Annotated in this window: 56 protein-coding genes (2 of these 56 running past the window's edge); 20 read left to right on the top strand and 36 right to left on the bottom strand. The window is 68.7% G+C overall.

What is annotated here, in order from left to right; translation table 11 throughout:
• Together AC3A6G_RS20940 and AC3A6G_RS20935 are read right to left on the bottom strand one after the other, a co-directional pair.
• Nucleotides 1–1,425 carry the 5' portion of a tripartite tricarboxylate transporter permease gene (locus AC3A6G_RS20940; RefSeq protein ID WP_487861148.1) on the bottom strand. 90 nt of this gene lie to the left of the window's left edge, so the window shows 1,425 of its 1,515 coding nt (coding positions 1–1,425); its start codon is at nt 1,423–1,425; the stop codon falls past the left edge of the window.
• A gap of 16 nt (nt 1,426–1,441) precedes the next feature.
• The gene (locus tag AC3A6G_RS20935) at nt 1,442–1,936 is read right to left on the bottom strand and encodes a tripartite tricarboxylate transporter TctB family protein (RefSeq protein ID WP_487861149.1); all 495 of its coding nucleotides are present in this window, start codon (nt 1,934–1,936) and stop codon (nt 1,442–1,444) included.
• Nucleotides 1,937–2,145: 209 nt separating this feature from the next.
• Between AC3A6G_RS20935 and AC3A6G_RS20930 the strand changes: the two genes are divergently transcribed.
• The 3 genes from AC3A6G_RS20930 (at nt 2,146) to AC3A6G_RS20920 (ending at nt 3,821) form a co-directional block, all read left to right on the top strand.
• Nucleotides 2,146–2,577, top strand: a complete 432-nt coding sequence (locus AC3A6G_RS20930; RefSeq protein ID WP_487861150.1) for a MarR family winged helix-turn-helix transcriptional regulator — start codon at nt 2,146–2,148, stop codon at nt 2,575–2,577.
• Between the two features lie 78 nt (nt 2,578–2,655).
• A complete protein-coding gene (locus tag AC3A6G_RS20925) occupies nt 2,656–3,603 on the top strand; it encodes a branched-chain amino acid transaminase (protein ID WP_487874460.1) in 948 nt (315 codons plus the stop codon).
• Nucleotides 3,604–3,611: 8 nt separating this feature from the next.
• Entirely contained in the window at nt 3,612–3,821 is a 210-nt protein-coding gene (locus AC3A6G_RS20920; RefSeq protein ID WP_487861152.1) for a zinc-finger domain-containing protein, read from the top strand.
• Here AC3A6G_RS20920 and AC3A6G_RS20915 read toward each other — a convergent pair.
• From AC3A6G_RS20915 to AC3A6G_RS20885, 7 genes are all read right to left on the bottom strand, one after another.
• Nucleotides 3,787–5,052: an O-antigen ligase family protein gene (locus AC3A6G_RS20915; protein WP_487874459.1), complete on the bottom strand. Its 1,266-nt coding sequence runs from the start codon at nt 5,050–5,052 to the stop codon at nt 3,787–3,789. The genes AC3A6G_RS20920 and AC3A6G_RS20915 overlap by 35 nt on opposite strands.
• Before the next feature lie 76 nt (nt 5,053–5,128).
• A complete protein-coding gene (locus tag AC3A6G_RS20910) occupies nt 5,129–6,307 on the bottom strand; it encodes an ATP-binding protein (protein ID WP_487874458.1) in 1,179 nt (392 codons plus the stop codon).
• Nucleotides 6,308–6,318: 11 nt separating this feature from the next.
• Nucleotides 6,319–7,041, bottom strand: coding sequence for a response regulator (locus tag AC3A6G_RS20905; protein ID WP_487861155.1), 723 nt, complete (start codon nt 7,039–7,041; stop codon nt 6,319–6,321).
• Between the two features lie 58 nt (nt 7,042–7,099).
• Nucleotides 7,100–8,767 (bottom strand): NAD(P)/FAD-dependent oxidoreductase, encoded by a 1,668-nt coding sequence (locus AC3A6G_RS20900; RefSeq protein WP_487874457.1) that lies wholly within the window; start codon nt 8,765–8,767, stop codon nt 7,100–7,102.
• A 9-nt stretch (nt 8,768–8,776) separates the two neighbouring features.
• Nucleotides 8,777–9,613, bottom strand: a complete 837-nt coding sequence (locus tag AC3A6G_RS20895; RefSeq protein WP_487861157.1) for a beta-ketoacyl synthase chain length factor — start codon at nt 9,611–9,613, stop codon at nt 8,777–8,779.
• Nucleotides 9,610–10,812: a beta-ketoacyl-[acyl-carrier-protein] synthase family protein gene (locus AC3A6G_RS20890; protein ID WP_487874456.1), complete on the bottom strand. Its 1,203-nt coding sequence runs from the start codon at nt 10,810–10,812 to the stop codon at nt 9,610–9,612. Before AC3A6G_RS20890 ends, AC3A6G_RS20895 begins: the two co-directional genes overlap by 4 nt.
• Nucleotides 10,813–10,918: 106 nt before the next feature.
• Nucleotides 10,919–12,274 carry an AmpG family muropeptide MFS transporter gene (locus AC3A6G_RS20885; RefSeq protein WP_487874455.1) on the bottom strand — a complete coding sequence of 452 codons (1,356 nt, stop codon included), beginning with the start codon at nt 12,272–12,274 and terminating at the stop codon, nt 10,919–10,921.
• A 49-nt stretch (nt 12,275–12,323) separates the two neighbouring features.
• Here AC3A6G_RS20885 and AC3A6G_RS20880 point away from each other — a divergent pair, with 49 nt between their 5' ends.
• Together AC3A6G_RS20880 and hpxZ are read left to right on the top strand one after the other, a co-directional pair.
• A complete protein-coding gene (locus AC3A6G_RS20880) occupies nt 12,324–13,199 on the top strand; it encodes a M48 family metallopeptidase (RefSeq protein WP_487865241.1) in 876 nt (291 codons plus the stop codon).
• A 38-nt stretch (nt 13,200–13,237) separates the two neighbouring features.
• Entirely contained in the window at nt 13,238–13,621 is a 384-nt protein-coding gene (gene hpxZ, locus AC3A6G_RS20875; protein ID WP_487861161.1) for an oxalurate catabolism protein HpxZ, read from the top strand.
• Nucleotides 13,622–13,815: 194 nt separating this feature from the next.
• Here the strand turns inward: hpxZ and AC3A6G_RS20870 are convergent, their stop codons facing one another.
• The 3 genes from AC3A6G_RS20870 to AC3A6G_RS20860 are packed head-to-tail and all read right to left on the bottom strand — an operon-like array spanning nt 13,816 to nt 15,309.
• Nucleotides 13,816–14,010, bottom strand: a complete 195-nt coding sequence (locus tag AC3A6G_RS20870) for a hypothetical protein (RefSeq protein ID WP_487874454.1) — start codon at nt 14,008–14,010, stop codon at nt 13,816–13,818.
• Nucleotides 13,986–14,459 (bottom strand): Fic/DOC family protein, encoded by a 474-nt coding sequence (locus AC3A6G_RS20865; protein WP_487874453.1) that lies wholly within the window; start codon nt 14,457–14,459, stop codon nt 13,986–13,988. Before AC3A6G_RS20865 ends, AC3A6G_RS20870 begins: the two co-directional genes overlap by 25 nt.
• A gap of 46 nt (nt 14,460–14,505) precedes the next feature.
• Complete coding sequence (locus tag AC3A6G_RS20860) at nt 14,506–15,309, bottom strand: exodeoxyribonuclease III (RefSeq protein ID WP_487874452.1); 804 nt, start codon at nt 15,307–15,309, stop codon at nt 14,506–14,508.
• Nucleotides 15,310–15,321: 12 nt separating this feature from the next.
• Between AC3A6G_RS20860 and pyrE the strand changes: the two genes are divergently transcribed.
• Nucleotides 15,322–16,008, top strand: coding sequence for an orotate phosphoribosyltransferase (gene pyrE, locus AC3A6G_RS20855; RefSeq protein WP_487861164.1), 687 nt, complete (start codon nt 15,322–15,324; stop codon nt 16,006–16,008).
• A 10-nt stretch (nt 16,009–16,018) separates the two neighbouring features.
• Nucleotides 16,019–16,693 carry a DUF4124 domain-containing protein gene (locus tag AC3A6G_RS20850; RefSeq protein WP_487861165.1) on the top strand — a complete coding sequence of 225 codons (675 nt, stop codon included), beginning with the start codon at nt 16,019–16,021 and terminating at the stop codon, nt 16,691–16,693.
• Between the two features lie 12 nt (nt 16,694–16,705).
• Here the strand turns inward: AC3A6G_RS20850 and gatB are convergent, their stop codons facing one another.
• Genes gatB through gatC form a run of 3 tightly spaced genes read right to left on the bottom strand, consistent with a single transcriptional unit; the run spans nt 16,706 to nt 19,991 of the window.
• Entirely contained in the window at nt 16,706–18,199 is a 1,494-nt protein-coding gene (gatB, locus tag AC3A6G_RS20845) for an Asp-tRNA(Asn)/Glu-tRNA(Gln) amidotransferase subunit GatB (protein WP_487861166.1), read from the bottom strand.
• A 2-nt stretch (nt 18,200–18,201) separates the two neighbouring features.
• Nucleotides 18,202–19,695 (bottom strand): Asp-tRNA(Asn)/Glu-tRNA(Gln) amidotransferase subunit GatA, encoded by a 1,494-nt coding sequence (gatA, locus tag AC3A6G_RS20840; protein WP_487861167.1) that lies wholly within the window; start codon nt 19,693–19,695, stop codon nt 18,202–18,204.
• Nucleotides 19,692–19,991 (bottom strand): Asp-tRNA(Asn)/Glu-tRNA(Gln) amidotransferase subunit GatC, encoded by a 300-nt coding sequence (gene gatC / locus AC3A6G_RS20835; protein ID WP_487874451.1) that lies wholly within the window; start codon nt 19,989–19,991, stop codon nt 19,692–19,694. Before gatC ends, gatA begins: the two co-directional genes overlap by 4 nt.
• Before the next feature lie 214 nt (nt 19,992–20,205).
• Between gatC and AC3A6G_RS20830 the strand changes: the two genes are divergently transcribed.
• From AC3A6G_RS20830 to mrdA, 4 genes are all read left to right on the top strand, one after another.
• A complete protein-coding gene (locus AC3A6G_RS20830) occupies nt 20,206–21,249 on the top strand; it encodes a rod shape-determining protein (protein ID WP_007833435.1) in 1,044 nt (347 codons plus the stop codon).
• An 86-nt stretch (nt 21,250–21,335) separates the two neighbouring features.
• On the top strand, nt 21,336–22,313 hold the full coding sequence (gene mreC, locus AC3A6G_RS20825) for a rod shape-determining protein MreC (RefSeq protein WP_487861169.1): 978 nt from the start codon (nt 21,336–21,338) through the stop codon (nt 22,311–22,313).
• On the top strand, nt 22,310–22,831 hold the full coding sequence (mreD, locus tag AC3A6G_RS20820; protein WP_487874450.1) for a rod shape-determining protein MreD: 522 nt from the start codon (nt 22,310–22,312) through the stop codon (nt 22,829–22,831). The genes mreC and mreD overlap by 4 nt, the downstream gene beginning before the upstream one ends.
• A gap of 61 nt (nt 22,832–22,892) precedes the next feature.
• The gene (gene mrdA / locus AC3A6G_RS20815; RefSeq protein ID WP_487874449.1) at nt 22,893–24,860 is read left to right on the top strand and encodes a penicillin-binding protein 2; all 1,968 of its coding nucleotides are present in this window, start codon (nt 22,893–22,895) and stop codon (nt 24,858–24,860) included.
• Here mrdA and fahA read toward each other — a convergent pair whose 3' ends face one another.
• From fahA to AC3A6G_RS20790, 5 genes are read right to left on the bottom strand one after another with little or no spacing between them, the layout of a single operon-like run.
• Nucleotides 24,861–26,135: a fumarylacetoacetase gene (fahA, locus tag AC3A6G_RS20810; protein ID WP_487861172.1), complete on the bottom strand. Its 1,275-nt coding sequence runs from the start codon at nt 26,133–26,135 to the stop codon at nt 24,861–24,863.
• A gap of 31 nt (nt 26,136–26,166) precedes the next feature.
• Entirely contained in the window at nt 26,167–27,471 is a 1,305-nt protein-coding gene (gene hmgA / locus AC3A6G_RS20805) for a homogentisate 1,2-dioxygenase (protein WP_487861173.1), read from the bottom strand.
• 52 nt (nt 27,472–27,523) lie between these two features.
• Nucleotides 27,524–27,724, bottom strand: coding sequence for a DUF2783 domain-containing protein (locus AC3A6G_RS20800; RefSeq protein WP_487865249.1), 201 nt, complete (start codon nt 27,722–27,724; stop codon nt 27,524–27,526).
• Nucleotides 27,725–27,738: 14 nt separating this feature from the next.
• The gene (locus tag AC3A6G_RS20795; RefSeq protein WP_487874448.1) at nt 27,739–29,379 is read right to left on the bottom strand and encodes an FAD-dependent oxidoreductase; all 1,641 of its coding nucleotides are present in this window, start codon (nt 29,377–29,379) and stop codon (nt 27,739–27,741) included.
• 48 nt (nt 29,380–29,427) lie between these two features.
• Nucleotides 29,428–30,387 carry an MBL fold metallo-hydrolase gene (locus tag AC3A6G_RS20790; protein WP_487861176.1) on the bottom strand — a complete coding sequence of 320 codons (960 nt, stop codon included), beginning with the start codon at nt 30,385–30,387 and terminating at the stop codon, nt 29,428–29,430.
• 110 nt (nt 30,388–30,497) lie between these two features.
• Here AC3A6G_RS20790 and AC3A6G_RS20785 point away from each other — a divergent pair, with 110 nt between their 5' ends.
• A complete protein-coding gene (locus tag AC3A6G_RS20785; protein ID WP_487874447.1) occupies nt 30,498–31,352 on the top strand; it encodes an IclR family transcriptional regulator in 855 nt (284 codons plus the stop codon).
• Nucleotides 31,353–31,371: 19 nt separating this feature from the next.
• Nucleotides 31,372–32,154 (top strand): SIR2 family NAD-dependent protein deacylase, encoded by a 783-nt coding sequence (locus tag AC3A6G_RS20780; protein WP_487874446.1) that lies wholly within the window; start codon nt 31,372–31,374, stop codon nt 32,152–32,154.
• A gap of 17 nt (nt 32,155–32,171) precedes the next feature.
• Here the strand turns inward: AC3A6G_RS20780 and AC3A6G_RS20775 are convergent, their stop codons facing one another.
• The 6 genes from AC3A6G_RS20775 to AC3A6G_RS20750 all read right to left on the bottom strand — a co-directional run bounded on the left by AC3A6G_RS20775 (nt 32,172) and on the right by AC3A6G_RS20750 (nt 37,181).
• The gene (locus AC3A6G_RS20775) at nt 32,172–32,393 is read right to left on the bottom strand and encodes a hypothetical protein (RefSeq protein WP_487861179.1); all 222 of its coding nucleotides are present in this window, start codon (nt 32,391–32,393) and stop codon (nt 32,172–32,174) included.
• 44 nt (nt 32,394–32,437) lie between these two features.
• Complete coding sequence (locus AC3A6G_RS20770) at nt 32,438–33,124, bottom strand: ABC-type transport auxiliary lipoprotein family protein (protein WP_487874445.1); 687 nt, start codon at nt 33,122–33,124, stop codon at nt 32,438–32,440.
• Between the two features lie 15 nt (nt 33,125–33,139).
• Nucleotides 33,140–34,108 (bottom strand): MlaD family protein, encoded by a 969-nt coding sequence (locus tag AC3A6G_RS20765; RefSeq protein WP_487861181.1) that lies wholly within the window; start codon nt 34,106–34,108, stop codon nt 33,140–33,142.
• Nucleotides 34,109–34,124: 16 nt separating this feature from the next.
• Nucleotides 34,125–34,943 (bottom strand): ABC transporter ATP-binding protein, encoded by an 819-nt coding sequence (locus AC3A6G_RS20760; protein ID WP_487874444.1) that lies wholly within the window; start codon nt 34,941–34,943, stop codon nt 34,125–34,127.
• Nucleotides 34,940–36,106: an MlaE family ABC transporter permease gene (locus tag AC3A6G_RS20755; RefSeq protein ID WP_487861183.1), complete on the bottom strand. Its 1,167-nt coding sequence runs from the start codon at nt 36,104–36,106 to the stop codon at nt 34,940–34,942. The genes AC3A6G_RS20760 and AC3A6G_RS20755 overlap by 4 nt, the downstream gene beginning before the upstream one ends.
• A 145-nt stretch (nt 36,107–36,251) precedes the next feature.
• The gene (locus AC3A6G_RS20750) at nt 36,252–37,181 is read right to left on the bottom strand and encodes a LysR family transcriptional regulator (RefSeq protein WP_487874443.1); all 930 of its coding nucleotides are present in this window, start codon (nt 37,179–37,181) and stop codon (nt 36,252–36,254) included.
• A gap of 133 nt (nt 37,182–37,314) precedes the next feature.
• On the opposite strand from AC3A6G_RS20750, the gene AC3A6G_RS20745 reads away from it, so the two are divergent.
• The gene (locus tag AC3A6G_RS20745; protein WP_487874442.1) at nt 37,315–38,946 is read left to right on the top strand and encodes a GMC family oxidoreductase; all 1,632 of its coding nucleotides are present in this window, start codon (nt 37,315–37,317) and stop codon (nt 38,944–38,946) included.
• A 21-nt stretch (nt 38,947–38,967) separates the two neighbouring features.
• Here AC3A6G_RS20745 and AC3A6G_RS20740 read toward each other — a convergent pair whose 3' ends face one another.
• Nucleotides 38,968–39,468 carry a hypothetical protein gene (locus tag AC3A6G_RS20740; RefSeq protein ID WP_487861186.1) on the bottom strand — a complete coding sequence of 167 codons (501 nt, stop codon included), beginning with the start codon at nt 39,466–39,468 and terminating at the stop codon, nt 38,968–38,970.
• 185 nt (nt 39,469–39,653) lie between these two features.
• On the opposite strand from AC3A6G_RS20740, the gene AC3A6G_RS20735 reads away from it, so the two are divergent.
• Complete coding sequence (locus tag AC3A6G_RS20735; RefSeq protein WP_487874441.1) at nt 39,654–41,327, top strand: thiamine pyrophosphate-binding protein; 1,674 nt, start codon at nt 39,654–39,656, stop codon at nt 41,325–41,327.
• Nucleotides 41,328–41,334: 7 nt separating this feature from the next.
• Here AC3A6G_RS20735 and AC3A6G_RS20730 read toward each other — a convergent pair whose 3' ends face one another.
• Nucleotides 41,335–41,595 (bottom strand): hypothetical protein, encoded by a 261-nt coding sequence (locus tag AC3A6G_RS20730; RefSeq protein ID WP_487861188.1) that lies wholly within the window; start codon nt 41,593–41,595, stop codon nt 41,335–41,337.
• 343 nt (nt 41,596–41,938) lie between these two features.
• Here AC3A6G_RS20730 and AC3A6G_RS20725 point away from each other — a divergent pair, with 343 nt between their 5' ends.
• Nucleotides 41,939–42,697: a TSUP family transporter gene (locus AC3A6G_RS20725; protein ID WP_487861189.1), complete on the top strand. Its 759-nt coding sequence runs from the start codon at nt 41,939–41,941 to the stop codon at nt 42,695–42,697.
• Between the two features lie 97 nt (nt 42,698–42,794).
• Here the strand turns inward: AC3A6G_RS20725 and rbp are convergent, their stop codons facing one another.
• From rbp to AC3A6G_RS20710, 3 genes are all read right to left on the bottom strand, one after another.
• Nucleotides 42,795–43,199, bottom strand: coding sequence for an RNA-binding regulator (rbp, locus tag AC3A6G_RS20720; protein ID WP_487874440.1), 405 nt, complete (start codon nt 43,197–43,199; stop codon nt 42,795–42,797).
• Nucleotides 43,200–43,383: 184 nt separating this feature from the next.
• Nucleotides 43,384–43,617, bottom strand: coding sequence for a DUF3820 family protein (locus AC3A6G_RS20715; RefSeq protein WP_487861191.1), 234 nt, complete (start codon nt 43,615–43,617; stop codon nt 43,384–43,386).
• Nucleotides 43,618–43,644: 27 nt separating this feature from the next.
• Nucleotides 43,645–44,025, bottom strand: a complete 381-nt coding sequence (locus AC3A6G_RS20710; RefSeq protein ID WP_487861192.1) for a translation initiation factor Sui1 — start codon at nt 44,023–44,025, stop codon at nt 43,645–43,647.
• A gap of 57 nt (nt 44,026–44,082) precedes the next feature.
• Here AC3A6G_RS20710 and AC3A6G_RS20705 point away from each other — a divergent pair, with 57 nt between their 5' ends.
• Complete coding sequence (locus AC3A6G_RS20705) at nt 44,083–45,342, top strand: DEAD/DEAH box helicase (RefSeq protein ID WP_487861193.1); 1,260 nt, start codon at nt 44,083–44,085, stop codon at nt 45,340–45,342.
• 21 nt (nt 45,343–45,363) lie between these two features.
• Here the strand turns inward: AC3A6G_RS20705 and AC3A6G_RS20700 are convergent, their stop codons facing one another.
• The 4 genes from AC3A6G_RS20700 to argE all read right to left on the bottom strand — a co-directional run bounded on the left by AC3A6G_RS20700 (nt 45,364) and on the right by argE (nt 50,475).
• Nucleotides 45,364–46,140 carry an MHYT domain-containing protein gene (locus AC3A6G_RS20700; protein WP_487861194.1) on the bottom strand — a complete coding sequence of 259 codons (777 nt, stop codon included), beginning with the start codon at nt 46,138–46,140 and terminating at the stop codon, nt 45,364–45,366.
• Nucleotides 46,141–46,260: 120 nt separating this feature from the next.
• Entirely contained in the window at nt 46,261–47,943 is a 1,683-nt protein-coding gene (locus tag AC3A6G_RS20695) for a Vgb family protein (protein ID WP_487874439.1), read from the bottom strand.
• A gap of 110 nt (nt 47,944–48,053) precedes the next feature.
• On the bottom strand, nt 48,054–49,277 hold the full coding sequence (locus AC3A6G_RS20690; protein ID WP_487861196.1) for a DUF445 domain-containing protein: 1,224 nt from the start codon (nt 49,275–49,277) through the stop codon (nt 48,054–48,056).
• Between the two features lie 31 nt (nt 49,278–49,308).
• Nucleotides 49,309–50,475: an acetylornithine deacetylase gene (gene argE / locus AC3A6G_RS20685; protein WP_487861197.1), complete on the bottom strand. Its 1,167-nt coding sequence runs from the start codon at nt 50,473–50,475 to the stop codon at nt 49,309–49,311.
• 109 nt (nt 50,476–50,584) lie between these two features.
• Here argE and AC3A6G_RS20680 point away from each other — a divergent pair, with 109 nt between their 5' ends.
• From AC3A6G_RS20680 to AC3A6G_RS20670, 3 genes are read left to right on the top strand one after another with little or no spacing between them, the layout of a single operon-like run.
• Nucleotides 50,585–51,775, top strand: a complete 1,191-nt coding sequence (locus tag AC3A6G_RS20680; protein ID WP_487861198.1) for a glycerophosphodiester phosphodiesterase — start codon at nt 50,585–50,587, stop codon at nt 51,773–51,775.
• Between the two features lie 55 nt (nt 51,776–51,830).
• Complete coding sequence (locus AC3A6G_RS20675; protein ID WP_487874438.1) at nt 51,831–53,039, top strand: M20 aminoacylase family protein; 1,209 nt, start codon at nt 51,831–51,833, stop codon at nt 53,037–53,039.
• Entirely contained in the window at nt 53,036–54,130 is a 1,095-nt protein-coding gene (locus AC3A6G_RS20670; protein WP_487861200.1) for a M14 family metallopeptidase, read from the top strand. Before AC3A6G_RS20675 ends, AC3A6G_RS20670 begins: the two co-directional genes overlap by 4 nt.
• 9 nt (nt 54,131–54,139) lie before the next feature.
• Here the strand turns inward: AC3A6G_RS20670 and AC3A6G_RS20665 are convergent, their stop codons facing one another.
• Nucleotides 54,140–54,338 carry the 3' end of an ABC transporter substrate-binding protein gene (locus AC3A6G_RS20665; RefSeq protein WP_487861201.1) on the bottom strand. The gene runs 926 nt beyond the window's last position, so the window shows 199 of its 1,125 coding nt (coding positions 927–1,125); the start codon falls outside the window, past its right edge; the stop codon is at nt 54,140–54,142.

Here is a 54,338-nt window from a genome sequence, read left to right as displayed (position 1 = left end):
GCTGGCCGAGATCGGGCGCGTGACCAGCACGCTCCAGTCGCCGCGCGACAGCAGCAGCGCGCGGCGCAGGTTCTCTTCCATCATCGGCCCGAGGATCAGGCCCAGCAGCAGCGGTGCCGGTTCGCACTCGAGCTTGTGGAAGGCGTAGCCGATGATGCCGAACAGGCCCACCATCCAGACGTCGAAGGTGTTGTTGTTCGTGGAGTACACGCCGATCGCGCAGAACAGCACGATGGCGGGGAACAGCCAGCGGTACGGAATGGTCAGCAGCTTGACCCAGATCCCGATCAGCGGGAGGTTCAGGATCACGAGCATCGCGTTGCCGATCCACATCGAGGCGATCAGGCCCCAGAACAGCTCGGGGTCGCTGGTCATCACCTGCGGGCCCGGCTGGATGTTGTGGATGGTCATCGCGCCGACCATCAGCGCCATCACTGCATTGCCCGGAATGCCGAGCGTGAGCAGCGGGATGAACGAGGCCTGCGCGCCCGCATTGTTGGCCGACTCGGGGCCCGCCACACCGCGGATGTTGCCCTGGCCGAACGGGATCTCGCCGGGCCTCAGGCGCAGCTTCTTCTCGAGCGTGTACGACGCGAAGGCCGACAGCAGCGAGCCGCCACCCGGCAGGATGCCGAGCGCGCAGCCCAGCGTGGTGCCGCGCAGGATGGCCGGCACCATGTTGCGGAAGTCCTCGCGGGTCGGGAACAGGCTCGACACCTTGGCCGTGAAGACCTCGCGCTGCTCTTCGGGCTTGGCGAGGTTGGCGATGATCTCGCCGTAGCCGAACACGCCCATGGCCACCGCGATGAAGCTCACGCCGTCGGTGAGTTCGGGGATGTCGAACGAGTAGCGCGCCACGCCCGAGTTGACGTCGGTGCCGATCAGGCCGATCAGGAGGCCCAGCACGATCATGCAGATCGCCTTGAGCAGCGAGCCCGAGGCCAGCACCACCGCGCCGATCAGGCCCAGCACCATGAGCGCGAAGTATTCCGCCGGGCCGAACTTGAAGGCCAGCTCGGTCAGCACGGGCGCGAAGGCGGCGAGCACCAGCGTGCCCACGCAACCGGCGAAGAAAGAGCCGATGCCTGCGGCTGCGAGCGCGGCCCCGCCGCGCCCCTGCTTGGCCATCTGGTGGCCGTCGATCACGGTCACCACGGACGACGATTCGCCGGGCAGGTTGACCAGGATGGCCGTGGTCGAACCGCCGTACTGCGAGCCGTAGTAGATGCCCGCCAGCATGATCAGCGCCGCGACCGGCGGCAGCGCATAGGTGGCCGGCAGCAGCAGCGCGACGGTGGTGACGGGGCCGATGCCCGGCAGCACGCCGATCAAAGTGCCCAGCAGGCAGCCGAAGAAGGCATAGAGCAGGTTCTGCAGCGTGAAGGCTGCGCCGAAGCCCAGCGCGAGGTTGTCGATCAGTTCCATGTTGTTGTCGGCCCCTTCAGCCGGTGATGAAGCTGGGCCAGACCTGGAACTGCAGGCTCAGGCCGAGGATGAAGACCAGGTAGCTGCCGACGGCAAGCACGCTGGCCAGCATGAGCGAGCCCTTGAACCTGAACTGCGTGCCGGCCATGCTGGCGACGATCACGAGCGCATAGATCGCGAGCACCAGGCCGAGCGCTGGCACGTCCATGCTCGGCATGCCGCCGAGCAGCACGCCGAACAGCAGGTTGGCGCCGATGATGAAACCCAGCTGCTTCCAGGCGATGGCACCAACCGGGTTGGTGTCTCCCTCGTTGCCGCGCAGCGAGAGCGAATTCACCAGGACCACCAGGCCCATCACGCACAGCAGGATGCCGAGCATCAGCGGGAAATAGCCCGGGCCCATGCGGGCACCGCTGCCAATCTTGTAGTTGAGGGCGCCGATGGCAAAAGCCGCGCCGACGGAGGCGAACATCAGCCCGGAGAAAAAGTCCTTTTGACTCCTGATCTTCATGGTGGGTGGTGCACTTTCGGGTGGGGGGAGATGGATGGAGGAGGCCGCAGGCGACGCGCACGGACGAAGGGCCCCGATGGGGCCGCGGCCAGCATCCAAATTTATATCATGTCGTGATGTAAGCGAATCGAGAATTGACTTATCGCTTTCCCTGCCCCGGTGTGGCCGCGCCTTGCTACATTCAGCGACGGGCCACAACAAAGCACACCATGTCCGATCCCCGGGAAAGTCCTTCCAAGCGGCGCCTCGAGGCGCTTTCCGAATTTCGCTATCGCCTGCGCAACTTCCTTCGCTTCAGCGAGGATGCGGCGCGCGAGGCCGGCGTGACCGCGCTGCAGTACCAGCTGCTCCTGCACACCCAGGGCTTTCCCGGTCGGCTCTGGGCGACCGTCAGCGAGCTGGCCGAACGCCTGCAGGCGCAGCCGCACGGTGTGGTGGCGCTGGTCTCGCGCTGCGAGGACGCCGGGCTGGTGCGCCGCGAGCCGAGCAAGGTCGACCGGCGCCAGGTCGAGGTGCACCTGCTGCCCAAGGGGCGCAAGGTGCTGGCCAAGCTGGCGCAGCGCCACCTGACCGAACTCTCCGAGCTGGCCGAGGCGGTGCGCCTCGCGCACGCGATCCAGGGCAGCATCGACGAACATTGAGGCGCCGCGCCGGGAAAATGCCGGAAAAGGCCGGGCCGCTAAAATCCGCGCTTTGCTTTCTCCTCCTAAGGACCCCACATGAGCGCGCTTCCCTCTCTGGACGACCGTGACGGCAAGATCTGGATGGACGGCGAACTCGTGGACTGGCGCGACGCCAAGATCCACGTGTTGAGCCACACGCTGCACTACGGATGCGGCGCATTCGAAGGCGTGCGTGCCTACAAGACGCCCGAGGGCACGGCGATCTTCCGCCTGGCCGAACACACCGAGCGGCTCTTCAACAGCGCCAAGATCCTGCGCATGAAGATCCCGTTCACGCCCGAAGAGCTGAACGAAGCGCAAAAGCAGGTCGTGCGCGAGAACAAGCTCGAGAGCTGCTACCTGCGCCCGCTGATCTGGATCGGCTCCGAGAAGCTCGGCGTCAGCCCCAAGGGCAACAAGATCCACGCCATGGTCGCGGCCTGGTCGTGGGGTGCCTACCTCGGCGAAGAGGGCATGCGGCGCGGCATCCGCGTGAAGACCTCGAGCTACACGCGCCACCACGTCAACATCACGATGACGCAGGCCAAGTCGGTGAGCAACTACACCAACTCGATCCTCGCCAACATGGAAGCGCTGGACGACGGCTACGACGAGGCGCTGCTGCTCGACGCGAGCGGCTTCGTCTCCGAAGGCGCGGGCGAGAACATCTTCGTGGTCAAGGGCGGCGTGGTCTACACGCCCGACCTGTCCGCGGGCGCGCTCAACGGCATCACGCGCAACACCATCCTGCACGTGTGCAAGGACCTCGGCATCGAGCTGGTGCAAAAGCGCATCACGCGCGACGAGGTCTACATCGCCGACGAGGCCTTCTTCACCGGCACGGCCGCCGAAGTCACGCCGATCCGCGAACTGGACCGCATCGAGATCGGCAACCGCGGCGACGGCGGCTCGCGCGGGCCGGTCACCGAGAAGATCCAGGCGGCCTTCTTCGACATCGTGAACGGCAAAAACCCCAAGTACGCCCACTGGCTCACGAAGGTCTGAGAGAACCCATGCCCACCAACGCAGTCGTCGAACTCCTGGCCAAGGAACTCAACCCGCAGGGCGGCGTGTTCTGCCCGAGCCCCAAGGCCGACATGAAGCTCTGGAACACCCACCCCAAGGTTTACCTGGACGTGGCGCGCACCGGCGAAGCCAAGTGCCCCTACTGCGGCACCGTCTACCGCCTCAAAGCGGGTGAGCAGGTGGCTGGCCACCACTGAAGAGGCCCGCGAGGCCCGGCGGCAGCACCGATCGCCACGGGCTGCCGCTTTCCTGCACCATGCGCAGGAAAAGAAAGGCCACGAACAGCAGCGACAGGCCGATCTGCGCGTCGCGCATGGCCGAGTTCAGGCTGGCGGCCACGGTCATCGTGAGCATCGCAACGAAGCCGATGCGCCCCGTCAGGTCGGCGCGCCGCCAGCACACCCAGACCCCGCCCAGCATGATCGCGAGCAGCGACAGCAGCCCCGGAATGCCCGCTTGCGAGCCGATCCAGAGATAGTCGTTGTGCGGCATGTTCTTGTAGCCGATCACTTCCGGCGCGCGCTTCTTCCATTCGCTGGTCCAGGCGCCGATGCCCTGGCCCGCGACCGGCGCGTCGAGCATCATCTGCGCGGTCTCGCGGTACATGTAGTAGCGTGAAACCCAGCTGCCCTCCGAGGCCAGGCCGGCCTGGGCCTGTTCGAGCTCCTGCACGCCGAGCTCGAACTTGCTCTTGATGGAGGCGGGCAATTGCCAGGCGCCGAGCGCCGCGAGCGCCGTGGCCAGCGCCAGGCCCGCCAGCAGGCCACGCGGATGGCTGCGCCACTGGTGGAAGCAGGCCGCGAAGACGCAGCCGAGCATGGCGACGAGCGAGGTGCGCGACGGCAGCGCGAGGCTGACCACGATCGCCATCACGGCCGCCACGCCGAAGGCCGGCCCGGCCCAGTGCCAGCGGCGCGCATCGCCGAGGTGCGCGAGGCCCAGCACCGCGGCCGCGGCGCCGATCATCGCGAACAGGAGCGCGTCGTTGATCGACTTGTTGCCCTGCATGATCGTCACGGCGCGCCAGATCTGCAGGTCGGGCAGGCCGACGGTGTGGTACAGCGCGATCAGCAGCAGCCCCAGCACCGAGGCGAGCAGGAAAGCGCGCAGCGCCCACACGCATTCGTCGCGCGTGAGTGCCAGCGCCAGCAGCATCGTGAGCGCGATGCGCAGGCCATGGGCCAGCTCGCCGCCGGTTTCCTTGAAGTGCGGCGACACGGCCAGCACCACCAGCATCCAGCCCACGTACGCCATGATCGGCCACCACAGCGGATGGGCCCTGACGCGCGCCGCACGCTCGCGCCAGTTGCCGTCGATGGCCATCGCGAGCAGCAGGAGAAGAAGGGCCGCGTAGTTCACGCCGACCGGCATGTAGACCACGAAGCCCCAGAGGGCCGCCGTAGGGCGTCCGAGTCTTGAACGGAACATGGGGCGGAATTCTAGAGGCGCGGCCCGATCGCGCGCCTGGCTTTGGCGGTGCGGCGGGTCCCCGCGCGGTGCTGCGTCACCGCGGAAGGCGGATCACGAAGCTTGCGCCGCCGCCCGGGCGGTCTTCGCATTGCACGCTGCCGCCGTGGCGTTCGGCAATGGATTTCACGAGTGCCAGTCCGAGCCCCACGCCGCCGTTGCGCTCGCTCGCGCCGGGCAGCCGGTAGAAGGGCTCGAAGATGCGCTCGCGCAGTGCGGCGGGTACGCCCGGCCCGCGGTCGTTCACGCGCACCGTGGCAAAGCCGTCGGTGCTGCCGAGTTCGACCGAGGTCTCGCCCGCCCCGTAGCGGCGCGCGTTCTCGAGCAGGTTGCGCACCGCGCGGCGCAGCAGCCGGGGCACGCCGGGGACGGTGAGCGTCGCGCTGTCGGTGCCTGCTACGAGGTCGAGTTCGGCGTCCACGCGCGAGCATTCCTCGGCGGCGAGGCCGGTCAGGTCGACTGCCTCGATCGTGCCCATGTCGGCCTCACGCGCATCGAGGCGGCTCGCGAGCAGGATCTCGTCGATGAGCTGGTCGAGCTCGCCGATGTTGCGCGAGATCTCCTCGCGCGCCGAAGGGCTCGGCCGCTCGCCCATGAGCTCGAGGCCCATGCGGATGCGCGTGAGCGGCGAACGCAGCTCGTGCGAGGCGTTGGCCAGCAGCGACTTGTGCGAGCGCACCAGCTGTTCGATGCGTTCGGCCGAGGCATTGAAGCGTTTGGAGAGATCGGCCACTTCGTCCTGCCCTTCCTCGGTGATGCGTACGGACAGATCGCCGTCGCCCCAGCGCTGCACGCCGCGCTGCAGCGCCTCCAGCCGCTGCGTCAGCCGCCGCACGATGGGGTACACCCCGAGCGCCACGGCGATGCCCACGAGCGCGATCATCCAGCCGAGCCCGAACGGCGTTCGCCAGGGCGAGAACCCGCCCGGGCGGCGATCGCGCGGCGCCACGCGCAGGGTCATCTCCCTGCCGTCGCTCAACGTCACGTCGAACTCCAGCCCCTGGCCCGGCACGCGCAAGGCCTGCCCAGTGCCGATGGGGGTGTCGTTCTCGTCGAGCACCACGACGTTGCGCGGCACCGGCGCGAGGCGCTCACGCTCGGCCTGCGCCGCTTCACGCACGACCCAGTTCGCCATCAGCGTGAGGATCACGACGCCGGCCACCACCGCCATCCAGATGCGGACGTAGAGGTGGCGCGAGTAGAGGGTGCGCAGCATCGGGTCGGGCCCTAGTCTTGCTGCTTGGCGAACACGTAGCCGACGCCGCGCACCGTGAGGATGCGCTTCGGGTTCTTCGCATCGGCCTCGATGGCGGCGCGGATGCGGCCCATGTGCACGTCGATCGAGCGGTCGAAGGCCTCGAGCTCGCGGCCGCGCACGGCTTCCATGATCTGGTCGCGCGTGAGCACCCGGCCCGCGCGCTCGGCCATCGCGACCAGCAGGTCGAACTGGTAGGAGGTGAGGTCGGCCACCACGCCCGCCACCGACACGGTGCGGGCATTGCGGTCGATCTCGAGCGTGCCGAAGCGCATCACCGAACTGGCCTCGGTGTCGACGCTGTTCTCGCTGCGCCGGCGCAGAACCGCGCGGATGCGCGCGAGTAGCTCGCGCGGCTCGAAGGGCTTGGGCAGGTAGTCGTCGGCGCCGATCTCCAGGCCGATGATGCGGTCCATCGGGTCGCCCTTGGCGGTCAACATCAGCACCGACACCTTCGACGCCGGCGGCGGCAGCGAGCGGATGCGGCGGCACACCTCGAGGCCGTCGGTGTCGGGCAGCATGAGGTCGAGGATCACGAGGTCGGGCGCGTGCTGCTGCAGCTGCTCGAGGCCGCTCGCGCCGTCACCAGCGTGCGTGACGACGAAGCCCGACTGCGTCAGGTACTCGCTCACCATCTGCGCCAAGCGGGTGTCGTCTTCGATCATCAGGAGATGGGGGGTGCTCATGCGCTTCATGGTCGTCCACAGGAGGCAACGGGGCTTGAACGCTCCGTAAAGTTGGGTAAACGGCGCTTCAGGCTGTCAACGGGTGGGCCGGAAACAGCATGGCGCCCGCAGGAAGGGCGGCGGAGGGCTCGGCCATGTGCGCCTCGAGCATGGCGGGCACGGCGCAGTCCGCCAGGTCCGTGCCGTCGGCCCGGGCCCGCTCGAGGATCTCGCGCGCCAGCTGGCGCAGCTGCGCGGTCGAGGTGCGGATGCGCGCCTTGAACGCGGCGTCGTCCAGCCGCGGGTCGGTGAGGCTCTTGTTGAGCTCGGCGAACCACGGCATCGCGGCCTGATCGAGCATGACCGGTGCATTGCGCTTGCGGCTCGCGGCCGACCAGGCGCGCAGCAGCTGCTGCACCGCGATGTTCAGGCGCTGGCAATGCTGCAGCTCTTCCTTCAGGCTGCCGAGCAGCATCAGGTCGGTGAGCCGCTGCTGGAAGAAGATCTGCGACAGCACGCCCCAGTAGTAGGCGTAATCCCAGATCACCTTCACCGGCAGCACCTCGGGGTCGCCGAACAGCGGGTACTGGTCTTGGTAGAGCGCCAGCGTGCTCTCGTAGAACGAGTGGTAGATCTGGTCGTAGAGCTGCGCACGCGCCTCCACCGAGCGGCCCGTGCGATCGTGCGCCACCAGGTCGGTGATGTAGGTGTTGCTCATCGCGATGAAGTCGCTGCCCGGCGAGTAGAACGGGTCGAGGAAGAGCCCCGCCTCGCCCGTGAGCGCCCAGCGCCGGCCCGAGAACACCTGCTTGCAGCCGTGCGAGAAGTGCTTGAGGAACGCGAAGTCCTGCAGCAGGTGGCGCTTGCCGTCGAGCGCGTCGTAGAGCCGCGGCTGGTAGATGGCAAACCACTGCATCGCCTTCTCGAAGGTGTCGATGGTGTCGAGCGGATGCAGCTTCGGGTCGGCCACGATGCCCACCGAATGCGAGCCCGAGGCCAGCGGGATCAGCCAGGCCCAGTAGCCCGCGCCCACGAGGTGGTTGGTCGAGAGCCAGCGCGCCTGCGGATTGCAGCGTTCGCGCCACGCGGGATCGTCGCTCCAGGCGTCGACGTCGATGCGCTCTGCGATGCGGAACCACACCGCGTTGACGTCGTGCGCATTGGGCTCGGCAAGCCCGAGCTTGCGCTTGAGCATGCCGGCGCGGCCGCAGGCGTCGATGAGCCAGCGCGCCTCGGTCGCATGCGTCCGGTCGCCTTGCGACCATTCGATGCGGTGCGGCGCATCGTCCTCGGCGGCGAGTTCGATGCGGCGCACCAGCGCGCCGTCCTCGAAGCGCACGCCGCGCCGCACGGCCTCTTCGGCGAGGTAGTTCTCGAAGATGCCGCGGTCGATCTGGTAGCTCGGTACGGCCAGGTAGCGGCTCGCGCCGATCTCGGTGACCTGGTCGAAGTCGCGGCGCCCCTCGCTGAAGAAGAAGCGGAAGCCGAACTTGCGCAGCTGCGCGCCGTCCATGTGGGGCTTGAGGCCGAGCACCGTGTCGAAGTAGTGCGCGCCGATCTCGACCGACGACTCGCCGACCTTGTGCGCGGCCTCGGGCACGGGATGCCGGCGCCGTTCGAGCACCAGCACGTCGAGGTCGGGAAAGCGCTGCCTGAGCTGCAGCGCGAGCGTCAGGCCCGCGAGCCCGCCGCCCATGATCACGGCGCCGCAAGAATGCACAGTGTTCACCGGTGGCACCCCTGACGCAGCGTTCATGTCTTGTTCCTAGTCGTTGTTGAGCGGCTGCAGCGACAGCCGCAGTGAAAGCGTCGCCGAGAGCGGCAGTTCGATGGCCGAGGCGGACGGGCCGCTGTCTGCCGCCAACGCGAGCGCCTCGAACAGGCCGAGCGCATGCGCCATCGGATTGATCTGCGCGAGCGTTTTTGCGGCCTCGGAGCGCGGCGCGGGAAAGTGCCCGTCGCTGCTTTCGATCGACCAGTCGAACGACGCCACGCTGCGCGCCGTGCGCTCGGGCGCGATCACCAAGGCCACGGCCAGCAGGCCGCGGCTGTCGGTCACCGAGGTCAGCGGGCCGACGGTGGGCGTGTCGTAACCCACCAGCAGCACTGGCGACTGGTCGGCCGCGCACTGCACGGCCGCCTCGAGCAGGCCCGCGGGAAAGCTGTGGTCGTACGCCGAGAGCGAGTTGCTCGCGGCCATGCAGCCGGTGCCAATGGTCCAGTAGCCCACGGCCGCGTTGTGCACCGAGTTGTGAAAACGCGTGGGCGACAGCACCGTGGGATCGCTCGCGAGCGTGCTGCACATGTAGTCGTTGATCGAGAGGTCGCCATGGGCCGACACGAAGACGCAGGGCACGTCGGCCGCGTTGCGGCCCGCGCCCGCCATGGCGGCGGCGGCCACTTCGAGCGCCAGGGCGACGGTGTCGGGCGCGCGCCGGCGCTCGGCCGGTGCGAGCACCTGCGGCGACGGCCGCTTGGCCGGCGGGTCGGCGAGCGCGCCTTCGCCGCGGAAGGCCGCGCGTGCCGCGTCCCAGCCGGGCAGCGTGGGCGTCCAGAAGGCCGGGCCTTCGATGTAGAGCGTGGGTGGCGTGATCGTCGTCATTGGCCAGCCTTGCCGAAGACGAGCGAACAGTTGTTGCCGCCGAAGCCAAAGGAGTTGGTGAGCGCATGCCGCACGTCGCCGCGCACGGGCGCGAGTTGGATCTGCGGCCCGAAGCTCTCGTCTAGCTCGGTGGTGTTCACCGTGCCGGGCATCAGGCCGCGCTCGATCGCGAGCAGGCTGATGACCGATTCGACGATGCCGGCCGCGCCCAGCGTGTGGCCCATGAAGCCCTTGGTCGAGCTCGCATGGGTGCGGGCCGGAAAGCGGCGAGCGACCAGCGCGCCCTCGACCTCGTCGTTCTTCTGGCTCGCCGTGCCGTGCATGTTGATGTAGTCGATGGCTTCGGGCGCCAGACCCGCGCGCGCGAGCGCGTCGTCGAGCGCGCGTTCCGCGCCCAGGCCTTCGGGATGCGGCGTCGACATGTGGTGCGCGTCGCTGGCTTCGCCGTAGCCCAGAAGCCGCAGCGGCAAGGCCGGGTCGTCCTGCACCCGCTCCAGCAGCGCGAAGCCGGCCGCCTCGCCGAGGCTGATGCCCTTGCGGTGCGCGTCGAACGGGCGGCAGGGTTCGCTCGACACCAGTTCGAGCGAGTTGAACCCGAACAGCACGCTGCCGCACAGCGTGTCGGCCCCGCCCACAACGGCCGCATCGGCCAACCCGAGGCGGATCAGCCGCTCGGCCGAGGCGAACACTTTGGCGCTCGACGAGCAGGCGGTGGAGATCGTCTCGCTCGGGCCGGTGAGCCCGAGCGCCTGCTGCACGAACATCGCGAGCGAATGCGGCGAATGCACGGCGGGGCGGCGTTGGTCCATGGGAAAGAGCCCATCGGCATCGAGTTGGGTGTAGGCCAGTTCGGTTTCGCCGATGCTCGAGGTCGAGGTGCCGAGCACCAGCGCGATGCGCGACGCGCCGTATTTGGCCCGCGCAGCCGCCACGGCTTCGAGAAAGCCGTCGGCTTGGAGGCCGAGCCAGCCGAGCCGGTTGTTGCGGCAGTCCCATTGGGCGAGCACTTCGGGCAGGCGGACGTCTTCGAGCCCGTCGACCCGGCCGATCCAGGTCGGCAGCGGCGCGGGGCCGAAATCGTTGGCACGCAGGCCGCTGCGCGATTCGGCGAGTGCCTCCGCGAGCGGCTCCTTGCCGACGCCGACGGCCGACGTGGCCGTGAAGGCGCTGATCTGAAGGGGTGGAATGCGGGACGGCACGGTGCTTGAGGGTTTCGGCGAAGGTGTAGGAACGCTTGGAAGCGAAGCGGCGGAAGCGGCGGTGGCCGGAAAACGACAGCCTACCAGTTGCGCGGCCGCTGCGGCGTCATCTGTTTGCCCGAGCGGCGCGGGCGGCCAGCGCCACCAGCAGCAGCACCGGCACACCCAGCAGCGCGGTGCAGGTGAAGAACCGGGCGTAGCCCCAGACGTCGACAAACAGGCCCGAATAGCCGGCGATGAACTTCGGCAGCAGCAGCATCAGCGAGCTGAACAGCGCGTACTGCGTGGCCGAATAGCTGATGTTCGTCAGGCTCGACAGGTAGGCGATGAAGGCCGCCGAGGCGATGCCGCCGGCCAGGTTGTCGGCCGAGACCACCGCGATCAGCGCCGTCAGGTCGTGCCCGCGCGTGGCCAGCCAGGCGAAGAGCAGGTTGCTGGCGGCGCTGAGCACGGCGCCGAGCATCAGCACCCGCATCACGCCGAGGCGCATCGAGAGCACCCCACCCACGAAGGCGCCCACCAACGTCATGACCACGCCGTAGATCTTGCTGACCGTGGCCACCTCGTCCTTGGTGAAACCCATGTCGACATAGAACGGATTGGCCATGATGCCCATCACCACGTCGCTGATGCGGTAGGTCGCGATCAGCGCGAGGATCAGCGCGGCCTGCCACTTGTAGCGGCGGATGAAGTCGGCGAAGGGTTCGATCAACACGCTGCGCAGCCACTCGGCCGCATTGCGCGCCTTGGGCAGCGCACGGCGCACCGGCTCGGGCGACAGCAGCACGGTGAGCACGCCCACGGCCATCGAAACCGCCATCACCAGGTAGGCCGTCTTCCAGGCCGCGTTCTGGTAGGCTGCGGCGCCCGTGGCCGCGGTCGCCGGCACCACTTCGGCCCAGGCGGCCACCCACAGCACGCCGGCGCCGGCCCAGATCATCGCGAGCCGGTAGCCGGTCTGGTAGGCCGCCGCGAGCGCGGCCTGCTTGCGCGTCTCGGCCGATTCGATGCGGAAGGCATCGAGCGCGATGTCCTGCGTGGCCGAGCCGAAGGCCACCAGCAACGCACACCAGACCAGCGGTCCGAGCCCCTGGCGCGGATCGTTGAACGCCATGCCGACCAGCCCTGCAATGACCAGGCCCTGCGCCAGCAGCAGCCAGCCGCGCCGGCGCCCGAGCAGCGTGGTCAGGGGCGGCAGCGGCAGCCGGTCGACCAGCGGCGCCCACACCCACTTGAAGCCGTAGGCCAGGCCGACCCAGCTGAGGTAGCCGATGGTGGTGCGGTCGATGCCCGCCTCGCGCAGGCGGAAGCTCAGCGTGCCCAGCACCAGCAGCAGCGGGAGCCCGGCCGAAAAGCCGAGCGCCAGCATGCGCAGCGTGGCGGGCTCGAGATAGACCTTCAGTGTGTCGCGCCAGGGCACGGAGGGCGAGGAAGGGGGCGTTTCGGCGGGCTGGGCAGACATGAACCCCGGATTGTCCACGAGGGCAGGCGATTGTTCCTATCATTCGCGCATGTGCAACCGATGCGACGCCCCCTTCGTTCTCCACGGCGCGCCCGCCGACGCGGCCTCGCCGGCCTCGGCCTGGCAGCCGCGGCGCGCCTTCCTGCTCGCGGCGGCCGGCGCCGCGCTCACGGGCCCGGCCCTCGCGCAGGTCAACGTGGGCAACGCCTCGGTGGCGCGCAATCTCGTGCCTGCCGACCGCATCGAGGCCGCGGGCGTGCAGCAGTACGGCCAGCTGCTCGACCAGGCGCGCGCCAAGGGCGCCCTTGCGGGCAACGGCAATGCCCAGCTGCAGCGGCTGCGCACCATCGCCAAGCGGTTGATCCCGTTCGCCACGCCCTGGAACTCGCGGGCGCGCGAATGGAAGTGGGAGGTCAACCTCATCGGCAGCAAGCAGGTCAACGCCTTCTGCATGCCCGGCGGCAAGATCGCCTTCTTCACCGGCATCCTCGAGCAGCTCAAGCTCGGCGACGACGAGGTCGCGATGGTGATGGGCCACGAAATGGCGCATGCGCTGCGCGAGCATGCGCGCGCGCGGCTCGCCAAGAGCGCCGGCACCGGCGCCGCGCTCTCGATCGGCGCGCAACTGCTCGGGCTCGGCCAGATGGGCGATTTGGCCGCGCGCGCAGGCACCCAGCTGCTCACGCTCAAGTTCAGCCGCGGCGACGAGACCGAGGCCGATCTCGTCGGCCTCGAACTGGCGGCGCGCGCCGGCTACGACCCCAAGGCCTCGGTGTCGCTCTGGAAGAAGATGGCCGCCGCCTCGAAGAGCCAGGGCGGGCTGAGCTTCCTGTCCACCCATCCGAGCGGGCCGGACCGGATCCAGAAGCTCGAGGCCAACCTGCCGAAGGTCGAGGGGCTCTACAAGGAAGCCCGGCGCAGCTGAGCGGCCCGCGGCCGCACCGCATCGGCGAAGATCGGCGCATGAAACCGACCGACATCAACCTGCCCGACGTGCTCGCCGAAGTGACGGCCGCCTTCGCGCGTTACGAGGACGCCCTGGTGAACAACAAGGTCGAGGTGCTCGACGAACTGTTCTGGAACAGCCCCACGACGATGCGCTACGGCGCCACCGAGAACCTCTACGGCTACGAGGAGATCCAGGCTTTCCGTGCGGCGCGTCCGTCGCAGGGCCTGGCCCGCGAACTGACCCGCACCGCCATCACCACCTACGGGCGCGACTTCGCCACGGCCCACTGCGAATTCCGGCGCGACGGCAGCACCCGCACCGGCCGGCAGAGCCAGACCTGGATGCGCACGCCCGCGGGCTGGCGCGTGGTGGCGGCCCATGTGAGTTTGCTGGGCTGAATCACGCCCCGATAAAATTCACATCCCCGCCCTCGTGAAACACAGCATGCCAAAAATCGCAGAGCCCCAACGCAAGACGCCCAGCCGCAAAGCCGTGCGGCGGTCGGTGGCCAGTTCCACGGCGGTGGAAACAGGCCAAAACGTCGCGCAGCTCGAGCGTCGACTGCAGCAACCCGCTGCGCGCTTTCCCAACATCAAGCTGGCCCGCTGAGGCCGGCATCGCCGGCAGCCATGGCCTGACCCACAAGCTGCTCCATCGGGCCATAGTCGCCCGAGAAGCCGGCGTGAACCGCACCAATATAGGTTGGTTTGTTTTGCTCCCAACTGCTGTAGTCCAGCGGCTCATGGCCGGCCTGTACGGCCATCACATCGGCCAGCAGGCGCGACAAGCGGCCATTGCTCTCGCGAAAAGGGGGATCACGATCAACTCCACGTGCGTCACGGCAATGGCATTCACCAGTTCGTCGGGAGCCAGGTTGCCGCAGGGAGTCCATCTCGTCAGGAACTCCCTTTCAAAATTGTTCAGCAAGCCCGGCAGCAGCCCGGCGGTAGCGAATTGGAAGCCGCCCTTGCCCAAGTTGACCGAGCGTTCCTGCCCCGCCCATGCGTACACGTTGCCGAGCCACAAGCGGTGCCAGTGTTTGAGGTCGGCCACCGTCAGGGTGCGGTCCGGCAGATCCTGCAGGAGCACCTCGTCGTAGAGGTCGTTCAATAGCTGCAATTCAAGCGCGTCCATATCGTCGGCGGACGTGATGCCAACGAGATTGCGCAGCACCTGTTCGTTCGACCCTGGTTCGAATTCGCCTTCAGCTCCAGCAGTTTGATAGCGGTTGATCATCGCGCGTTGGGTTCGGCAGCCTTATCGAATACTCAGATCGTGGCGCTCAGAGTCCGAAGTCGTATTCGACCGTGATCGGCGCGTGGTCGCTGAACTTGACGGTCTTGTAGATCTGCTCGGTGCGCGCCAGCGCGGCGGTCTGCGGCGTGGCCAGGTGGTAGTCGAGCCGCCATCCCACGTTGTTCGCATAGGCCTGGCCGCGGTTGCTCCACCAGGTGTAGGCCTCGGCCGTGGTGTCGGGCTTGAGCATGCGGTAGACGTCCACGATGCCCGCGCCGTCGGTGCCGGCGTCGAGCAGCCGCGTCATCCAGGCGCGCTCCTCGGGCAGGAAGCCGCTGTTCTTCTGGTTGCCGCGCCAGTTCTTGAGGTCGATCTCCTTGTGCGCGATGTTGATGTCGCCGCAGAGGATGAATTCGCGCGATTGCTTGAGCGCCACCAGGTGCGGGAAGAAGCCCTTGAGGAAGCGGAACTTGGCCAGTTGGCGCTCCTCGCCCGAGCTGCCGCTGGGAAAGTAGCAGCTGATGATCGAGAGCTTGCGCGCCGGGGTGTCGAAGCGCAGCTCGAGGTAGCGGCCCTCGGCGTCGAACTCGCGGTCGCCCCAGCCCACGACCACGTCGCTCGGCGCGTGCCGGGTGTAGATGGCAGTGCCGGCATAGCCCTTCTTCTCGGCGAAGTGGAAATGGCCCTTGAGGCCCGCCATCTCCTCGAAGCGGCCCTCGATGTCGCTCGCCTGGACCCGGATTTCCTGCATGCAAATACAATCCGGCGCAAGTTCGGCCACCCAGTCCGCCACCCCTTTCGTGGCGGCCGAACGCAGGCCATTGAGATTGAGGCTGGTCAGTTTGAACACAAGGAAATTCCGATGGCTGTAGATGGTGAGGAACAAGGCAGCGCGGTGGCGCAGGACTTCGTCCAGTTCGCGCTCGACGCGGGCGTCCTGCGCTTCGGCGAGTTCAAGACCAAGGCCGGCCGCATGAGCCCCTACTTCTTCAATTCGGGGCTGTTCGACGACGGCGCCAAGATCGCGCGGCTCGCCGGATTCTATGCAGACCGGCTGATCGAGAGCGGCGTTGAGTTCGACATGATCTTCGGCCCGGCCTACAAGGGCATTCCGCTCGGTGCGACGGTCGCGGCCGAACTGGCCCGGCGCGGCCGCAACCATCCCTTTGCCTACAACCGCAAGGAAGCCAAGGCCCACGGCGAAGGCGGTGCACTGGTCGGTGCGCCGCTCCAGGGGCGCGTGCTGATCGTCGACGACGTGATGTCGGCCGGCACCGCGGTGCGCGAATCCATTGCCGCCATCGAGGCCGCCGGCGCCACGCCGCACGCGGTGGCGATCGCGCTCGACCGGCAGGAGAAAGCCACCGAGAACGGCGTCGACGTCGACCACAGTGCGGTGCAGTACGTTCGCAACCAGCTTGGCCTGAAGGTTGTCGCCATCGCCACGCTCGACGACCTGCTGAGCTATCTCTCGGGCCATGCCGCCACCGACCTGGGCGCGCACCGCGACCGGGTGCTGGCCTACCGCGCGCGCTACGGCGCCCACTGAGGCCCGCGCCATGCGTGACGTTCGCCATCACCTGTTCGATCCGGCGATCGCCGCGGCGCTGCTCGCGCTGGCGCCCGCGGCCGCGCTGGCACAGGTGCCGTCGGCGCCTGCGCCAGGCGGCATCTATTCATGCACCGATGCACGCGGCCGCACGCACACGGCCGACCGGCCGATCGCCGCCTGCATCGACCGCGAGCAGCGCGAACTGAACCCGAGCGGCACCACGCGCCGCGTCATCGAGCCGACCTACACCGCGCGCGAAATCGCCGAGCGCGAAGACCGTGCGCGCGAGGCCGCGTTGCAGGCCGCGCGGATCGTCGACGAGCGCCGCCGCGAGCGTGCGCTGCTGGTGCGCTACCCCAATGCGACCGTACACGACCGCGAGCGCGCCGAGGCGCTGGTGCAGATCGATGCCGTGATCCAGGCCGCGAAGAAGCGCCTGGTCGAGCTGGCCGAAGACCGCCGGAAGATCGACGAGGAGCTCGAGTTCTACAAGGCCGACGTGAGCAAGGCGCCGGGCGCGGTGCGCCGCAAGCTCGAGGACAACCTGCGCAGCGTGGCGGTGCAAGACCGCTTCGTCGGCGAACAGGAAGACGAGAAGAAGCGCGTGAACGCGCGCTTCGACGAAGAGCGCACGCGCCTTAAGCAGCTCTGGTCACCGCAGAACGGCGGCACCAACCGCTGAGCGCGACGGGCCTCAGCCCAGCTTGGCTTTCAGCAGCTCGGTGACCTGCGCCGGATTGGCCTTGCCGCCGCTGGCCTTCATGACCTGACCGACGAGGCCGTTGAGCGCCTTTTCTTTGCCGCCGCGGTATTCCTCGACGTTCTTCGCATTCTTCGCAATCACCTCGTCGAGGATCCTGTCGAGCGCGCCGGCGTCGTTCATCGGCTTCAGGTCCTTGGCCTCGATGATCGCGTCCACGTCGCTGCCTTCGCCGGTCCAGAGTGCCTCGAACACCTGGCGCGCCGCATTGTTGGGCAGCGTGCCGTCGGCGATGCGCTGCACCAGCGCGGCGAGCTGCTGTGCAGTGACCGGCGCGGCCTCGATGCCGATCTCGGCCGCGTTGAGCCGCCGCGCCATCTCGCCCGTGATCCAGTTGCTCGCGAGCTTCGGCGTGGCGCCCGCGGCCACGGCTTCGTCGAAGTAGCCGGCGAGTGCCGCGCTCTGCGTGAGCTGCGCCGCGTCGTAGGCCGACAGGCCGTGCTCGCGCACGTAGCGATCGGCCATCGCGCGCGGCAGCTCGGGCATCGTGGCCTTCACGCGCTCGATCCAGTCGGCGGCGATGACCAGCGGCGGCAGGTCGGGATCGGGGAAGTAGCGGTAGTCGGCCGAGTCTTCCTTGGCGCGCATGGCACGCGTCTCGCCCGTGTCGGGGTCGAACAGCACGGTGGCCTGTTCGATCCTGCGGCCGTCCTCGATCTCGTCGATCTGCCAGCGGATCTCGTAGTCGATCGCCTGCTGCATGAACTTGAAGCTGTTGAGGTTCTTGATCTCGCGCCGCGTGCCGAGCTTGTCGCCGGGCTTGCGCACCGACACGTTGGCGTCGCAGCGGAAACTGCCTTCCTGCATGTTGCCGTCGCAGATGCCGATCCAGGTGACGATCTTGTGCAGCTCGCGCGCATAGGCCACGGCCTCGGCGGTAGAGCGCATGTCGGGCTCGGTCACGATCTCCAGAAGCGGCGTACCCGCGCGGTTCAGGTCGATGCCGCTCTGGCCGACGAAGTCCTCGTGCAGCGACTTGCCCGCGTCTTCCTCGAGGTGGGCGCGCACCAGGCGCACCGTCTTCATCTCTTCGCCGAGAAAGAACGACACCGTGCCGCCCTGCACCACCGGGATCTCGAACTGGCTGATCTGGTAGCCCTTGGGCAGGTCGGGGTAGAAGTAGTTCTTGCGTGCGAACACGCTGCGCGGCGCGATGTGCGAGCCGAGCGCGAGACCGAGCTGGATGGCGCGCTCGACGGCGCCCTTGTTCATTACCGGCAGCGTGCCGGGCAGCGCCAGGTCAACCGCGCAGGCTTGCGTGTTGGGCTCGGCGCCGAAAGCCGTGGACGCACGGCTGAAGATCTTGCTCGCGGTCGAGAGCTGGGCATGGGTCTCGAAGCCGATGATGACTTCATAGCCGCGCACCAGCGGGCCGGTCGGGCGGCCCTGTTGCTGTGCTTCGAAGGTGTTCACTGCTGTCTCGCTCATGGTCAGAAGCCCTCCGGCGTGCGAAGGTGCCAGTCGGTGGCCTGCTGGAAGCGATGGCCGGCATTGAGCAGCTTCGCTTCGCCGAAGTAGTTGCCGATCAGCTGCAGGCCCACGGGCATGCCCGCGTCGAAGCCCGCGGGCACGCTCATGCCGGGCAGGCCGGCGAGAGAGGCCGGCAGCGTGAAGATGTCGGCGAGGTAGTCGGCCACGGGGTCGTCGCCGTGTTCGCCGATCTTCCAGGCCGTGGTCGGCGCCGCGGGGCCCGCGATCACGTCGCACTGCCTGAAGGCCTGCTGGAAGTCGTCGGCGATCATGCGGCGCACCTTCTGCGCCTGCAGGTAGTAGGCGTCGTAGTAGCCGTGCGAGAGCACGTAGGTGCCGATCATGATGCGGCGCTTCACCTCGTCGCCGAAGCCTTCGGCGCGCGTGCGGCCGTACATGTCGGACAGGTCCTTGTACTGCGCCGCGCGGTGGCCGAACTTCACGCCGTCGAAGCGGCTCAGGTTGCTCGAGGCCTCGGCCGCGGCCAGGATGTAGTAGACGGGAATCGACAGTTCGGTGCGCGGCAGCGAGACCTCGACGCGCTTGGCGCCGAGCTTCTCGTACTGCGACAGCGCGGCATCGATGGCCGCGCGCACGCCGGGCGCCACGCCGTCGCCGAAGAACTCCTTCGGCACGCCGATGCGCAGGCCCTCGAGCGAGTCGTTCAGCGCGCGGCCGAAGTCCTCGGCCGGGCGGTCGAGCGAGGTGGAATCGCGGTCGGGGTCGGGGCCGCAGAAGGCCGACAGCAGCAGCGCGCAGTCTTCGGCCGAGTGCGCCATGGGCCCGGCCTGGTCGAGGCTCGACGCGAAGGCCACCATGCCGTAGCGCGAGGCGCGGCCGTAGGTCGGCTTGATGCCGGTGATGCCGCAGAACGAGGCCGGCTGGCGGATCGAGCCGCCGGTGTCGGTGCCGGTGGCTGCCGGCGTGAGCCGCGCCGCCACGGCCGCCGCGCTGGCACCCGACGAACCGCCGGGGATGCGCTCGAGGTTCCAGGGGTTGCGCACCGGCACGGCCTTGTCGTGGCCGACGGCCGGCACGGCGACGTTCTCGTTGGCCGAGCCCATCGCGAACTCGTCGCAGCTGAGCTTGCCCAGCGTCACGGCGCCGGCCTCGGCCAGGCGGCGCACCACGGTGGCATCGAAGGGCGAGCGGTAGCCCGCGAGCATTTTCGAGCCCGCGGTGGTGGCGAAATCGGTGGTGGCGAAGATGTCCTTGTGCGCGATCGGCACGCCGGCGAGCGCAGGCGCGCCGCCCGCGGCGATCCGCTCGTCGGCCGCGCGGGCCTGGGCCAGCGTGGCGTCCTCGTTCAGGTCGAGGAAGGTGCCGAGCGCCTCGTTGGCCTTGATGCGGCCGAGAAAGTGCTGCGCCGCCTCGACGGCCGACACCTCGCGCCGGGACAGCGCCGCCGCCAGTTCCGCCACGCCCCGTTGATGCAGGTCCTTGCCGGCGCTCATTCGATCACCTTCGGCACCAGGAACAGACCCGCTTCGACCGCGGGCGCGCTCTTCTGGTTGGCTTCGCGGTTGTCCGGCTCGCTCACGACGTCGTCACACAGGCGCAGCGTGACATCTTCGAGGGCGGCTACGGGATGGGCCAGCGGCTCGACGCCGGTGGTGTCGACGGCGCGCATGCGCTCGACCAGGTCGAAGAAGCCATTGATCTGACTAAGCATGCGCTCGCTTTCGTCTGGCGCAAGCTGCAGCCTTGCGAGCGAGGCAATGCGTGCAATATCTGAACTGGAAAGGGACATGGGTCGAACCGGTCGCGGAACCGGCAGTAATTCGCACGCCCAGAGGGGTGCAGACACGGGATTCAGAGGGGATTCGGGTATTATCCCGCCTTTGCCGCAACCCCCGCGAACGCGCCGGCTTTTGCGCCAAAAACGATCAATTCACCCCGTCAAACGACCCAAAAAAAGAGCGACGACCTGCCGACGCGCAGGCGTGCTCCAAAGGATTCCGCACATGTTTGGAGCTTTCCGTCGGTACTTTTCCACCGACCTGGCCATCGACCTCGGCACCGCCAACACCCTGATCTTCGCCCGCAACAAGGGCATCGTGCTGGACGAGCCCTCGGTCGTCGCGATCCGCCATGAAGGCGGCCCCCACGGCAAGAAGGTGATCCAGGCCGTGGGCCGCGAGGCCAAGGCCATGCTCGGCAAGGTGCCCGGCAACATCGAAGCCATCCGCCCGATGAAGGACGGCGTGATCGCCGACTTCGTGATCACCGAGCAGATGATCAAGCAGTTCATCAAGATGGTGCACCCGCGCACGCTGCTCACGCCGAGCCCGCGCATCATCATCTGCGTGCCCTGCGGCTCGACCCAGGTCGAGCGCCGCGCCATCAAGGACGCTGCCGAAGCGGCTGGCGCCACCTCCGTCTACCTGATCGAGGAACCCATGGCCGCGGCCATCGGCGCCGGCCTGCCGGTCAGCGAGGCCTCGGGCTCGATGGTGGTCGACATCGGCGGCGGCACCACCGAGGTGGGCGTCATCAGCCTCGGCGGCATGGTCTACAAGGGCTCCGTGCGCGTCGGCGGCGACCGCTTCGACGAAGCCATCATCAACTACATCCGCCGCAACTACGGCATGCTGATCGGCGAGCCGACGGCCGAAGTCATCAAGAAGAACATCGGCTCGGCCTTCCCGGGCTCCGAAGTCAAGGAAATGGAAGTCAAGGGCCGCAACCTGTCCGAAGGCGTGCCGCGCAGCTTCACCATCAGCAGCAACGAAGTGCTGGAAGCCCTGACCGATCCGCTCAACAACATCGTCTCGGCCGTGAAGAACGCGCTCGAGCAGACCCCGCCCGAGCTCGGTGCCGACATCGCCGAACGCGGCATGATGCTGACCGGCGGCGGCGCGCTGCTGCGAGACCTCGACCGCCTGCTGGCCGAAGAAACCGGCCTGCCGGTGCTGGTGGCGGAAGACCCGCTGACCTGCGTGGTGCGCGGATGCGGCATTGCCCTCGAGCGCATGGACCGCCTGGGCAGCATCTTTACCAGCGAGTGAATGCGCCACTGCCACCGTCGGCCGGCTCTGCTTGCGCAGGCCGGCCTTTTTGCCATCTGACGTTGCACGCCAGCCGGATCTGAACCATGCCCCTGGGCACGCTCGATCGCTCCGCCCCGCCCCTGTTCAACCAGGGGCAGTCGGCGCTGAGCAAGCTGATCTTCTTCGGGACGCTCGCGCTGTTCCTGATGGTGGCCGACGCGCGGCTGCACCTGGTGCAGCCGATCCGCGCGGCGGTCGGCGCGGTGCTCTACCCGGTGCAATGGCTGGCGCTCAAGCCGGTGCAGTTCGTGACGGGCGCGGGCCGCTACTTCGAGGACCTGCAGACCGCGCAGCACAACGAGGACGCGGCGCGCCGCGCGCTCATGCTGCAGGCCGAGCGCGCGAGCCAGGCCGACACGCTCGCGCAGGAGAACGCGCGGCTGCGCGCGCTGCTCGAACTGCGAGAGACCACCCAGACGCCGGGCCGTGCGGCCGAGGTGCTCTACGACGCGGCCGACCCCTACACGCGCAAGATCGTCATCGACCAGGGGCTCACGCAAGGCGTTGTCCCGGGCTCGCCGGTGATCGACGCGAACGGCGTGCTGGGCCAGGTCACGCAGGTGCTGCCCTTCACGAGCGAGGTCACGCTGGTGATCGACCGCGATCTTTCCATTCCGGTGCAGAACACCCGCACCGGCGTGCGCAGCGTGGCCTTCGGCGATGCCTCGGCGCACGGCAGCGGCCTCGAACTGCGCTTCATGGCCGCCAATGCCGACCTGCAGGAGGGCGACCTGCTGTCCACGAGCGGCGTCGATGGCGTCTATCCGCCCGGCTTGCCGGTCGCGAAGATCGAACGCATCGAGCGCCGCGCCGACTCGGCCTTTGCGCGCATCTACTGCGTGCCGCTCGCGCATGTGACGGCCGTGCGCTACGTGCTGGTGCTGGCGCCCACGGGTGGCCCGACGGCACCGCCGCCTGCGCCGGCTGCCGTGGCGCCCACGAAGAAGCCCGAAGCCAAGGCGGCATCAAAACCCGCCAAGACCGACAAGGCCGACAAGAAGACCGCGGAGCGTGCCCGATGATCAAACGTCCCGGACAACAGCAACTCCTGCTGCCCGTCAGCCCGCTGTTCATGTGGTCGAGCCTCGTGGTCGCCTTGCTCATCAACATGATCCCGGTCGGCCGCGCCGCCTGGATGCCCGACCTGCTCGCGCTCGCGATCGTTTTCTGGGGCGTGCACCAGCCGATGCGCGTGGGCATCGGCGCGGCTTTTGCGTTCGGTCTGTGCATGGATGTGCACGAGGCCGCGATGCTGGGCCAGCACGCGCTGTCCTACACCCTGCTCGGCTTCTTCGCCGCCACCGTCCACCGGCGCCTGCTGTGGTACCCGGTGGCATCGCAGGCGCTGCAGGTGCTGCCGCTGTTCGCGGTGTCGCAGTTCATCGAGATCGTCGCGCGCCTGATCGGTGGCGGCGTGTTCCCGGGCTGGTGGGTGCTGGCCTCGCCGGTGATCGAAGCCGCGCTGTGGCCGCTGGCGACCGCGCTCTTGCTCGCGCCGCAATTGCGCACGCCCGATCCTGACGAGAACCGCCCGCTTTGAGCCTGCTGTTCCCGGGTCTTGCATTGCCAACGCAGCCGCGCGCACCTAAGCTCACTTCGCCATGACCGAAATCCGCAATGTCGCCGCCGACCTCGCGCGCTTCAAGCGCCGGGTGGTCGTGATCGGCCTCGTGGTGCTCTTCGCCTTCGGCCTGATCGGCGCGCGCCTGTTCTACCTGCAGGTCGTGCGGCACGCCGATCTCGCGGAGCGGGCCGAGAGCAATCGCACGGCCATCGTGCCGGTGGTGCCCAACCGCGGCTTGATCCTCGACCGCAACGGCATCGTGCTGGCCTCGAACTATTCGGCCTACACGCTCGAGATCACGCCCTCGAAGGTGGACGACGTCGAGGAGACCATCGACAGCCTTACGCAGGTGCTCGAGGTCTCGCCGCGCGACCGCCGCCGCTTCAAGCGCCTGCGCGAGGACTCGCGCAGCTTCGACTCCATCCCGATCCGCACGCGCCTGAGCGACGAGGAAGTGGCGCGCTTTGCGGCGCAACGCTACCGTTTTCCGGGCGTGGAGATCAAGGCGCGGCTGTTCCGCAACTACCCGCATGGCGAGACCGCTGCGCACGTGCTCGGCTACATCGGGCGCATCAACCAGCGCGAGAAGACCGCGATGGAGGAATGGCCCGAGGAAGACCAGGCCAACTACAAGGGCACCGACTACATCGGCAAGCTCGGCATCGAGCAGAGCTACGAGAAGACGCTGCACGGCCAGACCGGAGTCGAGCAGATGGAGACCTCGGCCGGCGGCCGTGCGGTGCGCCGCCTCGCGAGCCACCCGGCCACGCCGGGCAACACCGTGATGCTGTCGCTCGACATCAAGCTGCAGAAGCTCGTCGAGGACATGTACGGCGACCGCCGCGGTGCGCTCGTGGCGATCGATCCCAAGACCGGTGAAGTGCTGGCCTTCGTGAGCAAGCCCACCTTCGACCCGAACCTGTTCGTCGAAGGCATCGACACCGAGAGCTGGAAGGAACTCAGCGAATCGATCGAAAAGCCGCTGCTCAACCGCGCGCTGCGCGGTACCTACCCGCCCGGATCGACCTACAAGCCCTTCATGGCGCTCGCTGCGCTCGAAACCGGCAAGCGCGGCGCCAACGTGGTGGTCAACGACCCGGGCTATTTCAATTTTGGCGGCCACCGCTTCGGCAGTCCCGAAGGCAACCTCGGCGGCGTCGACATGCGCCGCTCGATCCAGGTGTCGAGCAACATCTACTACTACTCGCTCGCCAACGAGATGGGCGTGGACCTGATCCACGACTTCATGAAGCCGCTCGGCTTCGGCCAGATCACCGGCATCGACATGGGCGGCGAGGTGCGCGGCGTGCTGCCGAGCACCGAATGGAAGCGCAATGCCTACCGGCGGCCCGAGCAGAAGAAGTGGTACGCGGGCGAGACCATCTCATTGGGCATCGGCCAGGGCTACAACACCTTCACGATGCTGCAGCTCGCGCAGGCGACGGCCATCGTGGCCGACGGCGGCATGAAGCGCAAGCCGCACCTGGTGCTGGCCACACGCGACACCGTGAGCGGCCAGGTCGTGCCGCTGCCGCAGCCGCCGCCCGAGAACCTCGGCTACAAGCCGGCCCACGTCGCGGTGATCCGCGAAGGCCTTGCCAGCGTGGTCTCGAACGGCACGGCGCGCGGCGTGTTCGCGGGTGCGGGCTACCAGGCGGCCGGAAAGACCGGCACGGCGCAGGCCATGACGCAGGCGCGGAACACCCGCTACAACGCCAAGGCGCTCGAAGAGCACCAGCGCGACCATGCGCTGTTCATGGCCTACGCACCGGCCACCGACCCCAAGATCGCGCTCGCGGTCATCGTCGAGAACGCGGGCTGGGGCGCCGGCGCCGCGGCGCCCATTGCGCGGCGCGTGTTCGACTACTGGCTCATGGACCAGTATCCGAGCGAAGCCGACATCGCCGCGGTGCGCATCGGCAAGGCCGGCGCACCGATCGGCAAGCCGCGCATCGCGAGCGAGATGGCATGGCCGATGGTCAGCATGATCGCGCCCGCGCCCTGACTACGCGACGACCGTCCCGCTGACTTCGCCCAGCCCGATGCGCACCGCGCCATCGCGCTCGCAATAGCCGCGGATCACGAGCGTGTCGCCGTCTTCGAGGAAGGTGCGCTGCTCGCCGTTCGGCAGCGTGATCGGCTGCTTGCCGCCTTGCGTGAGCTCGATCAGCGAGCCGGCCTGGTCGGGCTGCGGGCCCGAGAGCGTGCCCGAGCCCAGCAGGTCGCCGGGCTGCAGGTTGCAGCCGTTCACCGTGTGGTGCGCGATGAGTTGTGCGGCGGTCCAGTAGGCGGCCTCGGTGGTGTTGCCGCGCGTGAGGCGCACGGGCGCTGCGCCTTCGGCGCGCATCTTCGCGGTCTGCAGCAGCACTTCGAGCGTGATGTCGAGTGCGCCGCGCTCGCGGTTCGAAGGTGCGTCGAGGTACGGCAGCGGCTGCGGATCGCCGGCCGGGCGCTCGAACCGCGCGCGGAAGGGCGCGAGCGCTTCCATCGTCACGATCCACGGCGACAGCGTGCTCGCGAAGTTCTTCGCGAGGAACGGGCCGAGCGGCTGGTATTCCCACGCCTGCAGGTCGCGCGCCGACCAGTCGTTGAGCAGCGTCACGCCGAACAGGTGGTCCTCGGCCTCGCCGATCGCGACGGGTTCGCCGAGCGCATTGCCGCGACCGACGAGAAAGCCGAGTTCGAGTTCGTAGTCGAGCCGCTTCGACGGGCCGAAGCTCGGCGCCGCTGCATCGGGTGCCTTGGTCTGGCCATGCGGGCGCTTGAACACCTGGCCACTCACGCCGATCGACGAGGCTCGGCCGTGGTACCCGATCGGCACCCACTTGTAGTTGGGCATCAGCGGCTGGTCGGGGCGGAACAGCTTGCCGATGGTGGTCGCGTGATGAATGCCGGTGTAGAAGTCGGTGTAGTCGCCGATGCGGCAAGGCACGGCCATCTCGGCGCCGGCCTGCGCGGTCAATGCCTTCGACCATGCGGCCTGCTTGCCGCTGCCTTCGGCCAGCCCGGCGGAGATCGCCGCGCGCAGGGCCTGCCGCTCCGGCACGCTCGCGGCCATCAGCAGGTTCATGTCGTCGGTCTCGACCAGGCCCGCCGCGCGCAGGTCGAGCACCTGGTCGCCGATGGCCACGCCGATGCGGAAGGCCTCGCTGCTGCCCGCGGCGCGGAAGCGCCCGAACGGCAGGTTCTGGATCGGGAAGTCGCTGCCGGCTGCGTTGGCGCCGGCAACCCAGCTGCGCAGCTTCGGGTCGTGGGTGGTGTTCAGTGTGGCGGTGGTCATGGAATGTCTTTCTCCGTTCGAAATCGGCGGGTCAGGGCTTGAAGTGATTTTTGAGGCCGGCCCAGCAGTCGGCATAGTCGGTGTCCAGCGCGGGGCTGTTCAGTGCGAAGTTCGTCGGGATGAAGCGGTAGCGGCTCTCGAACATGAAGGCCAGCGTGTTGTCGAGCTTCTGCGGCTGGAGGTTGGCGTTCGTGGCCTTGTCGAAGGCCTCCTCGTCGGGGCCGTGCGGCACCATGCAGTTGTGCAGGCTTGCGCCGCCGGGCTTGAAGCCGCCCGGCTTGGCGTCGTACTCGCCGAGCACCAGGCCCATGAACTCGCTCATCAGGTTGCGGTGGAACCAGGGCGGACGGAAGGTGTTTTCCATCACCATCCAGCGCGGCGGGAAGATCACGAAGTCGCAGTTCGCGGTGCCGGGCGTGTCGCTCGGCGAGGTCAGCACGGTGAAGATCGAGGGATCGGGATGGTCGAAGCTGATCGAGCCGATCGCCATGAAATTGGCCGTGTCGTATTTCACCGGCGCGAGGTTGCCGTGCCAGGCGACCACGTTGAACGGCGACTGCTTCGTCGGTGCGGCCCAGAAGCGGCCGCCGAACTTTTTCACGAGTTCGCAGGCGCCGCCGTCTTCCTCGAAGGCCGCCACGGGCGCCTGGAAGTCGCGCGCGTTGGCGAGGCCGTTGGAGCCGATCGGACCGAGCTCGGGCAGGCGGAAGTGCGCACCGTAGTTCTCGCAGACGTAGCCACGCGAGGGACCCGCGCCGGCATCCGAATCCGGCAGCGCCACCTTGAACGCCATGCCGCGCGGCAGCACCGCGATCTCGCCGGGCTTGACCTCGAGCACGCCGAGTTCGGTCGTGATCACGAGGCGGCCCTGCTGCGGCACCACGAGCATCTCGCCGTCGGCATTGACGAAGGCGCGCTTGTCCATCGAACGGCCCGCGAGGTACATCAGCGCGCCGATCCCGACCTGCGACTCGGCGTCGCCGTTGGCCGCGACGGTGTGCATGCCGTCGATGAAGTCGGCGCCGGCCGCGCCGTCGAGCGGCATCGGGTGCCAGCGCAGCGGCTCGGGCGCGAGCGCGATGCCGCGGTCGGCGCCGGTGGTCCAGTGGGGTTGCGCGTAGGGCTGGTAGCGGCCCGACACCACCGAAGGCTGGCGCCGGTAGAGCCAGGTGCGGCGGTTCTCGTGGCGCGGCGCGGTGAAGGCCGTGCCCGAGAGCAGTTCGGTGTAGAGGTCGAAGGGCGCGCGCTGCGGATTGTTGCGGCCCTGGGGCAGGGCGCCGGCGACGGCTTCGCTGGCGTATTCGTTGCCGAAGCCGCTTTGGTAGGTGGCGGTCATGGTGTGGTCTTGGGGTTCAAGGAAAAAAGGAAATCGGCTGCCCGCAGGGCATTCACTTCGCCGCCGCGAGCGCCTCGCGCAGCACGGTTAGCGAGCCGATGTGGTTGGCGAGCACCAGCACGAGGCGCGCGTTGTAGGCGTGGCTCTCTTCGGTGCCGAGGCCCTGGTGGGCTTCGATCAGTGCTTCGTAGAAGTCATCGGGCGCTTCGAGGTGCGGCTCGGTGATCAGGGTCGGTGGTGGCAGGGTGGTCATGGCGTGGTGTCCGTTCAATGCCTGGCCAGCGCGCGGTCGAAGGCAGCGCGCAGCTGCGCAGTCGAGGGCGCGCGCCAGCGGGCGCACACATGCTGGTCGGGGCGCAGCAGGTAGACGGTGCCGGGCCGCGCATCGTAGCGCTGGGCCGCCAGTTCGCCTGCGGCGGCCGGCACGCGCACGGTGGCGACCGGCAGGCCCGCTTCGTCGATGGCGCCGAGGCTCTGCGCCACGGCCGGGTCGCGGGCATCGCCGAACACCATCGCGGTGAAGCCGTGCGTGCGGCAGACCTCGCGCAGCAGCCAGCCCGTGCTGCCGTCGGCACGCACGATCGGCGCATCGGCCGCCGCGGCGCCAGGCACCATCGGCCCCGCGAAAGGCTCGGCATCGGGCGTGTGGAGCGGCGAGCCGTGCAGCACCGCCGGCACCGAGAGCCGGCCGCTGTTGACCAGCGTGCGCGCGAAGGCGTGCCGCTTCGTCAGCTCGAGCACCGCATCGCGGAACAGGCGGCTGACCTCGCTCTTGGGCGTGATGAAGTCGGTGGCGCGCGTGGAATGGCGGATGTTCTCGTCGGCCGCGTACTCGCGCTCGCGCGCATAGGTGTCGAGCAGCGCGTCGGGCGCCTCGCCCTTGAGCACCGCCGCGAGCTTCCATGCGAGGTTGTCGGCATCCTGCACGCCCGAGTTCGCGCCGCGCGCGCCGAACGGCGACACGCCGTGCGCCGAATCGCCCGCGAACAGCACGCGGCCCTGGCGGAAGCTCTCCATGCGCTGGCAGGCGAAGGTGTAGACGCTGGCCCAGCCGATCTCGAACTGCACCCCCGCATGGCCGATGCTGTCGAGCAGCGCGCGCACGCGCGGCACGATGCGCTCGGTCTTGCGTTCTTCCACCGGGTCGGCTTCCCAGCCGAGCTGGAAGTCCACGCGCCACATGCCGTCGGCCTGCTTGTGCAGCAGCACGCTCTGGCCCGGATGGAAGGGCGGGTCGAACCAGAAGCGGCGCTCGGTCGGCAGCTGTGCGTCCATCACCACGTCGGCGATCAGGAAGCGGTCGCGGAAGGTGCGGCCCTTGGGTTCCTGTCCGAGCAGCTGGCGCAGGTTCGAGCGCGAGCCGTCGCAGGCCGCCACGTAGTCGGCCGCCAAGCGGTACTCGCCCTCGGGCGTTTCCACCGTGAGCAGCGCGCCATCGTCCTGCCGCGCGATGCCCGTGACCTTGTTGTTCCAGCGGATGTCGATCAGCGGCAGCGCCGCCGCGCGTTCGGCCAGGTAGCCCTCGACGTAGTACTGCTGCAGGTTGATGAAGGCCGGGCGCTCATGGCCGGGCTCGGGCAGCAGGTCGAAGCGGTAGACCTGCTGGTCGCGGAAATAGACCTTGCCGATGTTCCACGACACGCCCTTGTCCACCATGCGGTCGCCGCAGCCCAGGCGATCGAACACCTCGAGCGTTCGCTTGGCGAAGCAGATCGCGCGCGAGCCGGTCGAGAGCGTGTTGTCGTTGTCGAGCAGCACCACCGGCACCTCGCGCAAGGCCAGGTCGATGGCGAGCGTGAGGCCGACCGGCCCGGCGCCGACGATCACCACGGGGTGACGGGCGGGCGCGGCAGTGTCCTGATCGGCGTGGCGCCGGTAGTCGAAGCGCAGGCTCTGGTAGTCGATCACGATTCTTGTCTCCGTTTTCTTCTCCTTCCCCTCCGGGGAGGGGCAAGCTCAGCCCTCGAGCGTCTTCCACATCTCGATGTCGCGCTCGGCCGTCCACACGCGCGGGTCGGCGTGGCCCGAGGCCTCGTCGTAGGCGCGGCTCACGTCGAAGGGCATGCAGTGGTCGAAGATCACCCACTGGCTGTACTTGGGCTGGAGCTTCGCGTAGGTCTCCTTGTAGACCGCGTTCAGGTCGCGTCCGGCCTTTACGCCTTCCTGCACGCTCGCGTACACGTCGGAGATGAAATTGCGCGTGCCCTGCAGGCCCTCGGCCACCTGCTCGGGCGTGGTGAGCGCCGCGCCGCGGCCCGGCACCAGCGCCGCGGGCTTCAGCGCGGCGAGGTTGTCGAGCGTCTGCGGCCAGTCCTTGAAGTACGCGTCGCCCGCATAGGGCGTGGCGCCGAACTCCACCAGGTCGCCCGACAGCAGCGCGCGCTCCTGGGGCAGCCAGACGACCGTGTCGCCCTTGGTGTGGCCGCGGCCCAACTGCAGCAGCTGCACTTCGAGCTTGCCGAGCCACAGCGTCATCTTGCCGGTGAAGGTCATGGTGGGCCAGGTCAGCCCCGGCGGCACGGTCTCGACGTTCTGGAACAGGCGCGGGAAGCGGCCGATCTCGCTGGCCTTGTCGGCCTCGCCGCGCTCGACGATCAGGTCGCGCGTGTCCTGGCTCGCGAGGATGTGCTCGGCGCCGTAGCCGGCGGCGCCCAGCACGCGCACCGCGTGGTAGTGCGTGAGCACCACGTACTTGATCGGCTTGTCGGTCACTTCGCGGATGCGCCGCACCACGTCGGCGGCCATCGCAGGCGTGGCCTGGGTGTCGGCCACCAGCACGCAGTCGTCGCCGATCACGATGCCGGTGTTGGGGTCGCCTTCGGCGGTGTAGGCCCAGGCGTGCTCGGAGATCTGGCTGAAGGTGACCTTCTTCTCCTCCATGTCGGCCTGGCTGGCGAACTTCTTGGCTTGGCTCATCGTGGTCTCCATCGAATGTGAATGTTGAATTCGTCTAAAGCAAATGAATTTGCGGATAACGAATTTGCGAAGTGTAGGCGCTGAACCGGTTCATGTCTAATCCCTTCTTCATGAACGAACATCCGACGCCCGGCGCCACGGCGGCCAACGACACCGACCGCGCGGCGCAGCGCGGCATCCAGAGCATCGAAGTGGGCGGCCAGCTGCTGCGCGCACTGGTGCACCACGGCCGGCCGATGGCCCTGAAGGACCTGGCCCGCGAAGCCGACATGACGCCCGCCAAGGCGCACCCGTACATGGTGAGCTTCGGGCGTTTGGGGCTGATCGAGCAGGACCGCGCCAGCGGCCACTATCTGCTCGGTCCGCTGGCCTTGCAACTGGGGCTCATCAGTCTGCAGCAGGCCGACCCGGTGCACATCGCCACGTCGCTGATCGCCGAAGTGGCGCGGCGCATCGGCCACACGGTGGCGCTCGCGGTCTGGGGCGCGCGTGGCGCGACCATCGTGCGCACGGCCGAGTCGCCGTCGCCGGTGCATGTGAACATGCGGCACGGCACCGTGTTCTCGCTCACCAACACGGCCTCGGGCCGCATCTTTGCCGCCTACCTCGAGGCCGCCACCGTGCGGCAGCTGCTCGACGCCGAGCGCGGGCGCCAGAAGCAGCGCACGCCCGGCATGCCGCCCGAGCGCCCGCTGCCCTCATGGGGCGAATTCGAGCGGCAGCTCGAGGAAGTGCGCGCTTACGGCATCAGCCGTTCGGAGGGCGAGGTGATCGAGGGCGTCAGCGCCATGGCCGCGCCGGTGTTCGACCACACGGGCGCGATCGTGCTGTCGGTCACGGCCATCGGCCCCGCCGCCATCTTCGACACCGCCTGGGACGGAGAAATCGCACGCGCGCTCAAGGCCTGCGCGGGCACGGTGTCCGAGCGGCTCGGCGCAAGCTCGGTCGCAAAGGGCACCGACTGAGACTGATTCCGCGAGCGCCATGAGCCTGGGCAACGATTCTTCTCTTTCTTCTCCCGCTTCGCCATCTGCCGCGGCCGTCGAATCCGCCATCGCGCTGCTGGGCGCCGCACGCCGCATCGTGGTGTTCTCGGGCGCGGGCCTGTCGCGCGCATCGGGCATTCCGACCTACCGCGACGCCGACGGGCTCTGGATGAACCGCAACGCGCTGCAGTTCTCGCATGCCGAGGACCTGCAGCGCGACCCCAAGGGCTTCAGCCGGTTCTGGGCCCAGCGGCTCGCGCCCGTCGAGGCCGCCGAGCCGAACGCCGGCCACCAGGCGCTCGCGCAGCTGCAGCGGCTGCGCCCGGCCACGCGCCTCATCACGCAGAACGTCGACGGCCTGCTGTCGGTCGCAGGCGGACTGGAGGTGCTCGAACTGCACGGCTCATTGCGCCGCTGGCGCTGCGATCATTGCGGCAACCGCCAGGGGCCGTGGCCGTTCCAGCGCTGCCTGCGCTGCGCCTCGCGCGCGCGGCCCGATGTGGTGATGTTCGGCGAGGCGCTCAACCCCGGCGTGCTGCTCGACGCCCAGGCCGCGGCGCAGGAGTCGGACGCGTTCATGGTGGTCGGCAGCACGGCGGTCGTCTACCCGGCCGCGGAACTGCCGGAGATGGCGCTGGCCCATGGCGCCCGGCTGATCACGCTCAACATGGAGCCGCTGCCGCAGCTCGATGCGGCCGCAGCGGTGGTGCTGCGCGGCGCGTCCGAAGACCTGTTGCCGCGGCTGCTGGCGGGGCTCGGCGGACCGGGAAGCCTGGCCTGAGCCGAGCCTGAGGACGCTCAGCCCTTCTTGCCGCCCAGCAGCACCAGGGCCCCGCCCACCACGATCGCCGCCACGCTGGCCCAGGCCGGAAAGTTGACCTGCTGTTGCTCCTTCACCGACAGCTCCAGCGGGCCGAGCTTGGCCTGGTGCGTTTCCTTGGTGAAGCTGAAGCCGCCGAGCGCGAGGCCTGCGAAGCCCGCGACGATGAGCAGGATGCCGATGATGCGTGTGGGATTCATGCGGAGGTCTCCTCGTTGTGATGGTTGTGGTGGATGGTTCGAGCTTACTGCCGCGGGATCTGGTCGACCCATTGCACGATCTCGGCGACCGCCGCGTCGGTGGCGGCGGCCAGCGCCTTGACGCCGCCTGGCGCGTTGGCGCTCGGCGCTGGGCGGCGCACGGTGAAGCTGCGCTGGCCCAGCACCCGGTCGCCGCCCGCGGTGCCGCGGATCAGCGTGGCGCGCAGGCGCACCAGGCCGGCGCTGTTGCTGGCCGAATCGAAGTAGTGGCTGAATTCGTCGACCGACACGCGCAGGGTGTCGGGCACCCGGCCTTCGGTACGCGCGATGGTCGCGCTCTCCTCGGGGCCGAGCACGGTGCGCCGTTCGGCCAGCGCGTCGCGCAGCCGCTGGCGCAGCAACTGGGCCGGCGGCAGGCTCCAGCGCGACTGGCCGTAAGGGCGCAGCTCGTTGGCATCGGCATAGCCGAGCCGGTAGAGGATCTGCGTGCCGTCGAGGCGGCTGTTGCTCTCGATCTCGGCCAGTGCGAGCGTCGGCAGCGCCGCGGCCGGTGCCGCCGCAGCGGCCGCCGCGCCAGCGGGGCCGGGCCCGAAGTCGTAGAGCGTGGCGCGCGCGGGCTTGTCGGGCAGGGCCCCGCAGCCGGCGAGCAGCAGCGCTCCGAGCAAGAGCCCGAGCCCGGCGGCCGGGGCGAGGCGGAAGGGGCGGCGAATGGCGTGGTTCGTCAGGGTCATCTTCAATCCTCGGCCTCAGGGGCGGTCCGGCCATGCGGCGGGCGGTGCCGTGAAGCCCGGCTCCCCGGGCCCCGCGGCGGCGCCGCCGTTGCCGAACAGCAGCGATTGCGGGTTGTCGTTGATGCCGTCGGCCGCGCGGCCGAGCCGGCGCACCGCGCGCGAGGTGTCGTCGGCGACGCGGTTCACGCGCGGCAGTGTGGCGGAATTGAACGAGTCGACCGCCTGCGCGAGCGACTTGGTGCCGTCGCCCAGGCGATCGATGGGCCCGTCCGGCGCATTCAGCCGGTTGACGGTGGTGTTGAAGTTGTTGGCCACGCGCGAGACGTCGCCGGCCGCCTTCTTCACCGAACCCATGGTCTCGGGCAGCGCTGCGAGCGTGGGGTTCAGGCCGGTCTTCACCGTGTTGTCGAGCTGCTTGAGCAGCGTATTGGCGCTGGCCGAGGCGGCCGCGATGTTCTCGAGCGCTTCGGCCACGCGCTTCTGGTTGCCGTCGCCGAGCAGCGCGTTGGCGCGCTTCGTGGCCTCGTCGACCTGGTTGATGATGGCCTCGCCGCGGTCCTGCAGCTGCGCCAGCATCGAGGGCTTGAGCGGAATGCGCGGCGGGTCGTCGTTGTTCGGCGTCAGCACCACGTTCGATTCGCCCTTGTCGTCGAGCGCGATGAAGGCGAGGCCCGTCACGCCCTGGTAGCTCAGCGTCGCGAAGCTCGAGGTGGTGAGCGGCACGCGCTGGTCGACCGTGATGCGCACGCGCACGTTGCCGCGCATCTTGGGGTCGAAGTCGATCGAGGTCACCTTGCCGACCGCGATGCCGCGGTAGCGCACCATGGCTTGCGGCTGCAGTCCGCTGACCGCGTCGCGCGTGGAGAGTTCGTAGATGTTGCGCACCGTGTTGTCGCGCGTGAACCAGACCACCAGCCCGATGAGCACGGCGATCAGGCCGAGCACGAAGGCGCCGGCGGCGAGGGCATGGGATTTGTTTTCCATGGTGTGTGGCTACCTTTCAGTGGCCCGCGCCGGCCGCGGCAGGCGGGGCATCGGCGGGTTTGTCATGCAGGGCCTCCAGCGCGCGCTGGCCGCGCCCGCCCAGGAAATATTCGTGGATGAACGGATGCGGGTACGCGATCACCTCGCGCGCGGCGCCGCTCACGATGACTTTCTGGTCGGCCAGCACCGCGATGCGGGTGCTCAGGTCGAACAGCGTGTCGAGGTCGTGCGTGACCATCACCACCGTGAGGCCGAGCTCGCGGTGCAGGCCGCGCAGCAGGTCGCAGAAGCTGTCGGAGGCCTCGGGGTCGAGGCCTGCCGTGGGCTCGTCGAGCAGCAGCAGCGGGGGGTCCATGATGAGCGCGCGCGCCAGCGCCACACGTTTGATCATGCCGCCCGACAGGTCGGCCGGGCTCTTGTTGGCGTGCTGCGGCTCGAGGCCCACCATCTGCAGCTTGACCAGCGCCGCGTTGCGAATCAGCTCGTCGGGCAGCAACTTGAGCTCGCGCAGCGGAAACGCGATGTTCTCGAGCACGCTGAAGGCCGAGAACAGCGCGCCGTGCTGGAACAGCATGCCGACGTTCGCCGCGCCCTTGGCGCTGAGCTCGCCGGGCGCCCGCCCCAGCACTTCGACCGTGCCCTTCGTGGGCTTCTCGAGGCCGAGGATCTGCCGCAGCAGCACCGTCTTGCCGGTGCCCGAGCCACCGACCAGCGACAGCACCTCGCCGCGCTCGATGCGCAATTCGAGGTCGCGATGCACCACCTGCTCGGCGTCGGCGTTCTTGAACACCGTCCAGAGCTTGCGGATGTCGACGACTGCTGCTTCGTCGCTCATGCCCTGAACCCCACGCCCTTGAACAGCACCGCGAACAGCGCATCCACCAGGATCACCGCGGTGATCGAGGTCACGACCGACGAGGTCGTGCCGCGCCCCAGGCTTTCGGTGTTGGGCTTGACCTTCATGCCGAAGTAGCAGCCGATCAGCGCGATCAGCACGCCGAACACCGCCGACTTCGCGAGCGCGATCCAGAGGTTGGTGATTGGCACCGCGCGCGGCAGCGCCGAAAGAAAGTAGGCCGGCGAGATGTCGAGCGCGGCGTCGGCCGCGAGCATGCCGCCCGCGAGCGCCGCCATCGAGGTCCAGAGGCTGATCAGCGGCATCGCGATCGCCAGCGCCAGCACGCGCGGCATCACCAGCCGGAAGCCGTGCGGAATGCCCATCACGCGCATCGCGTCGAGTTCCTCGGTCACGCGCATCACGCCGATCTGCGCCGTTATCGCCGAGCCCGAACGGCCCGCGATCAGCACCGCGGCGAGCACCGGACCGAGTTCGCGGACCAGCGACAGGCCGAGGATGTTGACCACGAACGCCTCGGCACCGTACTGGCGCAGCTGCTGCGAGATCAGGTAGGCCAGCACCACGCCGATCAAAAGCCCCACGAGCGCCGTGATGTGCAGGGCGGTGGCGCCGAACTGGTAGAGGTGGCCCGAGAAGTCGCGCCACGGCCCGCGGTGCGGCGCACGCAGCAGCGTGCCGACGTCGATCGCGAGCTGGCCGACAAGGCCCACGTAGTCGCGCGTCGCCTGCAGCGCGCGCGGGCCGGTGTGCGAGAAATGCCGCAGCCGCTCGGCCAGCGTCGGCGACGGTTCCTCGGGCGTGCCGACGGTGTATCGCGCCACCTGGTCGAGCACCGCCTTGTGCTGCGGCAACATTTCGAGCGTTGCCGGCCAGTCGTGGCGCCAGTGGTCCCAGAGCAGCTGTGCGCCAATGTGGTCGAGCTGATCGATCGGACGCAGGTCCCAGGCGCGGTCGTCGCCGGGCGGCGCCGCGGCGAGGTCGCTTGCGAGCGCCTGCCAGGCAGGGCGCGACGACATCGCGAGCGTGGTCCAGCGGCCAGTCGCCACCATCCAGCGCCGGCCCTCCTGCTCGCGCGCTTCGATGCGCGGCAATCCGCTGTCGGCGGCGGATGCGTCGGCAGGCGAAGTTGCGATGGGCATGGCGGGGCGGTGCAGGGCGGAGTAAGAAGGAAGCGGCGGTCGGAGGCCGCATCGTAACCGGGTGAATCGGCGTTCCGGTGACGCTCTGCCGGCGCTTGGCGTAGGGGTTCACGCCGTTTCCGCGGCCGCCTGCCGGGCCCCGGCGTCACCCCCAGGCGCGCGACAGTGCGTTCCAGGCGCTGGCGATGACCGGCTCGTTGCGCCGCGCCGCGAGCGAGACGAAGCGCAGCGCACAGTCGAGCTGCACGCGGTCGGCCATCACCAGCCCATGCGACTGGCTCTCGCGAATGGCGATCGAGTCGCGCAGAAGGCTCAGGCCCACGCCCGATTTCAGCAGGTCGAGCATCGACGCCTCCTGGTCCACGAGCGCCACGCGCCGCGGCGCGAGTCCGAGCGGGCCGAACACGCGCTGCAGCAGGCGGTGGTGCGCCGATTCGGGCGGCGTGCCGAGCCACGGCAGCGCGGCCAGGGCTTTCCAGTCGCGGCCCAGCACCTGCGGGCCCCAGCCGGCGGGCGCGACCACGCGGTAGGTGAAGCGCGTGAGCGTGCGTGCGGCGAGCGGCGCGGCGGCGGCGGATGCGTCGCTGGGCCCGTCGGTGGGCTCGCCGTCGAAGGTGTCGAGGTGGAAGCCCACGTCCAGCTCGCCGCGCAGCACCTGGGCCAGCACCGTGCCGCTCATGCCGTGGCGCAGCTCGGTCTCGATCTGCGGAGCCGACTCGACGAGCTCGCGCAGGAACATGCCGAGCCGGGTGAATTCGGGGTCGAGGATGGTGCCGATGCGCAGCGCCCCGCGCACGCTGCCCTGCAGGTTGCGCGCCGCCTGCTGCAGGTCGGCCACTGCCGCGAGCACGCGCTCGGCCTGCGGCAGCAGCGCGGCGCCGTCCGCCGTGAGCGCCAGGCCGTGCGGCGTCCGGGTGAAGAGCTGCAGTCCGGTGTCCTCGGCCAGCCGCTTGAGCTGCAGGCTCACCGCCGGCTGCGTGAGGTGCAGCTGCTCGGCAGCACGCGAGACATTGCCTTCGCGCGCCGCCAGCACGAAGGCGCGGAGGAGATGGAGGTCCGGGGCGGCGGCGGTCATATAAGTGCGACTTATAAACCACTGGCGCCGAAATCATTGGCAATCGGCCGAGGGAATGGGTGAAACTGCCGTCCGCGGGATCGGCATGGTCCATGAGCAGCAAAAATATCCACAGAGACAAGAAGCAGGTGCCATGAGCGAAGACGACAACACTTTCGAATACATCGTCATCGGTGGCGGCACGGCCGGTGCGCTGATGTGCAACCGGCTCACGCGCAAGAAGCAGCAGCGCACGCTGCTCGTCGAGGCCGGCCGCAAGGACGACTACCACTGGATCCACATCCCGGTCGGCTATCTCTACTGCATCGGAAATCCGCGCACCGACTGGCTCTACAGCACCGAGCCCGACGCCGGGCTCAACGGGCGCACGCTGCGCTATCCGCGCGGCAAGACGCTGGGCGGCTGCTCCAGCATCAACGGCATGATCTACATGCGCGGCCAGTCGCGCGACTACGACCAATGGGCGCGGCTCACCGGCGACGACGCCTGGCGCTGGGACAACGTGCTGCCCGACTTCAAGAAACACGAGGACCATTACCTCGGCGCCGACGAACTGCATGGCGCCGGCGGCGAATGGCGGGTCGAGAAGCAGCGGCTGCGCTGGGACATCCTCGATGCCTTCGCCGAGGCCGCGGTGCAGGCCGGCGTTCCCCACAGCACCGACTTCAACCGCGGCAGCAACGAGGGCGTGGGCTATTTCCAGGTCAACCAGAAGAACGGCTGGCGCTGGAACACCGCCAAGGCCTTCCTGCGGCCGGTGTGCTACGGCCGGCCCAATTTCGAGATGTGGGTCAATGCGCACGCCACGCGGCTGGTGCTCGAGACCCAGCCCGACGGCAGTCGCCGCTGCACCGGCGTGCAGGTGTGGGACGGCCATGAGATGGTGACGGCCCGCGCCACGCGCGAGGTGATCCTCTGCGGCGGCGCCATCGGCTCGCCGCAACTGCTGCAGCTTTCGGGCATCGGCCCGGCCGATCTGCTGCGCCAGCATGGCATCGAGGTGGCGGTCGATGCACCAGGCGTCGGCGCCAACCTGCAGGACCACCTGCAGATCCGCGCGGTCTACAAGATCGACGGCGCGCCCACGCTCAACGTGCTGGCCTCCTCGATGCTCGGCAAGGCAAAGATCGGTCTCCAGTACCTGATGAAGCGCAGCGGCCCGATGAGCATGGCGCCGTCGCAGCTCGGCGCCTTCACGCGCAGCTCGCCCGAGCACGCGTGGCCCAATATCGAATACCACGTGCAGCCGCTCTCGCTCGATGCCTTCGGCGAGCCGCTGCACAGCTTTCCCGCCTTTACCGCGAGCGTGTGCAACCTCAACCCGACGAGCCGCGGCACGGTGCGTATCCGCAGTGCGCGCTTCGAGGACGCGCCGGCCATCGCGCCCAACTACCTGAGCACCGACGCGGACCGCAAGGTGGCGGCCGATTCGCTGCGCGTGACGCGCCGCATCGCGTCGCAGCCGGCGCTCGCGAAGTACAAGCCCGAGGAGTGGAAGCCGGGCGTGCAGTACCAGAGCGACGACGACCTCGCGCGCCTGGCCGGCGATATCGCCACCACCATCTTCCATCCGGTCGGCACCACCAAGATGGGCGCCGACGACGATCCGATGGCCGTGCTCGATTCGCACCTGCGCGTGCGTGGCGTGCAGGGCCTGCGCGTGGTCGATGCGGGCGCCATGCCCACCATCACCAGCGGCAACACCAACAGCCCGACGCTGATGATGGCCGAGAAGGCGGCAGACTGGGTTCTTCGGGGCGTCTGAAAAGAGGCGCGCCCGGACGGTTCACTTGAGCTTGCTGTCTTCGCGCTTGGCTTCGGCCATGGCCTCGGGCTCGAGCTCCTCCGCATAGCGGTTCATACGGATGAAGACGCCCCAGCCGGCCATCAGCAGGCCCACGGCACCGAGCATGAGCGCCGCATGGAGCATCAGCTCGGGTGCCTCGCGCGCCTTGAAGATCGCGACCAGCGCTTCGACCGACACCGCGACCACGATCACCACCATGAAGCGCGAGAGGAACCTGCGCACGCGCGTCGGCGCGCTGATGTGGGCGTCGCGCACCACTTCCTCCTCGAGCACGGTCTGCGAGATCTGCAGCGCCACCACGCCGGCCGCGAGCAGGCCCACCGCCTCGATGATCGCTTCCGCTGCGGCCAGGTCGAGGCCGTTGAGAACGGCGCTCCAGCCGGCCCGCACCGCGATCACGACGAGCACGATCGATGCGAGGGCGAAGGCCAGCGACATCAGCGCATGGATCGCGGCGTAGAGGGAGTGGACCAGTTTCATGCGGGTGTGCGCCGGGTGCGGCGTGCGGTGGATCGGCGCCCGGATCTTCGGCGCACAGGGGCCTGCGGCGCGTAGGCGCCCAGCGCATCGTGCGCACAGCGGGCGCCGGGTTCCTTCCGCCAACGCACCAGGTCCTTCGTTTTTGTCGCTAGGCAAGCGCACGCGATTGGCTGATAGTGCCCCGCATGAACTCTCCCCGAACCGGCGGCCAGATCCTGGTCGACCAACTCTTCATCCATGGCGTCCGGCAGCTCTTCTGCGTACCCGGCGAAAGTTTTCTCGCGGTGCTCGATGCGCTGCACGACGGCGCAATCGACGTCACCGTGTGCCGCCAGGAGGGCGGCGCTGCGATGATGGCCGAGGCGCAAGGCAAGCTGACCGGCCGGCCCGGCGTGTGCTTCGTCACCCGCGGGCCGGGCGCCACCAATGCCTCGGCCGGCGTGCACATCGCGCACCAGGACTCGACGCCGCTGCTGCTGTTCGTCGGCCAGGTGGCGCGCAATGCGCTCGGCCGCGAGGCCTTCCAGGAGCTCGACTACGCGGCCGTCTTCGGCACCATGGCCAAGTGGGTGGTGCAGATCGACGACCCCGCGCGCGTGCCCGAGCTGGTCTCGCGCGCCTTCCACGTGGCCACCTCCGGCCGGCCCGGCCCGGTGGTGATCGCGCTGCCCGAAGACATGCTGACGCAGGCCGCGAGCGTGGCCGACGCGCTTCCGTATGCCGTGACAGAAACGCATCCCGGCGCGGCACAGCTCGCCGAGCTGCAGCAGCGCCTCGCTCGGGCCGAGCGTCCGGTCGTCATCCTCGGCGGCAGCCGCTGGTCGGAGAAGGCGGCGCTGCAGTTCGCGGATTTCGCGGCCGCGTTCTCGCTGCCCGTTTACTGCTCGTTCCGCCGCCAGATGCTGCTGTCGGCCGATCACCCGAACTATGCGGGCGACCTGGGGCTCGGCGCCAACCCACGCATGCTCGAGCGCATCCGCGATGCCGATCTGGTGCTGCTCATCGGCGGGCGTCTGTCCGAGGTGCCGTCGCAGGGCTACGAACTGCTTGCGATTCCGCAGCCCGCGCAGGCGCTGGTGCACGTGCATGCCGATGCCGATGAACTCGGCAAGCTCTACCGGCCGGCGCTCGGCATCCATGCGACGCCGCAGGCCTTTGCCGAAGCCGTGGCCGCGCTGCGTCCGGCCTCCGAGCCCGCCTGGCAGGCGCGCACGAAAGCCGCGCGTGAGGAGTTCCTGCGCTGGAGCGATCCGGCGCCGATCCGAATTCCCGGCAGGCTGCAGATGGGCGAGGTGATGCAGCACCTGCGCGAAGTGCTGCCGCCCGACACCATCTTCTGCAACGGCGCGGGCAACTTCGCCACCTGGGTGCACCGCTTCTGGCCGTTCCGCGCCTTCGCGAGCCAGCTGGCGCCGACCAGCGGTTCGATGGGCTACGGCCTGCCGGCCGGCGTCGGCGCCAAGCGCCTGTGGCCGCAGCGCGAGGTCGTGGTGTTCGCGGGCGACGGCGACTTCATGATGCACGGCCAGGAGTTCGCCACCGCCGTGCAGTACGGGCTGCCGATCCTCGTGGTGCTGCTCGACAACGCGATGTACGGCACTATCCGCATGCACCAGGAAAAGCACTACCCCGGCCGCGTCAGTGCCACACAGCTCAGGAACCCCGACTTCCGCGGCTATGCCGAGGTGTTCGGCGGCCACGGCGAACGCGTGACGCACACGGCGGAATTCGCGCCCGCGCTGGCCCGTGCGCGCGCGAGCGGCAAGCCTGCGATCTTGCATTGCCTGCTCGACCCCGAGGCGATCACGCCCACGGGCACGCTGCAGGGCCTTCGCGAGGCGGCGCTGGCCGCACGCTGAAGGGCGACTAAACGCCGGGTCGCCGTGCCGCCAGGCGGGCGGCGCGCGCCAGCGGCTCCATCGCCAACTCGAGCCGCCCCGCGAGCTGCCCGAGTTCCTCGTCGTTGGTCTCGATCGCGTGGGCGCGTGTCATGCGCACGATCTCGGCCGCGTACTCCGCATTGGTCGCCATCCATTCGGTATCGGTCACCCGCCCGTGCTTTCGCCTGAGCGCCACGTGCAGGCGCGCGGCCAGGGCAATGCGTTCGCTTTCGGACATGGATGGCATGGCGTCTCCGTCGGGGTGCTCGCAATGCTTCAGCAAGATCGAGGCCGACCCCAGAGGGCGCACAGGCCGAAAGCGGGTAATTCCCGATGCACTGCGCCGGTGCACCGCCTACAGTCTGCCCACTCGCAACGGGCCAAGCTCGTGCTGCCGAGGGTCCGAGGAGACAAATTCCGGTCAAAAGAAGAATCTGAAGGCTTCCGCTCGAGAGGCCCTGCTGAACTTGAAAGGCGCCGCTGGTCGGCGCCTTTTTTATGTCCGCAGCCGGCGGTGCAAGGCCATCTGCTCTGCACGCAGCGCTGGTTCTAGCTCCTGTTTTTGTAGCAAGCGATGCGACAATCCCGGCATGGAAATGCTGGTGGTCACGCTCTCCTCGCTGTTCGCGGGCTTTGTCGATGCGATCGTTGGCGGCGGCGGGCTGATCCTCGTGCCGGCCCTGTTCGCCGTCTTTCCGGGCGCGCCGCCGGCCACCCTGCTCGGCACCAACAAGAGCGCGTCGATCTGGGGCACCGCGGCCGCGGCGGCGCAGTTCAGCCAGCGCGTGCAGATGCGCTGGGCCGCGCTGTGGCCCGCCGCGGTGCTCGGCTTCGTCGGCTCGATGCTCGGCGCCTGGGGCGTGACGCTATTCCCGGGCGACTTCCTGCGCCGCGCGCTGCCCATTGTGCTGCTCGGCGTGCTGCTCTACACGCTGGCGCGCAAGGACCTCGGCCGCCACCACGTGCCGCGCTTCGCGGGGCGCGCCGAAACGCTCGCGGCCTGCGCGATCGGCTTCTCGATCGGCCTCTACGACGGCTTCTTCGGCCCGGGTGCAGGTAGCTTCCTCGTGTTCCTGTTCGTGCGCTGGATGGGCTACGACTTTCTCAACGCCTCGGCCTCGGCCAAGATCATCAACACGCTCACGAATGCCGCGGCGCTGCTCCTGCTCGCCGCCAAGGGCCATGTCTGGTGGCACTACGGCCTGGTGATGGCGGTGGCCAACGTCGCCGGCAGCCTGCTTGGCACGCGCGTGGCGCTCAAGCACGGTGCCGGCTTCGTGCGAGGCGTATTCATCGTCGTCGTGAGCGCGTTGATCCTGAAGACCGCCTACGACGCATTTCTGAAATAGCGGCCCGACCTCGCCCGGGCACACGGCGGACAGAAACGAAAAAAGCTCCCGAAGGAGCTTTTTTCATTCGAGAGCGAACTCTCGGAGGTGCAAGGGCTTAGTAGCCGCCGCGGCCACCGCCGCCGCCGCCGTAGCCGCCGCCACCACCGCTGCGGCCACCGCCGCCGCCGCCGTAGCCGCCGCCACCACCGCCGTAACCACCACCACCGCCGCCGCCGTAGCCGCCGCCACCACCGGTGCGGGGGGGGCGTGCTTCCATCGGACGTGCTTCGTTCACCGTCAGGGCGCGGCCCTGGAACGAATGGCCGTTCATGGCTTCAATGGCCGACAGGGCCTCGGCGTCCGAGCCCATTTCGACAAAGCCGAAGCCCTTCGAACGGCCGGTGTCGCGTTCCATCATGACCTTGGCGCTGACGATCGAGCCGTACTCGCCGAAAGCCTGTTCCAGGTCGCTGTCACGCACGGAGTAGGCGAGGTTGCCTACGTAAAGTTTCTTGCCCATGGAGGGACTCCTGATTCAAACCAACAAAACAAAGCGATGGAGTCCCAGAATCACAACAAACAAAATTGCGCTGTGGCGCGAAACTGACCGATCACCGAATTACGTGCACGGGAGACAAGCTCGCAGACACGTAGGCCCGATTATCAGCGGCGATTCGGAAAAAGCACGCTGCATCCCCCACTTATTACCAATCATCACGTCCGGACGGGCGATTTCGCAACGGTTCGAGCAGCCCTTTGAGCCCGTTGTGGTCTATTTCATGCATCAAATGCAGCAGCCGCCCGATCTCGCCTGCGGGAAAACCCTCGCGCGCGAACCAGGTCAGGTAATTTCCGGGCAAATCGGCAATCACGGTGCCCTTGTGTTTGCCGAACGGCATGGGGAGCGTCACGAGGCGCTGCAGGTCTTCGGGTTTCATGCTTCTTCTTGGTGACGGCGCCGGATTTCAGCCGCCTGCGCGCTTGACGGTGTGGCCCTGCTTCGCGAGCGACGCGATCACCAGGTCCCGGTGGTCGCCCTGGATTTCGATGATTCCGTCCTTCACGGTGCCGCCCGAACCGCAGGCCGCCTTGAGTTGTTTGCCGAGTGCTGCGAGCGCCGCCGCATCGAGCGCGAGACCCTTGACGACCGTCACGCCCTTGCCCTTTCGGCCCTTGGTCTCGTGCGATACCCGCACAATGCCGTCCGTGGCGGGCGTCTGCGCCTTCTTCATCAGTTCCTTGCAGCGGCATTGCGCGACCGGCGCGCCGCACGCGGGGCACATGCGGCCGCCCGATTCGGTGGAATACACCAGCGCGCTCGCCGGGTTGTTCTTCATCGCTGCCATTCGGTGCGTCTCTTCGTCTTCAATTTCCGGGGTTTCTCCATCTTGCCGCCTGCTCACATGCCATTCGATTCATTGGGCCTCGTGCCCGCGCTCGTGCAGGCAGCCACGGAGAGCGGCTATGCCGCGCCGACCGCGATCCAGGCGGCCGCCATCCCGGCGATTCTGCAGGGCCGCGACCTGCGCGGCACGGCGCAGACCGGTTCCGGCAAGACCGCCGCATTTTCGCTGCCGCTGCTGCAGCGTCTGCACAGCGAAGCGGCCGGGGCGCCGCGTCGCGTGCGCGCGCTGGTGCTCGTGCCCACGCGCGAACTCGCGGCGCAGGTCGGCGAGAGCATGCGCAGCCTCGCGCAGCACCTGAGCGTGCGGCTGAAGATCGTCGTCGCCTTCGGCGGGGTGTCGATCAATCCGCAGATGATGAGCCTGCGCGGCGGCGCCGACATCGTGGTCGCCACGCCGGGCCGGCTGCTCGACCTGGCCGACCACAACGCGCTGCGGCTCGATGGGGTGTCGATGCTCGTGCTCGACGAGGCCGACCGCCTGTTCGACCTGGGCTTTGCCGAGGAGCTCGGCCGCATCCTCGCGCTGCTGCCGGCGAACCGCCAGAACCTGCTGTTCTCGGCCACCTTCCCGCCGGCCATCCAGGCGTTGGCCGACGGCATGCTGCACGAGCCCGCGATCGTCGACGTGCAGGGCGAGCCGGGCACCGAGCCGGCGATCGTGCAGCGCGTGATCGAGGTCGACGCGAACCGCCGCACCCAACTGCTGCGCCACCTGCTCGAACGGCACAAGGACGAATGGGACCGCGTGCTGGTCTTCGTCGCCACGCAGCATGCGGCGCAGATCGTGGCCGAGAAGCTCTACAAGAACGGCATCTATGCGGTGCCATTCCACGGCGACATCGCGCAGGGCACGCGCAGCGACATCCTGTCGCAATTCAAGCAGAGCCGCTGGGACGTGGTGGTCGCCACCGACCTCGCGGCACGCGGCCTCGACATTGCGCAGCTGCCGGTGGTGATCAACTACGACCTGCCGCGTTCGCCCACCGACTACATCCACCGCATCGGCCGCACCGGCCGTGCCGGGGAAAGCGGGCTTGCGATCAGCTTCGTGAGTGCGTCGACCGAGGCGCATTTCCGGCTCATCGAGAAACGCCAGGGTCTGAGCCTGCCGCGCGAGCGCATCGAGGGCTTCGAGCCGACCGAAGCGGCCGTGCCGCTCGTCGATGCGTCGGGCACCGGCGGCATCAAGGGCAAGCGGCCGAGCAAGAAGGACAAGCTGCGCGCGGCGGCCGCCAAGGCGACCGGGCAGGGCGAGTAGCCCCGCGCGCGGGCCGTTGCGTCAGCTGCTGGTGCGCACGCGGCGCGGCGCGGCGGGCGCGTCCATGCTGGTGCCGGTCACGACCCAGTAGATGAAGATCAGCACGGCGCCGGCGGTGCCGAACACAGACAGGCCCATGTAGCTGCCGCCGATGGCGAGCGCGTCGACCGGCGCGGCCGCGGTGCAGATCATGCTCGCGGCGCTCATGCCCACGTAGTGCATCGTGCAGACGGCCAGCGCCATCACAAGGGCTGCCGCCACCTGGTGCAGCAGCCGCCGCAGGTTGAAGGCCAGCCACAGCGCGGCGCCGGCCGCGGTAATGGCGATGGCCACCGACAGCGCCACGATGCCGAGGTCGAAGTCCATCGAGGCGCGCATGTTCATCGCGAACATGCCCATGTAGTGCATCACGCAGACCCCCACGCCCGCGAGCAGGCTGCCGGCCAGCCATCCGGGCTTGCTGAACCTGCGTCGACCGCCCGCGAGGTACAGCGCGATGCCTGAGATCAGGATCGCCGCCACCAGCGACACCGCGGTCAGCGGCACGTTGTACGAGATGCCCACCGGCAGCCGATAGGCCAGCATGCCGATGAAGTGCATCGACCAGATGCCGATGCCGCCGAGCGCCACCGCCGCGCAGGCCACGACGGCCAGGTTCGGGTTGCCGTCCGCGCCGACCATGCGCTTCGCGCAGATCAGCGCCACCAGCGATCCCGCGAACGAGATCAGGAACGAGAGCGCCACCAGCCCCAACGAGTATTCGGGCGACAGCATCTGGCCTACGACGAGGGGTGGCATGGGGACTCCTTCTGGATGGAAGAACGCCCGCCCCCGACACCGTTGTCAGGAGGCGTAACCAGACGTTCGTCGCGGAGTTTGTAACCTTTGTGTAGATAAGTAAACAGAATTTTGCATTTTTCACATTTTCTGGTCTTTGCCTCTGGGGCGGATCCGGTAGATCGCGTTGTTCCGGTCGGCCGACACATAGACCGTCCCGTCTGGGCCGACCGCCACGCCGGTCACCACGTAGGGCGCCGGCAGGCCCGGCCCGGGTGCGAGGCCGATCGGCAGGTCTTCGGCCACGGTGCGGCGGCTGCCGGTGGCGGGGTCGATCTCCACCAGGCGGCGCGCCGCGCTTTCGGCCACGATGAAGCTGCCCCAGGGCGTTTGCGCCAGGCCTTCGGGCAGCGCAAGGCCTTCGGCGATCGCGCGCAGCGGCGCGCTCGCGTCGAGCGGAATGCGCGTGAGCTTGCCGACCGCCTCGGTCACATAGAGCGCGCCGTCTTGGCCGAGGACCATCTGCACCGGGCCGCCAAGGCCGCTGGCGAGCACTTGCTTCTGTGCGAAGCCCGGCCCGCTGGCGCGCGTGATGCTGCCGGTCGCGATCTCGGCATAGATCACGCTGCCGTCGGCCATGGGCATCGCGTCGAACGGCGCCTTCAGGCCGTGCAGCGTCTCGACGGTGCGCAGCGTCTGCCGGTCGACCAGTTGCACCGTGCCGGTGAACCACGAGGCGAGCGCAAAGAGCCGGCCCGAGAGCCCGACCGAGAACGGGTAGTCGAGTTCGGGGTCGCGCTGCATGCGGAACACGTCGCGCACCTCGCCGGTGTGCACGTCGACCTGGCGGAAGCCGAACACGTCGGCCACCCACAGCGTGCGACCCTCGACCTTGAGGCCCGCGGGCGCGGCGAGCTTGCCGCTGGTGAGCGTGCGCAGCGCGCCCGTTGCCGGGTCGAAGGCCTGGATCTCGTTGTTGGCCATGTTCGACACGTAGATCGTGCCGTCGGGCGCAATGGCCAGGTTGTCGAGCGACGGACGCAGCTGCCGGGTCAGCGTCTTGCGGCCGCTGGCGAGCTCCACGCGCACCAGTTCGCCACTGCGCGCATCGACCACCCAGAGGTTGCCCTTGCCGTCAAGGTTGGCCGCGGCCGGAATCTTGAAGCCGTCGGCGATCACGGTCATGCTGCCGGTGGCGGGGTCGATCTTCACCACCTGGCCCTTGAACCACAACGGTCCGTAGAGCATGCCGTCGGGCCCGACCTCGAAGCCGTTGAAGCCGCCCATGTCCTTCTTGATGAGCCGCGGCGGCTTCTTGCCCTCGCGGTCGATCTCCCACAGCGCGTCGCCGAGGAACACCTGCGAGGCGTAGAGCTTGTTGCTGCGGCGGTCGAAGTCGACCGAATTGAGGCCCGGCAGGTCCTTGGCGAGCACGCGCATCGGCGCGTCGTCGTGCTCTCGGTAGCGCAGCATGCCCATGAGGTAGTTGGTCCATGCGAGTTCGCCGCGCGGCCCCACCGCGATGTCGTCGGCCTGGCCTTCGGGCGCCGGCACGAGCACGCGCGCGGCGCCGGTGCGGCGGTCGACTTCCCACAGCGTGTTGCCGAGCACCGAGCCGGCGAGCAGGCGCCCTTTCGTGTCGATGGCCAGGCCGTGCACCCCTGCGAACGCGGAGGGCGCCACCAGGGCCTCGGGCGGCCCCCAGGCATCGGGCCGCGTGGGCGGTTGCTGCGGCGCCGAGGGCGGAAAGACGCTGCTGCAGGCACCCAGCAGGGCGAGCGTGGCGGTCAGGGCGGTGGCTGCTGCAAAGCGGCGGAAGAACATGCTGCTTCTCTCCTTCTTCTGTGTGCGGACGAGTCTAGAAGGAGGCAGGGGCAATGCGGCCGTCGCGCGCGGGACATGCGGACTTTCATCCGCTCTCGGTTACCCGGGGTTCAGCCGCGCAGGAACTGCGTCACGGCGTGGATCACCAAGCCCACGAGCCCGCCCACCAAGGTGCCGTTGATGCGGATGAACTGCAGGTCGCGGCCAATGTGGCGCTCGAGCTCGACCGTCATCTCGGCGGCGTTCCACTCGGCGACGCGCCCTTCGATGTAGCGGCGGATGTCTTCGCGGTGGCGCTCGATCGCGGCCGGCGCGGCGGCTTCGAGCTGCTCGTTGATCCACCCGCGGATCGCGGCGTCGGCCTGCAGCCGCTGGCCCAGCGTGGCGGCCATCGCCGCGATGCGCCGGCCGATGGAGGAATCGCCGCGCCCCAGGTCGTCGTGCAGCCAGGCCAGCAGTTCGCTCCAGAGCCCGTGCAGGTACTCGCCGAGCGCGGGGTGGGCCATGAGTTCGGCCCGGATCTGCTCGCCGCGTGCGCGGAACTCGGGGTCGAGCTTGAGGCGCACCACGAAGTCGTCCATGAAGCTGTCGAAGCGCTTGCGCATCGGATGGCCGGGCTCGGCCGCGAGCTCTGCGATGGTGTTCGCCACCGCGGCCACGATCTTGCGCGTGGCCATCCTGGCCGCGACCTGGTCGAGGCCCACGTAGCGCAGCGTGCGGATCTCGCGCGCGATCGCTTCGGTGATGTGCGCTTGCACCTCCTCGCCCTCGAGCACGCCCGCGAGCTGCTGCAGCACGTCGTCGAGCAGCGCCTGGTGGCGCCCGCCCGCCGTGAGCGCATCGAGCGCCTGGCCCATGAGGCGCGACAGGTCGACCTTGCCGAGGCCTGCGGCCGCAGCGCGGCCCATGAAGACGCGCACGCGTTCATCGTCGAAGGCGCCCAGCCCGTAGCGCGCGGCGGCGATGCCCCATTCGCCGAGTTTCTCGCCGCTCGCGGGCCGCGCCAACCAGTCGGCGATGCGCGCCGCGGCATCGAACTCGCGCAGCTTTGCGAGCACCTGCGCGGTGCTCAGGAAGTTGTCGCAGATGAAGCCCGCGAGCTTGGCGCCGATGCGGTCCTTGTTGCTCGGGATGATCGCGGTGTGCGGGATCGGCAGGCCGAGCGGATGCCGGAACAGCGCCACCACCGCGAACCAGTCGGCGATCGCGCCGATCATGGCCGCCTCGGCGAACGCGGCCACGTAGCCCCAGGCGGGATGCACGTCGTGCATCGCACTGGCCAGCGCATAGAGCGCGGCCGCGGCGCACAGCAGGCCGAAGGCGATGCGTTTCATGGGCCGCGCGCGTCCACGGCTTCTTCGTCCTTCAGCCGATGGCCGGCGTGGCGGCGAGTCGCTCCATGAACAGCTCGCAGCGCGCGAGCTGCTCGAGGCTCACGAACTCGTCGGGCTGGTGCGCCTGCTCGATGCTGCCGGGGCCGCACACCACTGTGGGAATGCCGGCGTTCTTGAACAGGCCCGCCTCGGTGCCGAAGGCCACCAGCGTGGTGCGGTCCTCGCCCGCCAGGCGCTGGGCGAGCAGGGTGACCGGATCGTTCGCGCTGCCCAGGAAGCTCGGGATCTCGCAGATGGTGTCGAAGCTGAAGCCGGCATCGGGTGCCACCTTCTTCATCGCCGGCTCGAGCGTGCCGGCATAAGCCATCACTTCCTCCTGCATGCGCTTGGCGTCGGCGGTCGGCAGGTCGCGGAATTCGTAGCGGAACTCGGCATCGCGCGGCACCACGTTGTCGGCGATGCCGCCATGGAACTGGCCCACGCTCGCGGTGCTGAAAGGCACGTCGAAGCCTTCGTAGCGTGGTTCGCTGCGCTCGAAGCCCTCGGCCATGTCGCGCACCTTGCCGACCACGCGCGCGGCCATCTCGATCGCGTTGACTGACTTCGGCGTGAGCGAGGAATGCGCCTCCTTGCCGCGCACGCAGCAGCGGTAGCGGTACACGCCCTTGTGCGCGATGGCCGGCACCATGCTGGTCGGCTCGCCGACGATGCAGGCGAGCGGCTTGATGCCGGCATCGCGCATGTCGGCGATGAGCTCCTTCACGCCGAAGCAGCCGATCTCCTCCTCGTAGGTGAAGGCGAAGTGCATCGCGAACGGCGAATCGCTCTCGAGGAAGCGCTTCGCGTTCGACAGCGCGATGGCGATGAAGCTCTTCATGTCGGCCGAGCCGCGGCCGTAGAGGCGCTCGTTCTGCACCGTGGCCGAAAGCGGGTCGACGCTCCAGGCCTGGCCGTCCCAGGGCACCGTGTCGGTGTGGCCCGAGACGATCACGCCCGCCGGCTTGCCTTCGCCCAGCGTGGCGAACAGGTTGGCCTTGGTGCGCTCGGCGTTGTAGGTGATGCGGCTCTTGACGCCGAGTGCCGCGAGGTGGGCCTGCGCAAGGTCGATCAGCTGGAGGTTGCTGTTCGCGCTGATGGTGTTCATGCGAACCAAGGTTTGCGCCATCTGGAGGCTCTGGGGAGAAAGCGTGTGCTGCATGCAACACATTCTCCCGGAAGTCGGCACCGGGCGCTGCCGGGTATCGGCGCTTTCATGACGACGGGGTAGCCTCATCTTCGATTTTCACGGTCTCGATGGAGGACACACCATGCGCATTTCCCTGCCGATCGTCTGGGCCGCAGCGGCCGTGCTGGGCCTCGCCGGCTGCGCCGCCACGGCGCCCCCGGGCCGCCTTGCAACACTCGATGGCCAGCCGCCGCTGGTGATCGCCCACCGCGGCGCCTCGGGCTACCTGCCGGAGCAGACGCTCGAAGCCTATGTGCGCGCCATCGAACAGGGCGCCGACGTGATCGAGATGGACCTGGTCTCCACGAAGGACGGCGTGCTGATCGCGCGCCACGACCCGAACCTCGCGACCAGCACCGACGTGGCGAAGCATCCGCGCTTCGCTGCGCGCAAGAAGACCATCAAGGTCGACGGCGAGACCCAGACCGGCTGGTTCTGCAACGACTTCACGCTGGCCGAGGTCAAGATGCTCGGCGCCATCGCGACCGATCCCGAGCGGCCGCAGCAGTACAACGGCAAGTTCAAGGTCGCGACCTTCCAGGAGATCATCGACCTGGCCAAGGCCAAATCGAAGGAAACCGGCCGCACCATAGCGATCTACCCCGAGACCAAGAACCCGACCTACTTCCGCGACCTCGGGCTCGCGATGGAGGACAAGGTGGTCGCCGCGCTCACGGCCGCGGGCTGGAACAGCAAGGCCGCGCCGGTGTTCGTGCAGTCCTTCGAGCCCGGCAGCCTGAAGATCCTGCGGGCCAGGGGACTCAACGCCAAGCTGGTGCAGCTCATCGACGGCGACGGCATCGACATGGCCACCGGCGCCATGACCTACGCCGTGCCCTTCGACCGCCCCTACGAATGGACCAAGGCCGGCGACAGGCGCAACTTCGACGTGATGGTCACGCCCGCCGGGCTGGCGGAGATCAAGACCTATGCCGACGGCATCGGTCCGTGGAAGCGCTACATCGTCAGCTTGAAAGGCGTCATCGGGCCCGACGGCAAGCCGGTGGACCTGAACCGCGACGGCAAGGTCGACGACGCCGACGCGACCTCGGTCTCGCCCACGTCGCTCGTGGCCGATGCGCACAAGGCGGGCCTGTTCGTGCACCCCTTCACCTTCCGCAACGAGTCGCGCCGGCTCGCGGCCGACTACGACAAGGACGGCGCCAAGGAATACGCAGCCTACTACCGGCTCGGCGTGGACGGTGTCTTCACCGACTTTCCGGACACCGCGCTCGCGGCGCGTGCGGACTACCTGAAGCGCATGGGCCGCTAAGGGTTTGCCTGGGCACGGTCTTTGCGGAGGTTCTCGCAAAGCCTAGACTGTGCCCATGAAACTCATCGATTCGCTCGTCACGCAGGCGGCCGGCATCGCCGCCGTCCGGCGCGACCTCCATGCCCATCCCGAACTCTGCTTCGAAGAAGTCCGCACCGCCGACGTGGTGGCAGGCAAGCTCACCGAATGGGGCATTCCCATCCACCGCGGCCTGGGCACCACCGGCGTGGTGGGCATCGTCAAGAACGGCACCAGCAACCGTGCCGTGGGCCTGCGCGCCGACATGGACGCGCTGCCCGTCACCGAACTCAACACCTTCGCGCATGCCAGCAAGCACCAGGGCAAGATGCACGCCTGCGGCCACGACGGCCACACGGCCATGCTGCTGGCCGCGGCGCAGCACCTTGCGAAGCACCGCAACTTCGACGGCACCGTCTACCTGATCTTCCAGCCCGCGGAAGAGGGCGGCGGCGGCGCGCGCGAAATGATCAAGGAGGGGCTGTTCGACCAGTTCCCGATGGACGCGGTGTTCGGCATGCACAACTGGCCCGGCATGAAGGCGGGCCAGTTCGCCGTGAGCCCTGGTCCGGTCATGGCCTCGGGCAACAAGTTCTTCGTCAACGTGATCGGCAAGGGCGGCCATGCGGCGCTGCCGCAGACCGGCATCGACCCGGTGCCGATCGCCTGCGAGATCGTGCAGGCCTTCCAGACCATCCTCACGCGCAAGATGAAGCCGACCGACTCGGCCGTGATCTCGGTCACCACGATCCATGCCGGCGAGGCCAACAACGTGATCCCCGACAGCTGCGAACTCTCGGGCACGGTGCGAACCTTCTCGCTCGAAGTGCTCGACATGATCGAGGCGCGCATGAAGCAGGTCTGCGACCACATCTGCGCCGCGCACGACGCCACCTGCGAATTCCGCTTCGAGCGCTACTACCCGCCCACGGTCAACACCGAGGCCGAGGCCGATTTCGCGCGCCGCGTGATGGGCGGCATCGTCGGCGCCGAGAACGTGCTCCGGCAGGAGCCCGCGATGACCTCGGAGGACTTCGCCTTCATGCTGCAGGCCAAGCCCGGCGCTTATGCCTTCATCGGCAACGGCGACGGTTCGCACCGCGACGTGCACCACGGCGAGGGCCCGTGCACGCTGCACAACGCGAGCTACGACTTCAACGACGACCTGATCCCGCTCGGCGCCACCTGCTGGGTGCAGATCGCCGAGCAGTTCCTGGCGCCCAAGCCCGGGGGAGCGGCGTCTTGATCGGCATCGGCGAGGCGTTCTCGCCGCGCTACGCCCAGGCGCGCCAGAAGTTCCTGCAGGCCTGCGTGAGCGCGGGCCTCGTGGTCGAGCCGCATGCACACCCCGAGAAGGGCCGCGACGGCGAGGCGCTGTCGATGGACGTGGCGCTCGACGGCGAACCCGGCGCCGAGCGCCTGCTCATCGTGACCAGTGCCTGCCACGGCGTCGAGGGCCATTGCGGCAGCGGCGTGCAGGTGTTTGCGCTGCACGATACCGAATGGCGCGAGAAGGCGCGCGCGCAGGGCGTGGCGGTGCTCTACATCCATGCGCTCAACCCGCACGGCTTTTCGCACGGCCGCCGCGTGACGCACGAAAACGTCGACCTCAACCGCAATTTCGTCGACTTCTCGCAGCCGCTGCCCGTCAACGAGGCCTACGCCAGCCTGCATCCGCTGCTCGTCCCCGACACCTGGCCGCCGACGCCCGAGAACCAGGCCGCGATCGGCCAGTGGATCGAGGCGCATGGCGCCACGGCGTACCAGGCCGCGGTCACGAGCGGCCAGTACCAGTTCGACGACGGCCTGTTTTTCGGCGGCACCGAGCCGACCTGGAGCAACCGGACCCTGCGTGCGGTGCTGCAACGGCATGCCGGCGGGGCACGCCGGCTCGCATGGATCGACCTGCACACGGGGCTCGGGCCGAACGGCATCGGCGAGCGCATCTTTGCCTGCCGCGACGACCCGGCCGCCTATGCGCGCGCCAACGCCTGGTGGGGCACGCCCGCGGCGCCGGTCACCTCGATCTACGACGGTTCTTCCAGCTCGGCGCTGCTGCGCGGGCTGATGTGGGATGCCGCGTACCAGGAATGCCCGCGGGCCGAGTACACCGGCATCGCGCTCGAGTACGGCACGCTGCCGATGCTCGAAGTGACAGGTGCGCTGCGCGCCGACCACTGGCTGCACAAGCACCCGGCGGCGCCGGCCGACCTGGCCGACGGCATCCGCGCGCGCATGCGCGAGGCCTTCTATACCGACGCCGACGCCTGGCGCGGGCAGGTCATCAGCCAGGCACGGCAGGCGATGTTCCAGGCCGTCGACGGCCTGGCGCCCTGATGCGCGGCCTCAGGTCCTGATGCGCCCGTCGCCCGTGATCATCGAAAGCTCGACGAACTTCGAGCCCACGTGGTTGCGCGGCGAGAACGAGACCTCGAAACCGCCGAATGGCTGGCGATCGATGCTTTCGAGCCCGGCAATCAGGCCCTCGCGCGTGGGCTTGCCCGGTGCGCGGCGCAGGCCTTCGACCAGCACCTTGGCCGCGAGA

Source organism: Variovorax sp. Soil_C_26, from assembly GCF_057657075.1.
Note: the sequence above shows the minus strand (reverse complement) of the source record. Positions and strands in the feature narration are given on the sequence as shown.

Coding starts and splice junctions, on each gene's coding strand:
- AC3A6G_RS20935 (WP_487861149.1), bottom strand. CDS start 1,936: ATGAAGATCAGGAGTCAAAAGGACTTTTTCTCCGGGCTGATGTTCGCC.
- AC3A6G_RS20930 (WP_487861150.1), top strand. CDS start 2,146: ATGTCCGATCCCCGGGAAAGTCCTTCCAAGCGGCGCCTCGAGGCGCTT.
- AC3A6G_RS20925 (WP_487874460.1), top strand. CDS start 2,656: ATGAGCGCGCTTCCCTCTCTGGACGACCGTGACGGCAAGATCTGGATG.
- AC3A6G_RS20920 (WP_487861152.1), top strand. CDS start 3,612: ATGCCCACCAACGCAGTCGTCGAACTCCTGGCCAAGGAACTCAACCCG.
- AC3A6G_RS20915 (WP_487874459.1), bottom strand. CDS start 5,052: ATGTTCCGTTCAAGACTCGGACGCCCTACGGCGGCCCTCTGGGGCTTC.
- AC3A6G_RS20910 (WP_487874458.1), bottom strand. CDS start 6,307: ATGCTGCGCACCCTCTACTCGCGCCACCTCTACGTCCGCATCTGGATG.
- AC3A6G_RS20905 (WP_487861155.1), bottom strand. CDS start 7,041: ATGAAGCGCATGAGCACCCCCCATCTCCTGATGATCGAAGACGACACC.
- AC3A6G_RS20900 (WP_487874457.1), bottom strand. CDS start 8,767: ATGAACGCTGCGTCAGGGGTGCCACCGGTGAACACTGTGCATTCTTGC.
- AC3A6G_RS20895 (WP_487861157.1), bottom strand. CDS start 9,613: ATGACGACGATCACGCCACCCACGCTCTACATCGAAGGCCCGGCCTTC.
- AC3A6G_RS20885 (WP_487874455.1), bottom strand. CDS start 12,274: ATGTCTGCCCAGCCCGCCGAAACGCCCCCTTCCTCGCCCTCCGTGCCC.
- AC3A6G_RS20880 (WP_487865241.1), top strand. CDS start 12,324: ATGTGCAACCGATGCGACGCCCCCTTCGTTCTCCACGGCGCGCCCGCC.
- hpxZ (WP_487861161.1), top strand. CDS start 13,238: ATGAAACCGACCGACATCAACCTGCCCGACGTGCTCGCCGAAGTGACG.
- AC3A6G_RS20865 (WP_487874453.1), bottom strand. CDS start 14,459: ATGATCAACCGCTATCAAACTGCTGGAGCTGAAGGCGAATTCGAACCA.
- pyrE (WP_487861164.1), top strand. CDS start 15,322: ATGGCTGTAGATGGTGAGGAACAAGGCAGCGCGGTGGCGCAGGACTTC.
- AC3A6G_RS20850 (WP_487861165.1), top strand. CDS start 16,019: ATGCGTGACGTTCGCCATCACCTGTTCGATCCGGCGATCGCCGCGGCG.
- gatB (WP_487861166.1), bottom strand. CDS start 18,199: ATGAGCGAGACAGCAGTGAACACCTTCGAAGCACAGCAACAGGGCCGC.
- gatA (WP_487861167.1), bottom strand. CDS start 19,695: ATGAGCGCCGGCAAGGACCTGCATCAACGGGGCGTGGCGGAACTGGCG.
- gatC (WP_487874451.1), bottom strand. CDS start 19,991: ATGTCCCTTTCCAGTTCAGATATTGCACGCATTGCCTCGCTCGCAAGG.
- AC3A6G_RS20830 (WP_007833435.1), top strand. CDS start 20,206: ATGTTTGGAGCTTTCCGTCGGTACTTTTCCACCGACCTGGCCATCGAC.
- mreC (WP_487861169.1), top strand. CDS start 21,336: ATGCCCCTGGGCACGCTCGATCGCTCCGCCCCGCCCCTGTTCAACCAG.
- mreD (WP_487874450.1), top strand. CDS start 22,310: ATGATCAAACGTCCCGGACAACAGCAACTCCTGCTGCCCGTCAGCCCG.
- mrdA (WP_487874449.1), top strand. CDS start 22,893: ATGACCGAAATCCGCAATGTCGCCGCCGACCTCGCGCGCTTCAAGCGC.
- fahA (WP_487861172.1), bottom strand. CDS start 26,135: ATGACCACCGCCACACTGAACACCACCCACGACCCGAAGCTGCGCAGC.
- hmgA (WP_487861173.1), bottom strand. CDS start 27,471: ATGACCGCCACCTACCAAAGCGGCTTCGGCAACGAATACGCCAGCGAA.
- AC3A6G_RS20800 (WP_487865249.1), bottom strand. CDS start 27,724: ATGACCACCCTGCCACCACCGACCCTGATCACCGAGCCGCACCTCGAA.
- AC3A6G_RS20790 (WP_487861176.1), bottom strand. CDS start 30,387: ATGAGCCAAGCCAAGAAGTTCGCCAGCCAGGCCGACATGGAGGAGAAG.
- AC3A6G_RS20785 (WP_487874447.1), top strand. CDS start 30,498: ATGAACGAACATCCGACGCCCGGCGCCACGGCGGCCAACGACACCGAC.
- AC3A6G_RS20780 (WP_487874446.1), top strand. CDS start 31,372: ATGAGCCTGGGCAACGATTCTTCTCTTTCTTCTCCCGCTTCGCCATCT.
- AC3A6G_RS20775 (WP_487861179.1), bottom strand. CDS start 32,393: ATGAATCCCACACGCATCATCGGCATCCTGCTCATCGTCGCGGGCTTC.
- AC3A6G_RS20770 (WP_487874445.1), bottom strand. CDS start 33,124: ATGACCCTGACGAACCACGCCATTCGCCGCCCCTTCCGCCTCGCCCCG.
- AC3A6G_RS20765 (WP_487861181.1), bottom strand. CDS start 34,108: ATGGAAAACAAATCCCATGCCCTCGCCGCCGGCGCCTTCGTGCTCGGC.
- AC3A6G_RS20760 (WP_487874444.1), bottom strand. CDS start 34,943: ATGAGCGACGAAGCAGCAGTCGTCGACATCCGCAAGCTCTGGACGGTG.
- AC3A6G_RS20755 (WP_487861183.1), bottom strand. CDS start 36,106: ATGCCCATCGCAACTTCGCCTGCCGACGCATCCGCCGCCGACAGCGGA.
- AC3A6G_RS20750 (WP_487874443.1), bottom strand. CDS start 37,181: ATGACCGCCGCCGCCCCGGACCTCCATCTCCTCCGCGCCTTCGTGCTG.
- AC3A6G_RS20745 (WP_487874442.1), top strand. CDS start 37,315: ATGAGCGAAGACGACAACACTTTCGAATACATCGTCATCGGTGGCGGC.
- AC3A6G_RS20740 (WP_487861186.1), bottom strand. CDS start 39,468: ATGAAACTGGTCCACTCCCTCTACGCCGCGATCCATGCGCTGATGTCG.
- AC3A6G_RS20735 (WP_487874441.1), top strand. CDS start 39,654: ATGAACTCTCCCCGAACCGGCGGCCAGATCCTGGTCGACCAACTCTTC.
- AC3A6G_RS20730 (WP_487861188.1), bottom strand. CDS start 41,595: ATGCCATCCATGTCCGAAAGCGAACGCATTGCCCTGGCCGCGCGCCTG.
- AC3A6G_RS20725 (WP_487861189.1), top strand. CDS start 41,939: ATGGAAATGCTGGTGGTCACGCTCTCCTCGCTGTTCGCGGGCTTTGTC.
- rbp (WP_487874440.1), bottom strand. CDS start 43,199: ATGGGCAAGAAACTTTACGTAGGCAACCTCGCCTACTCCGTGCGTGAC.
- AC3A6G_RS20715 (WP_487861191.1), bottom strand. CDS start 43,617: ATGAAACCCGAAGACCTGCAGCGCCTCGTGACGCTCCCCATGCCGTTC.
- AC3A6G_RS20710 (WP_487861192.1), bottom strand. CDS start 44,025: ATGGCAGCGATGAAGAACAACCCGGCGAGCGCGCTGGTGTATTCCACC.
- AC3A6G_RS20705 (WP_487861193.1), top strand. CDS start 44,083: ATGCCATTCGATTCATTGGGCCTCGTGCCCGCGCTCGTGCAGGCAGCC.
- AC3A6G_RS20700 (WP_487861194.1), bottom strand. CDS start 46,140: ATGCCACCCCTCGTCGTAGGCCAGATGCTGTCGCCCGAATACTCGTTG.
- AC3A6G_RS20695 (WP_487874439.1), bottom strand. CDS start 47,943: ATGTTCTTCCGCCGCTTTGCAGCAGCCACCGCCCTGACCGCCACGCTC.
- AC3A6G_RS20690 (WP_487861196.1), bottom strand. CDS start 49,277: ATGAAACGCATCGCCTTCGGCCTGCTGTGCGCCGCGGCCGCGCTCTAT.
- argE (WP_487861197.1), bottom strand. CDS start 50,475: ATGCAGCACACGCTTTCTCCCCAGAGCCTCCAGATGGCGCAAACCTTG.
- AC3A6G_RS20680 (WP_487861198.1), top strand. CDS start 50,585: ATGCGCATTTCCCTGCCGATCGTCTGGGCCGCAGCGGCCGTGCTGGGC.
- AC3A6G_RS20675 (WP_487874438.1), top strand. CDS start 51,831: ATGAAACTCATCGATTCGCTCGTCACGCAGGCGGCCGGCATCGCCGCC.